Origin of the sequence: Gordonia sp. 852002-50816_SCH5313054-c (assembly GCF_001665925.1) — a bacterium.
In the GTDB taxonomy this organism is placed as follows: domain Bacteria; phylum Actinomycetota; class Actinomycetes; order Mycobacteriales; family Mycobacteriaceae; genus Gordonia; species Gordonia jacobaea.
This window is the reverse complement of record NZ_LZTE01000058.1, coordinates 115,344-172,657: the sequence shown is the minus strand read 5'-3', so window position 1 is coordinate 172,657 and position 57,314 is coordinate 115,344. Positions and strand designations below refer to the sequence as shown.

At 66.4% G+C, this 57,314-nt stretch carries 51 protein-coding genes (2 of these 51 cut by a window edge); 31 read left to right on the top strand and 20 right to left on the bottom strand.

Annotation, left to right across the window (positions count from 1 at the left end; all coding sequences use genetic code 11):
* Both nrdE and nrdF read left to right on the top strand, forming a co-directional pair.
* Positions 1-1,978, top strand: the 3' portion of a protein-coding gene (gene nrdE / locus A5788_RS14630; protein WP_064870311.1) for a class 1b ribonucleoside-diphosphate reductase subunit alpha. It extends 233 nt beyond the left edge of the window; the window shows 1,978 of its 2,211 coding nt (coding positions 234-2,211); the start codon falls outside the window, past its left edge; it ends in the stop codon at positions 1,976-1,978.
* A gap of 56 nt (positions 1,979-2,034) precedes the next feature.
* Positions 2,035-3,036, top strand: a complete 1,002-nt coding sequence (nrdF, locus tag A5788_RS14625) for a class 1b ribonucleoside-diphosphate reductase subunit beta (protein ID WP_005206006.1) — start codon at positions 2,035-2,037, stop codon at positions 3,034-3,036.
* Between the two features lie 108 nt (positions 3,037-3,144).
* Here the strand turns inward: nrdF and A5788_RS14620 are convergent, their stop codons facing one another.
* Positions 3,145-3,723, bottom strand: coding sequence for a TetR/AcrR family transcriptional regulator (locus tag A5788_RS14620; protein ID WP_064870309.1), 579 nt, complete (start codon positions 3,721-3,723; stop codon positions 3,145-3,147).
* Between the two features lie 75 nt (positions 3,724-3,798).
* Here A5788_RS14620 and A5788_RS14615 point away from each other — a divergent pair, with 75 nt between their 5' ends.
* Positions 3,799-4,206 carry a VOC family protein gene (locus tag A5788_RS14615; protein ID WP_064870307.1) on the top strand — a complete coding sequence of 136 codons (408 nt, stop codon included), beginning with the start codon at positions 3,799-3,801 and terminating at the stop codon, positions 4,204-4,206.
* Positions 4,207-4,231: 25 nt separating this feature from the next.
* Here the strand turns inward: A5788_RS14615 and A5788_RS14610 are convergent, their stop codons facing one another.
* Positions 4,232-5,095: an SWIM zinc finger family protein gene (locus A5788_RS14610; RefSeq protein ID WP_064870305.1), complete on the bottom strand. Its 864-nt coding sequence runs from the start codon at positions 5,093-5,095 to the stop codon at positions 4,232-4,234.
* 55 nt (positions 5,096-5,150) lie between these two features.
* Complete coding sequence (locus tag A5788_RS14605) at positions 5,151-8,099, bottom strand: DEAD/DEAH box helicase (RefSeq protein WP_064870303.1); 2,949 nt, start codon at positions 8,097-8,099, stop codon at positions 5,151-5,153.
* Between the two features lie 191 nt (positions 8,100-8,290).
* Here A5788_RS14605 and A5788_RS14600 point away from each other — a divergent pair, with 191 nt between their 5' ends.
* Complete coding sequence (locus A5788_RS14600; RefSeq protein ID WP_231894274.1) at positions 8,291-9,766, top strand: DUF2252 domain-containing protein; 1,476 nt, start codon at positions 8,291-8,293, stop codon at positions 9,764-9,766.
* 7 nt (positions 9,767-9,773) lie between these two features.
* Here the strand turns inward: A5788_RS14600 and A5788_RS14595 are convergent, their stop codons facing one another.
* The 3 genes from A5788_RS14595 to A5788_RS14585 all read right to left on the bottom strand — a co-directional run bounded on the left by A5788_RS14595 (position 9,774) and on the right by A5788_RS14585 (position 12,143).
* A complete protein-coding gene (locus A5788_RS14595; RefSeq protein ID WP_049698623.1) occupies positions 9,774-10,262 on the bottom strand; it encodes a beta-class carbonic anhydrase in 489 nt (162 codons plus the stop codon).
* An 86-nt stretch (positions 10,263-10,348) separates the two neighbouring features.
* Positions 10,349-11,134: an isocitrate lyase/PEP mutase family protein gene (locus A5788_RS14590; protein WP_064870302.1), complete on the bottom strand. Its 786-nt coding sequence runs from the start codon at positions 11,132-11,134 to the stop codon at positions 10,349-10,351.
* The gene (locus tag A5788_RS14585) at positions 11,112-12,143 is read right to left on the bottom strand and encodes an ABC transporter substrate-binding protein (protein WP_442902897.1); all 1,032 of its coding nucleotides are present in this window, start codon (positions 12,141-12,143) and stop codon (positions 11,112-11,114) included. The genes A5788_RS14590 and A5788_RS14585 overlap by 23 nt, the downstream gene beginning before the upstream one ends.
* A 296-nt stretch (positions 12,144-12,439) precedes the next feature.
* Here A5788_RS14585 and ctaD point away from each other — a divergent pair, with 296 nt between their 5' ends.
* Genes ctaD through A5788_RS14565 form a run of 4 tightly spaced genes read left to right on the top strand, consistent with a single transcriptional unit; the run spans position 12,440 to position 16,671 of the window.
* A complete protein-coding gene (ctaD, locus tag A5788_RS14580) occupies positions 12,440-14,218 on the top strand; it encodes an aa3-type cytochrome oxidase subunit I (RefSeq protein ID WP_049698441.1) in 1,779 nt (592 codons plus the stop codon).
* A gap of 22 nt (positions 14,219-14,240) precedes the next feature.
* On the top strand, positions 14,241-15,464 hold the full coding sequence (serB, locus tag A5788_RS14575; protein ID WP_064870299.1) for a phosphoserine phosphatase SerB: 1,224 nt from the start codon (positions 14,241-14,243) through the stop codon (positions 15,462-15,464).
* Positions 15,461-16,210, top strand: coding sequence for a peptidyl-tRNA hydrolase (locus tag A5788_RS14570; protein WP_064870297.1), 750 nt, complete (start codon positions 15,461-15,463; stop codon positions 16,208-16,210). Before serB ends, A5788_RS14570 begins: the two co-directional genes overlap by 4 nt.
* The gene (locus A5788_RS14565; protein WP_064870295.1) at positions 16,207-16,671 is read left to right on the top strand and encodes a cupin domain-containing protein; all 465 of its coding nucleotides are present in this window, start codon (positions 16,207-16,209) and stop codon (positions 16,669-16,671) included. The genes A5788_RS14570 and A5788_RS14565 overlap by 4 nt, the downstream gene beginning before the upstream one ends.
* 8 nt (positions 16,672-16,679) lie before the next feature.
* On the opposite strand, the gene A5788_RS14560 is transcribed toward A5788_RS14565, so the two are convergent.
* Positions 16,680-17,654, bottom strand: a complete 975-nt coding sequence (locus A5788_RS14560) for a metal-dependent hydrolase (RefSeq protein WP_064870293.1) — start codon at positions 17,652-17,654, stop codon at positions 16,680-16,682.
* Positions 17,655-17,753: 99 nt separating this feature from the next.
* A complete protein-coding gene (locus A5788_RS14555) occupies positions 17,754-18,752 on the bottom strand; it encodes an LLM class flavin-dependent oxidoreductase (RefSeq protein WP_064870291.1) in 999 nt (332 codons plus the stop codon).
* A 132-nt stretch (positions 18,753-18,884) separates the two neighbouring features.
* On the opposite strand from A5788_RS14555, the gene A5788_RS14550 reads away from it, so the two are divergent.
* Positions 18,885-19,733 carry an ABC transporter ATP-binding protein gene (locus tag A5788_RS14550; RefSeq protein WP_064870289.1) on the top strand — a complete coding sequence of 283 codons (849 nt, stop codon included), beginning with the start codon at positions 18,885-18,887 and terminating at the stop codon, positions 19,731-19,733.
* A 93-nt stretch (positions 19,734-19,826) separates the two neighbouring features.
* A complete protein-coding gene (locus A5788_RS14545; RefSeq protein WP_064870287.1) occupies positions 19,827-20,657 on the top strand; it encodes an NUDIX hydrolase in 831 nt (276 codons plus the stop codon).
* Between the two features lie 34 nt (positions 20,658-20,691).
* On the opposite strand, the gene ligD is transcribed toward A5788_RS14545, so the two are convergent.
* Positions 20,692-21,711, bottom strand: a complete 1,020-nt coding sequence (gene ligD, locus A5788_RS14540; RefSeq protein WP_064870286.1) for a non-homologous end-joining DNA ligase — start codon at positions 21,709-21,711, stop codon at positions 20,692-20,694.
* Between the two features lie 77 nt (positions 21,712-21,788).
* Between ligD and A5788_RS14535 the strand changes: the two genes are divergently transcribed.
* Positions 21,789-22,577, top strand: a complete 789-nt coding sequence (locus tag A5788_RS14535; RefSeq protein ID WP_049698433.1) for an enoyl-CoA hydratase/isomerase family protein — start codon at positions 21,789-21,791, stop codon at positions 22,575-22,577.
* 125 nt (positions 22,578-22,702) lie between these two features.
* A complete protein-coding gene (locus A5788_RS14530; RefSeq protein ID WP_064870284.1) occupies positions 22,703-23,689 on the top strand; it encodes a class I SAM-dependent methyltransferase in 987 nt (328 codons plus the stop codon).
* 52 nt (positions 23,690-23,741) lie between these two features.
* Here A5788_RS14530 and A5788_RS14525 read toward each other — a convergent pair whose 3' ends face one another.
* Positions 23,742-24,101: a hypothetical protein gene (locus A5788_RS14525; protein ID WP_231894273.1), complete on the bottom strand. Its 360-nt coding sequence runs from the start codon at positions 24,099-24,101 to the stop codon at positions 23,742-23,744.
* 119 nt (positions 24,102-24,220) lie between these two features.
* Between A5788_RS14525 and A5788_RS14520 the strand changes: the two genes are divergently transcribed.
* On the top strand, positions 24,221-25,447 hold the full coding sequence (locus A5788_RS14520; RefSeq protein ID WP_064870282.1) for a THUMP-like domain-containing protein: 1,227 nt from the start codon (positions 24,221-24,223) through the stop codon (positions 25,445-25,447).
* Between the two features lie 129 nt (positions 25,448-25,576).
* Here A5788_RS14520 and A5788_RS14515 read toward each other — a convergent pair whose 3' ends face one another.
* Positions 25,577-26,860, bottom strand: coding sequence for an alpha-amylase family glycosyl hydrolase (locus A5788_RS14515; RefSeq protein WP_064870280.1), 1,284 nt, complete (start codon positions 26,858-26,860; stop codon positions 25,577-25,579).
* Positions 26,860-28,188, bottom strand: a complete 1,329-nt coding sequence (locus tag A5788_RS14510; RefSeq protein ID WP_064870278.1) for an outer membrane protein assembly factor BamB family protein — start codon at positions 28,186-28,188, stop codon at positions 26,860-26,862. Before A5788_RS14510 ends, A5788_RS14515 begins: the two co-directional genes overlap by 1 nt.
* Before the next feature lie 161 nt (positions 28,189-28,349).
* On the opposite strand from A5788_RS14510, the gene A5788_RS14505 reads away from it, so the two are divergent.
* The gene (locus A5788_RS14505; RefSeq protein ID WP_064870275.1) at positions 28,350-29,105 is read left to right on the top strand and encodes an acyltransferase; all 756 of its coding nucleotides are present in this window, start codon (positions 28,350-28,352) and stop codon (positions 29,103-29,105) included.
* 9 nt (positions 29,106-29,114) lie between these two features.
* On the opposite strand, the gene A5788_RS14500 is transcribed toward A5788_RS14505, so the two are convergent.
* Genes A5788_RS14500 through A5788_RS14490 form a run of 3 tightly spaced genes read right to left on the bottom strand, consistent with a single transcriptional unit; the run spans position 29,115 to position 32,832 of the window.
* Positions 29,115-30,389, bottom strand: a complete 1,275-nt coding sequence (locus A5788_RS14500; RefSeq protein ID WP_064870273.1) for a glycosyltransferase family 4 protein — start codon at positions 30,387-30,389, stop codon at positions 29,115-29,117.
* On the bottom strand, positions 30,386-31,951 hold the full coding sequence (locus A5788_RS14495) for a 1,4-alpha-glucan branching protein domain-containing protein (protein ID WP_064870272.1): 1,566 nt from the start codon (positions 31,949-31,951) through the stop codon (positions 30,386-30,388). Before A5788_RS14495 ends, A5788_RS14500 begins: the two co-directional genes overlap by 4 nt.
* A gap of 17 nt (positions 31,952-31,968) precedes the next feature.
* A complete protein-coding gene (locus tag A5788_RS14490; RefSeq protein WP_442902896.1) occupies positions 31,969-32,832 on the bottom strand; it encodes a class I SAM-dependent methyltransferase in 864 nt (287 codons plus the stop codon).
* 205 nt (positions 32,833-33,037) lie between these two features.
* Here A5788_RS14490 and A5788_RS14485 point away from each other — a divergent pair, with 205 nt between their 5' ends.
* The 11 genes from A5788_RS14485 (at position 33,038) to A5788_RS14435 (ending at position 47,840) form a co-directional block, all read left to right on the top strand.
* Positions 33,038-33,823 (top strand): electron transfer flavoprotein subunit beta/FixA family protein, encoded by a 786-nt coding sequence (locus tag A5788_RS14485; RefSeq protein WP_049698424.1) that lies wholly within the window; start codon positions 33,038-33,040, stop codon positions 33,821-33,823.
* An 83-nt stretch (positions 33,824-33,906) separates the two neighbouring features.
* The gene (locus A5788_RS14480; RefSeq protein ID WP_049698423.1) at positions 33,907-34,860 is read left to right on the top strand and encodes an electron transfer flavoprotein subunit alpha/FixB family protein; all 954 of its coding nucleotides are present in this window, start codon (positions 33,907-33,909) and stop codon (positions 34,858-34,860) included.
* 224 nt (positions 34,861-35,084) lie between these two features.
* Positions 35,085-35,987 carry a GNAT family N-acetyltransferase gene (locus A5788_RS14475; RefSeq protein WP_064870412.1) on the top strand — a complete coding sequence of 301 codons (903 nt, stop codon included), beginning with the start codon at positions 35,085-35,087 and terminating at the stop codon, positions 35,985-35,987.
* A 7-nt stretch (positions 35,988-35,994) separates the two neighbouring features.
* A complete protein-coding gene (locus A5788_RS14470; protein ID WP_064870411.1) occupies positions 35,995-36,933 on the top strand; it encodes a lysophospholipid acyltransferase family protein in 939 nt (312 codons plus the stop codon).
* 126 nt (positions 36,934-37,059) lie between these two features.
* Positions 37,060-37,569 carry a DUF4334 domain-containing protein gene (locus tag A5788_RS14465; protein ID WP_064870268.1) on the top strand — a complete coding sequence of 170 codons (510 nt, stop codon included), beginning with the start codon at positions 37,060-37,062 and terminating at the stop codon, positions 37,567-37,569.
* Between the two features lie 267 nt (positions 37,570-37,836).
* Positions 37,837-39,285, top strand: coding sequence for an MFS transporter (locus A5788_RS14460; protein WP_269449579.1), 1,449 nt, complete (start codon positions 37,837-37,839; stop codon positions 39,283-39,285).
* Positions 39,286-39,293: 8 nt separating this feature from the next.
* A complete protein-coding gene (locus tag A5788_RS14455; RefSeq protein ID WP_064870265.1) occupies positions 39,294-42,842 on the top strand; it encodes a BTAD domain-containing putative transcriptional regulator in 3,549 nt (1,182 codons plus the stop codon).
* Positions 42,843-42,988: 146 nt separating this feature from the next.
* Positions 42,989-44,365: an FAD-binding oxidoreductase gene (locus A5788_RS14450; protein WP_064870263.1), complete on the top strand. Its 1,377-nt coding sequence runs from the start codon at positions 42,989-42,991 to the stop codon at positions 44,363-44,365.
* Between the two features lie 75 nt (positions 44,366-44,440).
* A complete protein-coding gene (locus tag A5788_RS14445; protein WP_064870261.1) occupies positions 44,441-45,649 on the top strand; it encodes a cysteine desulfurase family protein in 1,209 nt (402 codons plus the stop codon).
* A complete protein-coding gene (mnmA, locus tag A5788_RS14440; protein ID WP_064870259.1) occupies positions 45,649-46,794 on the top strand; it encodes a tRNA 2-thiouridine(34) synthase MnmA in 1,146 nt (381 codons plus the stop codon). The genes A5788_RS14445 and mnmA overlap by 1 nt, the downstream gene beginning before the upstream one ends.
* Positions 46,795-46,805: 11 nt before the next feature.
* A complete protein-coding gene (locus A5788_RS14435; protein ID WP_064870257.1) occupies positions 46,806-47,840 on the top strand; it encodes a vitamin-B12 independent methionine synthase in 1,035 nt (344 codons plus the stop codon).
* Positions 47,841-47,996: 156 nt separating this feature from the next.
* On the opposite strand, the gene A5788_RS14430 is transcribed toward A5788_RS14435, so the two are convergent.
* Positions 47,997-48,380: an MmcQ/YjbR family DNA-binding protein gene (locus A5788_RS14430; protein WP_049698414.1), complete on the bottom strand. Its 384-nt coding sequence runs from the start codon at positions 48,378-48,380 to the stop codon at positions 47,997-47,999.
* 66 nt (positions 48,381-48,446) lie between these two features.
* On the opposite strand from A5788_RS14430, the gene ligA reads away from it, so the two are divergent.
* A complete protein-coding gene (ligA, locus tag A5788_RS14425) occupies positions 48,447-50,567 on the top strand; it encodes an NAD-dependent DNA ligase LigA (RefSeq protein ID WP_064870256.1) in 2,121 nt (706 codons plus the stop codon).
* On the opposite strand, the gene A5788_RS14420 is transcribed toward ligA, so the two are convergent.
* Entirely contained in the window at positions 50,497-51,447 is a 951-nt protein-coding gene (locus A5788_RS14420) for a LysR family transcriptional regulator (RefSeq protein ID WP_064870253.1), read from the bottom strand. The genes ligA and A5788_RS14420 overlap by 71 nt on opposite strands.
* A 75-nt stretch (positions 51,448-51,522) precedes the next feature.
* On the opposite strand from A5788_RS14420, the gene A5788_RS14415 reads away from it, so the two are divergent.
* Both A5788_RS14415 and A5788_RS14410 read left to right on the top strand, forming a co-directional pair.
* Positions 51,523-52,302, top strand: coding sequence for an SDR family oxidoreductase (locus A5788_RS14415; RefSeq protein WP_049698411.1), 780 nt, complete (start codon positions 51,523-51,525; stop codon positions 52,300-52,302).
* A gap of 100 nt (positions 52,303-52,402) precedes the next feature.
* Positions 52,403-52,726 (top strand): nuclear transport factor 2 family protein, encoded by a 324-nt coding sequence (locus tag A5788_RS14410; protein ID WP_049698620.1) that lies wholly within the window; start codon positions 52,403-52,405, stop codon positions 52,724-52,726.
* A 45-nt stretch (positions 52,727-52,771) separates the two neighbouring features.
* On the opposite strand, the gene A5788_RS14405 is transcribed toward A5788_RS14410, so the two are convergent.
* Positions 52,772-53,440, bottom strand: coding sequence for an amino acid-binding protein (locus A5788_RS14405; protein ID WP_049698410.1), 669 nt, complete (start codon positions 53,438-53,440; stop codon positions 52,772-52,774).
* A 57-nt stretch (positions 53,441-53,497) separates the two neighbouring features.
* Between A5788_RS14405 and A5788_RS14400 the strand changes: the two genes are divergently transcribed.
* The 3 genes from A5788_RS14400 to gatA all read left to right on the top strand — a co-directional run bounded on the left by A5788_RS14400 (position 53,498) and on the right by gatA (position 56,067).
* Positions 53,498-54,088, top strand: coding sequence for an antibiotic biosynthesis monooxygenase (locus tag A5788_RS14400; protein ID WP_049698619.1), 591 nt, complete (start codon positions 53,498-53,500; stop codon positions 54,086-54,088).
* Positions 54,089-54,241: 153 nt separating this feature from the next.
* Entirely contained in the window at positions 54,242-54,571 is a 330-nt protein-coding gene (gene gatC / locus A5788_RS14395) for an Asp-tRNA(Asn)/Glu-tRNA(Gln) amidotransferase subunit GatC (protein WP_049698409.1), read from the top strand.
* Positions 54,568-56,067 (top strand): Asp-tRNA(Asn)/Glu-tRNA(Gln) amidotransferase subunit GatA, encoded by a 1,500-nt coding sequence (gene gatA / locus A5788_RS14390; RefSeq protein ID WP_064870251.1) that lies wholly within the window; start codon positions 54,568-54,570, stop codon positions 56,065-56,067. Before gatC ends, gatA begins: the two co-directional genes overlap by 4 nt.
* On the opposite strand, the gene A5788_RS14385 is transcribed toward gatA, so the two are convergent.
* Both A5788_RS14385 and A5788_RS14380 read right to left on the bottom strand, forming a co-directional pair.
* Positions 56,019-57,245, bottom strand: coding sequence for an alpha/beta-hydrolase family protein (locus tag A5788_RS14385; protein ID WP_064870249.1), 1,227 nt, complete (start codon positions 57,243-57,245; stop codon positions 56,019-56,021). The genes gatA and A5788_RS14385 overlap by 49 nt on opposite strands.
* Positions 57,242-57,314: the final stretch of a hypothetical protein gene (locus tag A5788_RS14380; RefSeq protein WP_231894271.1), read on the bottom strand. 629 nt of this gene lie beyond the right edge of the window; only the last 73 of its 702 coding nucleotides appear in the window; its start codon lies off the right edge, out of view; its stop codon occupies positions 57,242-57,244. Before A5788_RS14380 ends, A5788_RS14385 begins: the two co-directional genes overlap by 4 nt.

Sequence of the window (57,314 nt, the reverse complement as noted above, 5' to 3'; positions counted from 1 at the left end):
CCACGATCTCGACGAGAAGCTCGACTACCTCCTCGAGGAGAACTACTACGAGCCAGAGGTGCTCGCCAAGTACGACCGCGAGTTCGTGAAGCTGCTCTTCGGTCACGCCTACGGCAAGAAGTTCCGTTTCCCCACGTTCCTCGGGGCGTTCAAGTACTACACCAGCTACACGCTCAAGACCTTCGACGGAAAGCGCTACCTTGAGCGCTTCGAGGATCGCGTGTGCATGGTGGCACTGACGCTCGCCGACGGCGACACGTCGCTGGCGCGTGCGCTGGTCGACGAGATCATCGAGGGCCGATTCCAGCCTGCGACACCGACGTTCCTCAACTCGGGCAAGAAGCAGCGCGGCGAGCCGGTGAGTTGCTTCCTGCTTCGCATCGAAGACAACATGGAATCCATTGGGCGAGCGATCAATTCGGCGCTGCAACTGTCCAAGCGTGGCGGTGGCGTCGCGCTGCTGCTCAGCAACATCCGTGAGCACGGCGCGCCGATCAAGAAGATCGAGAACCAGAGCTCGGGTGTCATCCCGATCATGAAGCTGCTCGAGGATTCGTTCTCGTACGCCAATCAGCTCGGCGCACGGCAGGGTGCCGGCGCGGTGTACCTGCACGCCCACCACCCCGACATCTACCGCTTCCTCGACACCAAGCGCGAGAACGCCGACGAGAAGATCCGCATCAAGACGCTGAGCCTCGGTGTGGTCATCCCCGACATCACCTTCCAGCTCGCCAAGAACAACGACGACATGTACCTGTTCAGCCCGTACGACGTCGAGCGCGTCTACGGCGTGCCGTTCGCCGACATCAACGTGACGGACAAGTACCACGAGATGGTCGAGGACCGTCGGATTCGCAAGACCAAGATCAAGGCGCGTGAGTTCTTCCAGACCCTCGCCGAGCTGCAGTTCGAGTCGGGTTACCCCTACATCATGTTCGAGGACACGGTGAACCGGGCGAACCCGATCGACGGAAAGATCACCCACTCCAACCTGTGCTCGGAGATCCTGCAGGTCTCGACTCCGTCGACCTACAACGACGACCTCTCGTATTCCCATGTGGGCAAAGACATCTCGTGCAACCTCGGTTCACTCAACATCGCCAAGACCATGGATTCTCCCGATATAGGGCAGACGATCGACACGGCCATCCGCGGCTTGACCGCGGTGAGCGACCAGACGGCGATCACCTCGGTGCCCTCGATCGAGAAGGGCAACAACGATTCGCATGCCATCGGCCTCGGCCAGATGAACCTGCACGGTTACCTCGCTCGCGAACGCATCTTCTACGGTAGCGACGAGGGCATCGACTTCACGAACATGTACTTCTACACGGTGCTGTTCCACGCACTGCGGGCGTCGAATGCGATTGCGCGCGAACGTGGTAGGTCGTTCGCGGGCTTCGAGAAGTCCACGTATGCCAGCGGCGAGTTCTTCGACAAGTACACCGATCAGGCGTGGGTGCCCGCGACCGACCGGGTGCGGGAGCTGTTCGCCGAGGCCGAGATCGACATCCCGACGCAAGACGACTGGCGTGAGCTGAAGGCCGCGGTGGCGCGCGACGGCATCTACAACCAGAACCTGCAGGCGGTGCCCCCGACCGGCTCGATCAGCTACATCAACCACTCGACGAGTTCGATCCACCCGGTCGCGGCGAAGATCGAGATCCGTAAGGAAGGCAAGATCGGCCGCGTCTACTACCCGGCGCCGTACATGACGAACGACAACCTGGACTACTACCAGGATGCGTACGAGATCGGCTACGAGAAGATCATCGACACCTACGCCGCCGCCACCCAGCACGTCGACCAGGGGTTGAGTCTGACGCTGTTCTTCAAGGACACCGCCTCCACCCGCGACGTCAACAAGGCGCAGATCTACGCCTGGCGCAAGGGGATCAAGACGCTCTACTACATCCGTCTGCGTCAGATCGCGTTGGAGGGTACCGAAGTAGAGGGCTGCGTCAGCTGCATGCTGTAACCACCACACCCCGCACACCTCCACAACCCTTAACACCGCCGCAGGAGGCGACCATCATGACCGCAGGCACGCACAGTCCCGCAGACGGCGCACCCATCAAGCTGGTGAGCCGGGTATCGGCCATCAACTGGAATCGGGTGCCCGACGAGAAGGACGCGGAGGTGTGGGATCGCCTGACCGGTAACTTCTGGTTGCCCGAGAAGGTTCCTGTCTCCAACGACATCCCGTCGTGGAACACGTTGACGGAGTACGAGAAACAACTCACGATGCGCGTGTTCACGGGCCTCACGCTGCTCGACACCATCCAGGGCACCGTCGGTGCTGTGTCGCTGATCCCAGACGCGACCACGCCGCACGAGGAGGCGGTGCTGACCAACATCGCGTTCATGGAGTCGGTGCACGCGAAGAGCTACAGCTCCATCTTCTCCACGCTGTGCTCCACCAAGGAGATCGACGAGGCGTTCCGGTGGTCGGAGGAGAACGAGCAACTCCAGCGCAAGGCGCAGATCGTCATGGACTACTACCGTGGCGACGATCCACTCAAGCGCAAGGTCGCCTCGACGCTGCTCGAGTCGTTCCTCTTCTACTCCGGTTTCTACCTCCCGATGTACTGGTCGAGTCGGGCCAAGCTCACCAACACCGCCGATCTCATTCGCCTGATCATCCGCGACGAGGCCGTGCACGGTTACTACATCGGGTACAAGTACCAGCGCGGCTTGGAGACGCAGACGCCCGAGCGTCGACAGGAGCTCAAGGACTACACCTTCGAGTTGTTGTTCGACCTGTACGACAACGAATCCGATTACACCGAGGCGCTTTACGACGAGGTCGGGCTCACCGAGGACGTCAAGAAGTTCCTCCGCTACAACGCGAACAAGGCGTTGATGAATCTCGGCTACGAGGCGATGTTCCCGCGCGACGACATCGACGTGAACCCCGCGATCCTGTCGGCGCTGTCGCCCAACGCTGACGAGAACCACGACTTCTTCTCCGGTTCGGGTAGCTCGTATGTCATCGGCAAGGCGGTCAACACCGAGGACGAGGACTGGGACTTCTGACACCCTGATCTGGCTGACGGTCCACAAAGACCGGCGAGAGGCCCGGATCTGCAGTTTCTGCAGATCCGGGCCTCTTTTCGTGGCGTGCGCTGCGGGGTTGCAATGGCCTCAGGGCAGGTAGGCGGCGAGCAGTCTGTCCAGCGCCAGATGGGACTGCTCGCGTGCCAGGTCGGTGTCGGTGTGCTGCGCCGTCCACAGAGCCGCTTCGTTCATCGCACCTGAGAGTTGTGCGGTGGATGCGTCGAGAAGATCTTCGGCGACTCCGACGTCGCGTAACGCCTCGCGCAGGTGTGTTGCCGAGTTCGCTGCGTCGAGTCGACGCCATTCCTGCCAGCCGATCACCGCCGGGGCATCGATGAGCAGGATGCGTACGGCGGAACCGTCCGTGATCGCATCGAGGAACGCGTGTGATCCTGCCCGGAGCTGCTCGCTCGGCTGCGTGCCCGCATCCTGCGCCGCCGCGACGACAGCCCGTGCGACGTCGGACTGGAGCGCAGCGGCGACCGCGCCGAACAACCCGGCCTTGTTTCGATAGTGGTGGTAGACCGCTCCTCGCGTAACCCGGGCTTCGCGGGCGACGTCGTCGAGGGACACCTCGCCGAAGCCTCGGGTGGCGAACAGTTCAGTCGCCGAGTCGAGGATGCGTTGGGCCGTCTGGGCAGCGGCGGCCGCGGAGGCACGGGGCATGGCGCTCTTCCTTTACGTACAGACAGTATGTAAGCTGATCTCGTTACATTCACATTGTATGTATAGGAGTACTCCATGGCCGTCACCAGCCTGTATCCAGTTCTCATGTCGCGCGATGTCGAGGCCGCGGCGTCGTTCTACCGCGACCTCATCGGCTTCGAGACGACCTTCGAATCCGATTGGTATGTCAGCCTGCGCCTGGGCGACTACGAACTGGCGATCCTGGCTCACGATCACCCGACGGTTCCGAGCGGATACGGTGAGCTTCCGCGAGGAGTGATCGTGAACCTCGAAGTCAGCGACGTCGACGGCATCCACAATCGGCTGGCCGGCTCGGCGGGGGTGAATGTGGTGTTGCCTCTTCGCGACGAGGACTTCGGTCAGCGACACTTCATCATTGCCGCACCCGACGGCGTGCTGCTCGACATCATCGAGCCCGTTGCCCCCAGCGAGGAGTACGCGGACGCCTACGTCCAGGCATGAATGCCCGCGGCCGGCCGAACAGCGGCTACTCCTGCACCAGCCTGTCGTAGAGATCGCCGAGTTCGTCGACGGCTTCGGCGATATCGCCGGGAGCTACCCCTGACGCCCGTAAGGCCGCGCGCAACGCCGTGCCGTCGAGGTCGGTGAGCGGGTTGCTGCGTGCCGGCCGAGGTAGCGGCGGCAGCGGCGCATGCGTCCCGAAGAAGTCGACGGCGCTGAGGGTCTCGTGCTCGGTGCTCGGATCGCCGTCGCTTGCATCTCCGTCGCTCGCATCTCCGTCGCCTGACGTGCCCTGGGCGGCAGACTCGTCGGAATCCGTGTCGCTGTTGTTGCCGAGGGCGTCGAGCAGGGACGGTAGGTCGGTGCCCATGACCGTGAACAGGGCGAGCGGGGAGCGGTCGATCTCCGCGGCAACCTCGTAGGCGACGGCCAGCACGTGAATGCACCGGACCGCCTCGTCGGGACAGCTGCACTGCGAGGCGACGTCGGCTGACTCCGTCGGCCCGAGCAACTCTCCGACGATCGGCGGTTGTTCGCCACGCGCCACCGACATCACCTCTGCGACACCCGCACGGCTGCGGAGCAGTGTGGCGACGGTGTCGACGTCGACCGTACGCATCGAGAGGATCACGTCGAACGGGTCGAGTTGGCTGCCCTCGACCGACGCGGTCACCTGGCCGGGGCGGATGGACAGGCGATGCACGTGGCGGTCGCGAAAGTATCGTCGCGCCTTGCTGATTCGTCGGCTGTCCGCTGACTCGGTAATCGACCCGGAGCGCTGCGCCCCGGTGGCGTCGGCGATGTCTGTGCGGCCCTCGACAACGTCGACGAAGGCGCGCGACCAGCGGGTCACCGCGTAGCCGCGGACCGGCACCGTCCCGCGCCTCATCGCGTCTGCCTCACTCTCTCGTCTCTGGACCGGTCACGCGTGGAAATGTGCTTTCTCATTCGCTGACCGCCTCGTCGCGGAGGCGGAAGAGGTCGAACAGTTCGTCGTCGCCGAGGTCGCCGATCCAGTTCTCGCCCGCCGACACCGTCAGTCGCGACAGCTCGCGTTTCTTCGCGACCATGTCGTCGATGCGTTCCTCCAGGGTGCCGACGCAGACGAATCGTCGGACGTGGACTCGTTGGTGCTGGCCGATGCGGTAGGCGCGATCGGTCGCCTGATCTTCGACGGCGGGGTTCCACCAGCGGTCGACATGCACGACGTGGGTGGCGGCGGTGAGGTTCAATCCGGTGCCGCCCGCCTTCAGCGTGGCGACGAGGATCGGGGGAGAGTCGGCCGCCGATTCCTGTGTGAGACCCCGTGCGTCCCCTTGGAACTGCGCGACCATCCGGTCGCGATCAGTGCGCCCAATACCCCCGTGTAACAACGGAATCGGAGTGTCGAGCTGCTCGGACAACCACGTCGCCAGCATCTCTCCGAACGCCGCGAACTGGGTGAAGACGAGCGCTTTGTCGCCATCGGCGACGAGCGTGGTCGCGATGTCGCCGAGCAGTTCGAGCTTCCCCGAGCGGTGGCGGTCTCGCCGCATCATGGGTGAACCGTCGCCGAGATAGTGTGCCGGATGATTGCACACCTGCTTGAGGCGCGTCAGCGCGGCGAGGACGGTCCGCCTGCGCATGGCACGCTGCTGCTTGTCGCGTAGCGCGACCATGAGGTCGTCGATGATCGCGCGGTACAGCGCAGCCTGTTCGACGGTGAGGTTCGCGCGCACGGTGATCTCGGTCTTCTCCGGGAGATCGCTGATGATCGAGGGGTCGGTCTTCTCCCTACGCAGGATGAATGGTCTGGTCGCGCGGTTGAGTCGTCGGAGTGCGTCGGGATCCCGGTCGCGTTCGATGGGTTCGGCGAACCGCGCCCGGAACGTCGACGCTGAACCGAGCAGGCCGGGGTTGACGAGGTCGATCACCGCTCGTAGGTCCTCGAGACGGTTCTCGACGGGCGTGCCGGTCAACGCGAGCCGATGACGGGCGGGGATGGCGCGCAACGCTTTCGCCGCGGCTGTTCTGACGTTCTTCACATGCTGCGCCTCGTCGACCACGACGCGTCGCCACTGTTGCGCGGCCAACAGATCACGATCCCTGGTGGCGATCGCGAAGGTGGTGATCACCACGTCGACGTCGGCGATCGTCGACGCGAAGGTGGCGCTGCGGGCACGATCGGCGCCGTGGTGGACGTGCACCCGCAGGCTCGGTGCGAAGTGGTTCAATTCGCGAGACCAGTTGCCCACCAACGACATCGGGCATACGACGAGCGTCGGGGTGTGGCCGGTCGGCATGCCGTCGCGTTCGGCACACAGCAGTGCGATGACCTGGATGGTCTTGCCGAGTCCCATGTCGTCGGCGAGTACGCCTCCGATGCCCAGGTCGCTCAGGTGGGCCAACCACTCGAGTCCGCGCTGCTGATAGGGGCGGAGAACAGCTCGTAGTTCCCGTGGCGCGGGGACCGGTTGGGCTCGCAGCATCGAGCCGGCGGCGACGTCGTCGAGCCAGCCGAGGCCGCGGACGGAACCGATCGGGACGGGGAGCGTGTCCGCAGTGCCCGTCACGAGTCCGAACAGCTCTCCCATGTCGGCGGGCTCGCCGGACGCGCGCAACGCCCGCTGGGTACGGATGAAGGTGGCGGCACGCGTCAACGCCGCACCTTCTGCGCGCATCCATACGCCGCGCACTCGAACGAGATCGCCCTTCTGCCTGGACAATTCGTCGAGATCGGAATCGGTGAGCGTGATCGCGTCCGGACCGTCGCCCAGAGCGAGGCGCCATTCGAACTCGCGCATCTCGCGTAGCCCGACCATCCGTGCGGGTGCGCCGCCGCCCGACACCGGGGCGGCGCGAAGACCGAGAGACGGCCGCACGTCGGCGATCGTGCGCGGCAGCAGCACGGGGAAACCCGCGTCGGCGAGAAGCGCGGTGCCGGACTCCAGGAGTAGTTCGACGCTGTCGGTCGGCAACAGGAAGTCGAGGGTGTTGCGGTCGGGATCGGCCTTGGCGAGTTCGCCGAACGCGCGGACCGCAGACGCGAGTTCGGTGGTCACCTGGTCGAGCTCGTGTGCGTCGAGGCGGTGGGGCGCAACGGGTTCGGTGTGGCCGTCGGGTGCACGGCGGCACACCTGGAGTCGCCAGCGCGGATCGGGAGCGGGTTCGTCATCCCATGCACCGAAGGTGTCGTCGGGATCGGGCAGGTCGTCGGGTTCGAACAGCCGGAACACCAGCAGCGACTCGTCTTGCGGTGCGCTGCCCGCCCATTGGCTCCACGCGGTGTGCGCGGCGGGTCTGCGGGCGGCGTCGGGTGCCGCGGCGTCGTCGACCAGCGCCGCGAGCACGGGTGTCGACGGCCGTGCTTGGCCGAGCCGTGCTGCCGAGTCGGCGAGACGTGCGCGGCATGCGTGGTCGACCAATTCGCCAGCGAAGTCGGCGAGCGCCTCCGCCCCGCCGTTGTGGGTGAGGGCATCCGGTGCCCCGGCGGTGATCACCGTCATCCAACTGCGCCACGCCGCAGTGGGAATGGGCGTCCAGCGGACGACGGTCTCGCCACCCAGATCAGTGACGACCGGCGCGACCGAACCTGCGGCGACGAACCGGCGCACGCCGTCGAGCATCATCCGGTACCACCGGACGTCGCCCGCCACGGGCGTCGAGCGGGATGCGTCGAGCGCAGCGACCGCCGATGACGTTCCCAGTGTGATCGCGGCGACGAACTCACGGCGTCCGGTCGCCGCGATCATCCCGATGTCACGTCGAAAGCGCTTGCCCGCCAACAGTTGTGCGAGCCCTTCTGGCAGCTCCGCGTCGGTATCGAGCCAGATGGCCATGCCGATACCCGGCCGCCAGAGTGTGTGCCAGCCGGGCGCCTGTGGCGCGCTACGTCGTGTCGCCGTGATGGACATTCAAATTCAGCGCACTGCGCACGCGTGGTCGAGACGCGGCGGGGTGATCGAGAAGGCGGGGGTTTCGGGCACGTCGGAGTATCCATCGGGAATGGCGGACATGGTTCGAGGTTAGCGGCCGACCACGACACGTCGTGGTCGAGAGTGATGGAAGCTGCGCGCGGTGCCGCCTCACGCGCCACACTGGTTGCATGACCTCTCCGACGGACACAGCCGACGCTTCCGCCCAGGAGTCCGGATCGCCCGGGTCCGACTCGCCACACTTTCCGTCTCAACCCACCAATGACGGCGAGCTGGTAACACAGTCCGCGGCGCTGGCGGCCGGACCGACCGAGTACGCGATTACGGAAGGCTCGGTGGGCAAGGCGGCACGCAAGAAGGTGCCGAGGACGTCGCTGGGAGAGTGGGACCCGTCCACACGCGGCCACGACGCGTTGCACACCATCCTGTCGCAGAACGAGATTCGCGATCAACGCTTGCTCCCCATCCGGCACGGCCGGATGGCGGCGTCGCCGTGGACCTATTACCGAGGAGCCGCGGCCGTCATGGCGGCCGACCTCGCATCGCGGCCGAACACCGGCATCCACGTGCAGATGTGCGGCGACGCCCATGTGCTCAATTTCGGGATGTGGAACACGCCCGAGCGGACACTCGCCTTTGATCTCCGTGACTTCGACGAGACGCTGCCGGGGCCGTTCGAATGGGACCTGCTGCGCTTTGTCGCGAGCCTCGTCGTCCTCGCCCGGGACAACGGCATCGACGAGAAGACGGCGGTCAAGGCGGTTCGCGCAGGATTCACCGGCTACCGCGACTCGATCAGCACCTATGCGACGTGGCCGATCCTCGACGTGTGGTCGGCAAAGGTCTCCGCGGACGACCTGGTGGGGTACCTGGCTCCGGAGGAGGGCGCCCAGTTGGACAAGTACCTCACCAAACGCGCCGCGAAGCGGAGTAATAGGGGAGCGTCGAAGAAGTTCACCCACCTCGTCGACGGCAGACGGACCATCACCGAGGACCCGCCGTACCGTACGCACGAGCTGGAGCAGTTCGACGATGTACTCAACGACGTCCTGCTGGGCTACTACGGCTCCATCCGGGAGAACATCGCGGCGTTGCTGCGTCGCTTCGATCTCGTCGACGTCGTGCAGCAGGTGGTGGGCGTCGGGAGCGTCGGAATGCGTGTCTATCTCACCCTCAACGAGGAGCACCAGACCGGCGACCCGCTGTTCTTCCAGATCAAACAGGCCGCGCCGTCGGTGTACGAGAAGTTCCTCGGCCCCAGCGTGTACCCCAATCACGGACAGCGAGTGGTCAACGGGCAGCGCCTGATCCAGAGTGCGTCGGACAGTTTTCTCGGATGGTCCACGATCCGCGACTGGGATTTCTACATCAGGCAGTTCCGTGACGGAAAGGTCATTCCCGACGGCAAATCGGTTGCGCCACGGCTCGCGACCTTCGCCACTGCGTGCGGCCATGTTCTCGCCCGTGCCCACGCGCGCAGTGGTGACGCGAGGGCGATCAACGAGTACTTCGGCAAGTCGGACAAGACCCAGGAATCCGTGGTCGCTTTCGCACAGGCATACGCCGACCAGACCGAGCGAGACCACGCCCAACTGGTCGCCGCGATAGACGACGGGACCGTCGAGTCGGCGCCCGGCTGGCCGTGAGTGGCCGTCAGTCCACCTCTGCGAGCCGCCCGGTCGCGACGTCGAAGACGAATCCCCTCAGCGAACTGGTCTTGGTGATGAACGGGCTGTTCCGGATGCGTGTGAGCGACTGTCGGACGTCCTCCTCGACGTCGGGAAACGCCTCGGCCGCCCACTCGGGCTTCTGACCGATTTCGGTCTGGATCTCGCGTTTGAACTCGTCGTCGGTGAACGTCAGCATGCCGCAGTCGGTGTGGTGGATGAGGATGATCTCCGTTGTCCCGAGCAGCCGCTGGCTGATGGCGAGCGAACGGATCTCGTCGTCGGTGACGACGCCTCCGGCGTTGCGGATGACGTGTGCCTCACCCTCGTTGATGCCGAGCGCGCGGTAGACGTCGAGGCGTGCGTCCATGCACGCGACGATGGCGACGTGCTTGCTCGGCGGCAGGGGCAGCGGGCCGGTGAACGTTGCGGCGTAGGCGTCGTTGTTGGCCAGGTACTCGTCGGTGACAGTCATGCGACGAGCCTTGCCGACGCCACACACCGGCGGGAACAGTTGCGATCAGTCTGGGTCGATCTCGGGCGCGAATGCGAGAGACGCGGTCAGTGCCACGCGGTCAACAGCTCGGCGGCACGTTCGGCGAGGTTGGCCTGCCAGAACGGTCCGAAGCTGATGCGGCCGACGCCGAGCTCGGCGTAGTGCGCTCGTCCGGAATCGGCCGCAGGGTTACCGATCGCGTTGACCGGAAGCGGCAGTTCGGCGGTGAGCGTGCGGTAGACGTCGTCGGTGTGGCGGCCGACGGGATAGAGGCAGCTCGCGCCCGCGTCAGCGCACAACCGCAGGCGTGCCACCGCACGTTCGACGCGGTCGGACTCGTCGCCGTCGGCGCGGATGAACAAGTCGGTGCGGGCGTTGATCACGACGGGAACTCCCGCGGCGTCGGAGGCGGCCCGCAAGTCGCCGATGAGTGCGGCGTGCTCGGAGGCGCTGCGCAGACGCCTGCCCTCGGAATGCACGGTGTCCTCGATGTTGAGCCCGACGGCGCCCACCGAGAGCAATCCCTCGATGAGCCGGGACGCGCTTTCGCCGTACCCCGATTCGACGTCGACCGACACCGGAAGATCAGTGGAGGCGGTGATCTGCAGGACACGGGTGAGGAGGTCGTCGAACGTCATTCCCTCGTTGTCGGACTTGCCGATCGAGTCGGCGACGGGATGACTGCCAACGGTCAGGCCGGAGAACTCGGCGTTGGTGGCGATCTGTGCCGACCATGCATCCCAGACTGTCGGCAGCACGACGGGGTTACCGGGCTGGTGCAGTGCGAGCAGCGCCTGCGCCTTGGCGGTCAGTGCGTCGGGTGAGGAGTCAGTAGCTTCCGGAGTTGCCATTGAGTGAACCTTTCACGTCGTTCAGCACGAGCCACGCGGCGGCAAGGCCTGAACTGCGGTACCACACGTCGTCGTCGACGATGAGGACCCGCTTCCAGGTCGGCGCACCCATGTCCAGCCAGCGGTCGCTGAGTAGGACCTCTTTGCCATGTGCGAGACCCGCCGAACCCTCGAAGGAAACGTAGATGAGATCGGCGTCGGCGTCCTTGAAGTTCTTGTCGGTGAGGACGGTGGTGCCTGCAGTGCGTTGCGACGCCGGCCGCTGCACCCCCACGGTAGAGAGGATCTGGCCTGCGAAGCTGTCGGTTCCCGCGATCACTTCCGAGTTGTTGCCGAACCGGACCAGAGACACCTGGGAGTGGGCGGCATCCATACGCTTGCCGGTCTTGCGGGCTTCCGTGTCGAATTCGTCGAGCAGCCGAGGTCCCTGCGAGGCCCTGCCGAGTGCGTCCGCGACCTCGGTGAACTGTGCGCGCCAGTCGCCGGGCTCGATGGTGGCCACCCTGGTGGACCCGAATGCCTTGGCGGACGCAGCCGTGTCGGGTGTCGTCAGTACGACGTCGGGTGCGGCCGTGCCGACGGTCGCGGCGTCGGGCGAGGTGCCGATCGTGGGTACCGATGTCAGCTGTGGGCCGAGGTAAGCGGGAATGCTGTTGGGTGCGGAGGTCACCGCGACGACCTTGGAGCCGATGCCCAGTGCGCAGATCGCGTCGAGGAGCGAGGGATCGGTGACGACGATCCGGTTGACGTCCGCCTGCGGGTCGTCCGACGCCGTCGGAGCAAGGCACGTCTTGCTGTAATCGCGGTCGGGTGAGACCACGTTGACGTCGGCGATGCGCGTCGTCGAGGTGCTGATGGTCTTGCCGTCGGGCGTGGTCAAGGCCGTGTTGTCGTCGGAGCAACCCGACAACCCCACCGCGAGCGCACCCGCCACGACGAAGGCGCCGAGAGTGACGCTGACCTTGCGCGTACGACCTCGACCGACCGCACTCTGCTTACCGCCTGACACGCAGATCAACCTAGCACCGCTGCGTGGCCGTCTTTCGTGGCAGACCGTGCGGGTTCGCGCGACGTCGGTGCAGGGTGTGGAATTAGCCGCGCGACACGTCGTGTCGGCGCCCGAATATGGTCACTGACATGCCCTTTTGGGGTGCTTCGGAGAATTTGTACGACAGATCGTAGGACCCACTCGGCCCAGCCGGGGTGAAGGGGCTACGATCGGTAACCAGCGCTCGGTGTGTGATTGCCAGCGGTAGTTTTTCGTTCGTTGCCGTCCCGAGCTCACGGTCGGTTAGAGGAGGATCTGTGACCGCGGTAGACCAGCCCACAACCCAGGTTGTGCCAGCGCGCCCGTACCCTGCGCGCTATCAGCCCAAGGGTTCTTTCATCTACAAGCTGATCACCACGACCGATCACAAGTTGATCGGCATGATGTACATCACCGCCTGCTTCGCGTTCTTCCTGATCGGCGGTTTGATGGCGCTGCTCATGCGCGCCGAGCTGGCCCGTCCGGGCATGCAGTTCCTGTCGACGGAGCAGTTCAACCAGCTCTTCACGATGCACGGCACCGTGATGCTGCTGATGTACGCGACGCCCATCGTGATCGGCTTCGCCAACTTCGTTCTCCCGCTGCAGATCGGATCGCCCGACGTGGCGTTCCCGCGTCTGAACGCCTTCGGCTTCTGGCTGTTCGTGTTCGGTTCGACGATCGCCATCGGTGGCTTCCTGACCCCGGGCGGCGCTGCCGACTTCGGCTGGACCGCCTACACGCCGCTGACCGACGCGGTGCACTCGCCCGGCGTCGGCGCCGACCTGTGGATCATGGGTCTCGGTGTGTCGGGTCTCGGCACCATCCTCGGCGCGGTCAACATGGTCACGACCGTCGTCTGCCTCCGCGCACCCGGCATGACGATGTTCCGCATGCCGATCTTCACCTGGAACATCCTGGTGACCAGCGTCCTGATCCTGCTGATCTTCCCGCTGCTGACCGCCGCGCTGCTCGGCCTCGAGGTCGATCGACAGTTCGGCGCGCACCTCTACGACCCGGCCAACGGTGGTGTGATCCTCTGGCAGCACCTCTTCTGGTTCTTCGGACACCCCGAGGTGTACGTCATCGCGCTGCCGTTCTTCGGCATCGTGTCGGAGGTGTTCCCAGTCTTCAGCCGTAAGCCGATCTTCGGTTACTCCGGTCTGGTGTACGCAACGCTCGCGATCGCTGCACTGTCGGTGGCCGTGTGGGCGCACCACATGTACGTCACGGGCGCGGTTCTGCTGCCGTTCTTCTCCTTCATGACGTTCCTGATCGCAGTGCCCACCGGTGTGAAGTTCTTCAACTGGATAGGCACGATGTGGAAGGGAAACATCACGTTCGAGACGCCGATGCTCTTCTCCGTTGGCTTCATCGTGACGTTCCTGTTCGGTGGCCTCACCGGCGTTCTGCTGGCCAGCCCGCCGCTGGACTTCCACCTCTCCGACAGCTACTTCGTCGTCGCGCACTTCCACTACGTGCTGTTCGGCACGATCGTGTTCGCCACCTACGCGGGTATCTACTTCTGGTTCCCCAAGATGACCGGACGCATGCTCGACGAGCGCCTCGGCAAGTGGCACTTCTGGCTGACCTTCATCGGTTTCCACACCACCTTCCTGGTCCAGCACTGGCTGGGTAACGAGGGCATGCCGCGCCGCTACGCCGACTACCTCCCGTCCGACGGATTCACTCGCCTGAACGAGATCTCGACCATCGGTGCGTTCATCCTCGGCCTGTCGACGCTGCCGTTCCTGTGGAACGTCTTCAAGAGCTACCGCTACGGCGAGGTCGTGACCGTCGACGATCCGTGGGGCTTCGGCAACTCGCTCGAGTGGGCGACCAGCTGTCCGCCGCCGCGTCACAACTTCACCGAGCTTCCCCGCATCCGTTCGGAGCGTCCCGCGTTCGAACTGCACTACCCGCACATGGTCGACCGAATGCGTGAAGAAGCGCACGTCGGTGGTGGCCACGGGCATGAGAGCAGGGTGGCCGAGGACGTTCGTCGCGATCCGCTGACCACCGGCAGCCACGAGGCATCCGGCGACCGCGATCGCTGATCACGTTCCTCACAACGCCTCGATGGAGCAATCCACACCGGTCCTGATCACGGTCACCGGCCCGGACAAGCCCGGGGTCACCTCGGTCCTCATGGGCGCGCTCGCGGCGCAGCAGGTGAGTCTGCTCGACGTCGAGCAGGTGGTCATCAACGACCGCCTGACGCTCGGGGTCATGGTGTCGGTCGACACCGACCCCGAAGAGGTTCAGGACGTCGTCGAGCAGGCGATGGGCTCGATCGGCATGGATGTGATCGTCGAGGTCGGCGGCACGCCGGCCGGGCACCGTCCGTCGACTCACGCGGTGGTGTTGCTCGGAAGTCCGGTGACCGCCAGAGCCTTCCGCGCGGTCGCAGCCGAACTCGCAGGCCAGGGCGGCAACATCGATTCGATTCGGGGTGTCGCCGACTATCCGGTGACCGGCCTCGAATTGATGGTCAGCGTCGGCGGGCGCAACAGCGTCGCTGCCGACGCCGACCTCCGCAAGGGTTTGGCGGGCGTTGCGGCCAAGCACGGTGTCGACATCGCGATCGAGCGAGGCGGACTCGCACGACGCGCCAAGCGGCTTGTCGTCTTCGACGTCGACTCGACGCTCATCCAGGGCGAGGTCATCGAGATGCTCGCCGCACATGCGGGTCGCGAGGCCGAAGTCGCCGCGGTGACCGAGGCCGCGATGCGCGGCGAACTCGACTTCGCCGAATCGCTGCGCGAACGCGTCGCGGCACTCGAGGGCCTCGATGCGCGCGTTCTCGACGAGGTGGCGGGTTCGCTGCAACTGACACCCGGCGCGCGCACCACAATCCGCACGCTGCACCGCCTCGGATATCGCTGCGGTGTGGTGTCCGGCGGGTTCCGTCAGGTGATCGACGGCCTCGCGCACGACCTCGAACTCGACTTCGTCCGTGCCAACACCCTCGAAGTCGTCGATGGCCGGCTGACAGGTCGGGTCATCGGCGAGATCATCGATCGCCCCGGCAAAGCACGCGCGTTGCGGGCATTCGCCGACCAGGTCGGCGTGCCGATGGAACAGACAATCGCCGTCGGCGACGGAGCCAACGACATCGACATGCTCTCGGTCGCTGGCCTCGGAATCGCCTTCAACGCCAAACCCGCGCTTCGTGAGGTCGCCGACGCCGCGTTGAACCATCCGTTCCTCGACGCGGTGCTGTTCATCCTCGGCGTGACCCGCGACGAAATCGAGGCCGCAGACGCCGCCGACGGAGTCTTGCGGCGCGTCCCACTGCCATGACGTCTACGGAATCCGTCGTCGATCCCTTCGACGACGCCTATCGACGGCTCGTCGGCTATGTCGGCGGCGCTGACGATCCCGACAACCCGGCTGACGTGCTCGCGATGCAGATGGTGTTGCGGATCGAGAAGTCCGACCCGCCCGACCGCACCGAGTTGCTCACCGCGGCAGCGCGGTCGGTCGCATTGCTCTGCCTCGACGACCGATCCGGCGCCGACGGCCCGTGGTCGGAGCCGATGACGGCGTGGTGCGATGCGCGCATCCGCAAGATTGCTCGTCGCGCCCGAGGGACGCATTGGGTTGCGGCACAAGAGGTTTGGGGTGTCACGGCCACCGAGGGTGACGCGCAGGCGCGGGCGTTCGTCCCCGGCCGTGTCGGCGACGTCGACCGTCGCATCTCTCGCCTGCAGATCGGCGGCACCGACGTCGACGGGTCGTTGCCATCGACGCCGGGTGGGGCAGGCGTATGCCTCTGGGTGAATCCCGATCTCGAGATGACCGTCGGCAAACTGGCGGCGCAGGTCGGCCACGGGGCGATGCTCGCCGTGAAGCTCCTCGACGAGCGGGCGGCTCGTGCATGGCGTGACGCCGGATGTCCGCTGTCGGTGTGCCTGGCTGATCGAGATCGATGGAGTGATCTGCTCGCCGCCGACGCTCAGCAGCGAGCAGTTGCGGTGCGCGACGCCGGCTTCACCGAGATCGCGCCCGGGTCGGTGACCGTGATCGCGGAGGTGGTCGGCGAATGAGCGACGCGTCGCGGCTACCTGAGTGGGCCCTTTCACTCGACCTGCAGCCCCACCCCGAGGGTGGCTGGTATCGCGAGACCTGGCGTAGCGGCGTCGAGATCCCCGGTGGCGCACTGCCTTCCGGATATGAGGGCACGCGCGTCGCTGCGACAGCGATCTATTTTGTGTTGCTTCCGGGCGAGCAGTCGTCGTGGCATACGGTGCGCGGTGCGGAGATGTGGTTGTTCCATCGTGGCGCCCCGGTGGAACTCGACCTCGGCGGTGACGGGGAGGCGCCGAACGACGTCGAGACCGTGGTCGTCGGACCCGATGTCGAAATAGGGCAGCGTCCACAAGCCTTTGTCCCGCCCGGACATTGGCAACGCGCGCGTGCGGTCGGCGACGAGGCGTCGCTCGTCAGTTGCGTCGTCGCGCCGGGTTTCGACTTCGCGGATTTCGCACTACTCGAACCGCGACGGTGAGCAGGGGTTCAGGCCGTCGACGTTACGTCGACGACGTCGACCTGGCCGTCGGGGACACGTTTTGCGATCTCACCGACGCCGACCGAGTACCAGCGGGCGGCTGCCCGTGGGTCCTCGTCGTAGCGTCGGAACCAGCGCGCCGCGAAGTCGGGGAGTCGCTCGTAGAGCGGATCGTGGTCGGGTGCCTGTGATCGCACGAGTCCGACGAACATCTCGATCATCTCGCGCATCGGTACGTCGGCGTAGGTCGTGTCGTATTCCGTATGCGTCCGGTTGAACCGCCACACGGCGGCCATCGACCGCAAGGTCACCCCGGCCGGGACCAGGTCGGCGAATTCGCCTCCTTCACCGACGGGCACGTGCTCACGAAAGCCGTCGCCGACGATCTTCAACATCTCGTTCAAGTGCTTGACCACACCCGCGATGGTCTTGAGCCGGTAGGGATAACTGTCGTGGACGGCGTCATACACCCTCAACGCGGAGCTGCGGTGTTCCATCTCCTCGACGAAATGCCAGATGAACAGCGAGGAAATGCGCTCATCCCCGGGTTCGAACAGTTTGTCGTCGTGGTCGAGGAACACGCGGAAGTAGGGCGTGAAGGTCGCCTCCACCACCGCGGCGTAGGCCAGACGCCAGGCGAGTGGTTTGGTCTCGAGTAACCGGTCGTAGGAGGCGATGACCTCGTCCATCGTGTGCCGGAGTCCCGGCCACCGTCGGATGAGCGCCCGCAGGTGGGCCAGGTGCGCAGCGGTGTGCTGCCCCTCCTGCTTGATGTAGTCGGTTGCTTCGTCGACCATCTCCGGATCGCGCATCAACGGCAGTGCCTCGCGTGTCGACTGCACGATCAGCTTCTCGAAGCCGGGCGCGAAGAACGACACGACGTTGCACTGCATCGCGAAGGCGGGTCGCTGCGGGTGCCAGTTGAACGGGATGTCGTCTCCGGCGAGGTCGAACTTGACTCTGCGGACCTTGAGGTCGGACATCCTGACTCCTCATCGCCCGCCGGGCCGGGTTCGGCCTCGGCGTGATGAGGTTGATCATACATAGAGCGACAATGTGTATGACCGGAAACGCGCGATCGGTCAGACCGGCTGCGTGGAGGGCTGCACCGCAGGCGCGAGGTGACCGAGGGTGCTCAGCCACACATCGCGGTCGGGAGCGATCGACGCGACGATCAGTTCGTCGGCGTTGGCGTGCCCGGCAAACCAGTCGAGGTAGTCGCGGACCTCCGCGGGAGTGCCGACGCCCGCGTAGGTGAGCATCGAGTCGATCTGCCTGCCCTGCGGCATCTCGAGGATCGCGTCGGCCTCGTCGTCGGTGAACTGCCGACCGCCTCGACCGAGGAGCGCGGTCACTCGTTGGCGCTTGGCCTGGCGGAGCTGCGCTGCCGCGACATCCGGATCGTCGTCGGCGATCACGCAGACACCTGCGATCACATACGGCTCGGCGAGTGCCTCGGACGGCTGGAACTGGTCACGGTAGAGCGCGACGGCCTCGGTGAGGGCCTGCGGAGCGAAGTGCGATGCGAAGGCATACGGCAGTCCGAGCGCGGCGGCGAGTTGTGCACCGAACAACGACGAACCGAGGATGTAAAGCGGGACGTCGGTGCCCGCACCGGGTGTTGCGCCGACTCCGGGAATGCGCGATGCGCCGCGCAGATAGCCCTGCAGTTCGAGGACATCGGATGGGAAGCGGTCGGCCGACGCCATGTCACGACGCAGCGCGGTGAAGGTTTGCTGGTCGCTGCCGGGCGCCCGCCCGAGGCCCAGATCGATACGGCCGGGGTGCAGTTCGGCGAGTGTGCCGTACTGCTCGGCGATTGTCAGCGGCGCGTGATTGGGGAGCATGACGCCGCCGGCGCCGAGGCGGATCGTCGAGGTGTGTGCGGCGACGTGCGCGATGAGAACGGCAGGCGCCGACGACGCGATCGAGCGCATGTTGTGATGCTCGGCGTACCAGATTCGCCGGTAGCCCCACAGCTCGGCTTTGGTGGCCATTTCTGTTGAGGCAGCCAGGGATTGGGCGACGGTTTCGTTGCGACCGACCTGGGCGAGGTCGAGGATGGACAGATCAACGGACATACCTAGGGCAAGGAGTACGGCGTCGAAGGTATTCCCTTTTGTGGGCCGTTTCGGTGTGGGCGAACACGTCGAGGAAAACCTCGACATGTTCTCTCGCGTCCGAGCATCCGGGAGGCCGCCCGGTAGGGCACGATGGGACGGGTGAGTGACACTGCATCCTCGGACCCGGACCTGCTCGTCGATTTTCGTGACGTCACACTCGTGCGCGGTGGCAAGACGCTTGTCGGGCCGATCGATTGGCAAGTCGAGCTCGACGAACGCTGGGTGATCATTGGCCCCAACGGAGCGGGCAAGACGTCGCTCTTGCGTATGGCCGCCGCCGAACTGCACCCGTCGTCGGGCACCGCGTATCTGCTCAACGAGCCACTCGGCCGAGTGGAGGTGCGCGAGTTGTCGACGCGAATCGGCGTCAGTAGCCCCGGCCTCGCCGACCGGGTTCCCGACGATGAGGTCGTCAGTGACGTCGTGATCTCGGCGGGCTATTCGGTGATCGGTCGGTGGCGTGAGGATTATGACGACGTCGATCGCGCGCAGGCCGTCGAATCGCTCGAGTCGATGGGCGCCGAGCATCTCGCCGACCGGAGATTCGGCACGCTGTCGGAGGGCGAGCGTAAGCGAGTGCTGATCGCCCGCGCGTTGATGACCGACCCTGAGCTGCTGCTCCTCGACGAACCCGCCGCGGGCCTCGACCTCGGCGGTCGGGAGGAGCTCGTCGACCGGCTGTCGATCCTCGCGCAGGACCCCGACGCCCCCGCCACCGTGCTCATCACCCACCACGTCGAGGAGATCCCGCCCGGCTTCACCCACGCGATGCTGCTCTCCGAAGGCGGCGTCGTCGCGCAGGGGCTACTCGGTGACGTACTGACAAGCAAGAACCTCTCCGACACGTTCCGTCAGCAGATCACGTTGACCAAGGACGGCTCCCGCTTCTTCGCGCGTCGTTCGCGTCGTGCCGGATCCCACCGTCGGGCTGCCGGGTAGCAGCGATAGTGTCGATTCGGTGACGCGGACCACAGGTTGTGGCCCACGTAGGAGTTGGCCCACGTAGGAGTTGACACAGAGCAGGAGATCGACATGACCGATACAGAGGCCGCGACAGCCCACGCGGAGGCCGTCGCGCCATTGCGCGACGCTGCGACGGTCGTGCTGGCGCGCGACGCCGACGGCGGTATCGAGGTCTTTCTGCAGCGTCGGGTCAAGCAGATGGCGTTCGCTGGTGGGATGACGGTCTTTCCCGGTGGCGGCGTCGACCCTCGTGATGTCGACGCCGACCTCGCGTGGACCGGCCCCGGCGCGGACTGGTGGGCGCAGCAGCTGGGCACCTCGGAAGAGCTCGCCCAGGCCCTCGTCTGTGCGGCGGTTCGCGAGACCTTCGAGGAGTGCGGTGTGCTGCTCGCGTCGCGGCCCGACGGTTCGTTCGCCGACCCGGCGACGCTGCGCGACGAACGCCGCAAGCTGGTCGACAAGACGATTTCGTTCGCCGAGTTCCTCCGCGCCCACGACCTCACGCTGCGTGCTGACCTGCTGCGTCCGCTAGCGCACTGGATCACACCGAAGAACGAGAAGCGACGCTACGACACCCGCTTCTTCCTGGCAGCCATGCCTGAGGGGCAGGTCGCCGACGACGCGACGTCGGAAGCCGACGTCGCGCGGTGGGCGGGCGCGGCCGACGCTCTCGCGGCCTGGTCTGACGGCAAGCACTTCCTGCTGCCGCCGACCTGGTCTCAGCTCACCGAGGTCGCGCGGTTCGACACCGTCGACGAGCTGCTGGCCGCAGAGCGCACGATCGAGACGATCGAACCCGAGGTGAGCGCCGGGCATGGGCTGACCGGCTTGAGTTTCTCCGGTTCCGACGCATACATGGCGACGCTCGCCGATCAACCGATTCCCGACATCACGCTCTGAGAGCTACTGCCTGAATCCGCCTGCGTGCGGGGTCTCAGCGGTCGAGGTCGACGACGTCCGGGTCGTCGGTGGGGCCGGTCTCTTCTCGATCGGTCTCTCCCCGGTCGGCCTCGTCTCGGTCGGCCCACTCCAGCAGGGTGTCGATGCGATAGGCGACGTCGTCGATCTCTGCGTGCAGGTCGCCGAGTTCGGCGAAGCGCGCAGGCATTGTGGCGATGGTGAAGTCGTCGGGTGCGACGTCGTCGACCTCCGACCACAGGATCGGCGCCGAGACCGTCGCGCGCGGATTGCCGCGTACCGAGTAGGCGGCAGCCATGGTGTGGTCACGGGTGTTCTGGTTGTAGTCGACGAACAGCGCCGCGGGGTCGCGGTCCTTGCGCCACCACGTCGTGGTGACCTCGTCGGGTGCTCGACGCTCGACCTCGCGCGCGAAAGCCAATGCGGCGCGGCGTAATTGGTTGAAACTCCACTCCGGTTCGATTCGCACGTAGATGTGCATGCCACGTCCGCCGGACGTTTTGGGAAAGCCTCGCACGCCCAGTTCGTCGAGCACCTCGTGCGCGACGTGCGCCACCCGCTGCACGCGATCAAAGGTGCACTCCGGCATCGGGTCGAGGTCGATGCGCCATTCGTCGGGCAGCTCGGGATCCGAACATCGCGAGTTCCAGGGATGGAACTCGACCGTCGACATCTGCACCGCCCAGATGACGCTGCCCAGTTCGGTCACACAGAGCTCGTCGGCGGTGCGGCCGAAGCGCGGGAAGTAGATCTCGGTGGTCTGCAGCCAGTCGGGGGCGCCCGCGGGTACCCGCTTCTGGTGGACCTTCTTGCCGTCTACGCCCTTGGGAAATCTGTGCAACATGCACGGCCGGTTGCGCAGCGCCCGCACGATGCCGTCGCCGACAGCGATGTAGTAGTCGGCGAGGTCACGTTTGGTCTCGCCGCGTTCGGAGAAGTAGATGCGGTCTGGACTAGAGAGTCGGATCGTGCGCTCACCGACGGACAGTTCGACGGGTTCGCCGGCCGACGACTTCGAGGACGGCGAAGGTGCCATGCACCAACTGTAGGTCGTCGGGTCTCGGCGGTGGCCCACATCACGGCTGGGCGTCGCTGGACGGTAGCCTTCGACACATGCCTGAGTTCGTGACCCTAGAGACCTCTGACGACCATCCAGGAGTGGGAACGATCCTGCTCAACCGTCCGCCGATGAACGCGCTCAACCGGCAGGTCCAGACCGAGTTGGAGGCGGCAGCACACGAGGCGACCGACCGTTCCGACATCAAGGCCGTCGTCGTCTACGGCGGACCCAAGGTGTTGGCGGCAGGCGCCGACATCAAAGAGATGACCGACATGACGTTCGCCGAGATGTCGAAGGTGGCCGGTCGCCTGCAGCGTGCGCTGGGTTCGATCTCCGAGATCCCCAAGCCGACCGTCGCCGCGATCACCGGATACGCACTCGGTGGCGGACTCGAGGTGGCGCTCGGCGCCGACCGTCGTATCGCGGGCGACAACGCGAAGCTGGGCGTCCCCGAGGCGCTCCTCGGCGTGATTCCCGGTGGCGGCGGCACGCAGCGACTGGCGCGTCTCGTCGGCCCCGCCAAGGCGAAGGACATGATCTTCACCGGCCGCTTCGTCGGGGCAGAAGAGGCGCTGAGAATCGGCCTGGTCGACGAGGTCGTCGCGCCCGACGAGGTCTACAACGCAGCACTGGCGTGGGCCGGGCAGTTCCGCAATGCCGCGAGCCTGGCGCTGGCAGCGGCGAAGAGGTCGGTCGACCAGGGGCTCGGCGTCGACCTGGAGACCGGACTGAAGATCGAGGAACAGCAGTTCGCGGCGCTCTTCGCCACCGACGATCGCAAGATCGGCATGGATTCGTTCATCGCCAACGGGCCGGGCAAGGCGCAGTTCACCGGGAAGTGACCGCTGGTCCTGCATTCGACGGCGGGTAGGGTTCAACGGCAACGTGCCATTACCGGCGAGTAGGAATCGCTGTCGCGGCAGCCAGAGCCGTCGCGACGAGACAGGATAGGGCGAAAGTAGGAGACATGACGACCACGGAGAACGAGTCGGCAGCAGACCACGTCGATCCGGCACCCAATCCGCATGCCACCGAGGAGCAGGTCAAGGCCGCGCTGGAAGACACCAAGCTCGCGCAGGTGCTCTACCACGACTGGGAAGCCGAGACCTACGACGAGAAGTGGTCGATCAGCTTCGACGAACGGTGCATCGACTATGCGCGCGGCAGGTTCGACGCCGTGGCCGCCGACGAGTCGCTGCCCTACGAGCGGGCAATGGAACTCGGTTGTGGCACAGGATTTTTCCTGCTCAACCTGTTGCAGTCCGGTGTCGCGAAAAAGGGTTCGGTCACCGATCTCTCGCCGGGAATGGTGAAGGTCGCGCTGCGTAACGCGGAGAACCTCGGCCTCGACGTCGACGGCCGTGTCGCCGACGCCGAGCGTATTCCCTACGACGACAACACCTTCGACCTCGTCGTCGGTCACGCGGTGCTGCACCACATCCCCGACGTCGAGCAGGCGTTGAGTGAAGTGCTCCGTGTGCTCAAGCCGGGCGGGCGCTTCGTGTTCGCGGGCGAGCCGTCGACGATCGGCGACTTCTACGCCCGGTGGATGAGCCGGGCCACCTGGTGGGCCACCACCCACGTCACCAAGTTCGGCCCGCTCCAGGCGTGGCGTCGACCGCAGGAGGAGCTCGACGAGTCGTCACGCGCAGCGGCGCTCGAGGCCGTCGTCGACATCCACACCTTCGATCCCGACGAGTTGGCAGACATCGCGCGTTCGGCCGGGGCAGCGCGGGTCGAGACCGCGACCGAGGAGTTGGCCGCCGCGATGCTCGGCTGGCCCGTCCGCACCTTCGAGGCCGCCGTACCGTCGGAGAAGCTCGGTTGGGGTTGGGCCGGCTTCGCCTTCGGAGGGTGGAAGCGGATGACCTGGCTCGACGAGAACGTCCTGCGCAAGGTCGTGCCGCCGAAGTTCTTCTACAACGTGGTAGTGAGCGGGTACAAGCCGAAGTGATCGGCGGGTGATCTGCGGACTGCGGCTCGGGCTCCCGGCGTGGCGTGGCGGATCAGCCCAGGGGCGTCAACTGCGACGTCGCGACCGGGACGCCGAGGATCGTGTTGACGACCTTGTACCCGTTGGCGTTCTTCGTGATGACCAGCCCGCTGGCGGGTGGGATCACGGCGACGGCACCGTTGGGTGTGTCGATGAGTTCCAGCGGCTGATTGGCCGGGCCGATCAGTTGGTTGCCCACCACGCGGTACTCGTTGCATCGCTCGTCGACGGAGCTTCCGTACTGGGTCTTCACGCAGAAGTTGTAGCGTCCGTCGGCGACCTTGGCCTCCGCATTCGCTGCACCGACTGCGGTTCCGATGACGGCCGCCGCCCCGACGAGTGTGCCGACCATGACCATTCTCTTCGTGTTCACGGCCTCATAGTTGCTTAGCCTTACCTAATAGTCAATATCGGGCATGCCCGAGCGCCTGTGCTCACCGCTCATGTGCCAAGGTGTCTGTGAAACCGGCACGCGCCAGGGGAGTTGCGACTGTGGGATACGAATTCACGCTCGATGATGTCGCCTTCCTTTGTGGTCGTTACGGCGAGAAGGCGCTCGACGTCGTCTCGGGTATGGCGTTGACGCCGTCGTCGATGATCGCCGACGTCGAAGCGGCGCGACGACGCTACGCGCCTCACGACGCCGCGCTCATCGAGACGGTGCGTGATCGCCGCCGAGCCGCGCGCAAACTGCGCGACGCCGATCAGTGGCTGCTCACCGACGATGCTCTTCAGCAGGCGACGCCGAGTGTGGTTGCGGCACACCGGGCCGCTGAGATCGCGCAGCGTTTCCCCGGTGCGGTGATCCACGACATCACGTGTTCGATCGGCGGTGAGGTCGTCGAACTCGCATCACAGGAGGGGATCGCCGGCGTGATCGGGAGCGACCTCGACCACGTGAGACTGTCCATGGCGCAACACAATCGGCGCGTCCTCGGTCAGTTGCCCACTCCGACTGCGCTTCTCGTCGCCGATGCACTGACCCCCACGTCGACGGCCGACGTGGTGATCGCCGACCCTGCCCGACGCTCCGGTGCCGGACGGGTCTTTCGGCTCGATCAACTCACGCCGCCGCTTCCCGACGTCTTGATGACCTATGCGGGCCGCGTCGTGATCGTCAAATGTGCTCCGGGCCTTGACTATCGGGCGCTGCGTAACCGCTTCGGCTTCACCGGAGAAGTGCAGATCACCTCGCTCGACGGTGGTGTCCGTGAAGCCTGCCTCTGGAGCGGACCGGGGATCGTCGACCGAACACGGGCAACGGTGCTGCGTACCGGTAGCGACGGCGTTGTGAGTGGTTTCGAGGTCACCGACGACGAGCCCGACGACGTCGACCAACACGGTCCTGTCGGTCGGTGGATCGTCGACCCAGACGGCGCCGTCGTCCGTGCGGGACTGGTGCGTCAGTACGCTGCGCGGCACGGGCTGAGGCAACTCGACCCGCAGATCGCCTATCTCACCGGCGAGCAGGTGCCGTTGGGGGAGAGGGGATTCGAGGTCATCGAGGAGGTTTCGACGTCGGAGAAGGTGTTGCGCAAGACCCTCGCCGCGCACGACTGCGGAACGTTGGAGATACTCGTCCGCGGACTTGACGTCGACCCCGACGCGTTGCGAAAGCGGCTGCGCCTCAAGGGATCGCGGTCACTGGCGCTCGTGCTCACGCGCGTCGGACGCAAGGGCGTCGGGTTCCTGTGCGAGGCCGGCGTCAGGGCGCGATAGTCGCGCGCAGAAAGCCACACCCCTCGGGTCCTCCGTATGTACCGGTACATGTGAGCTCCCCACAAGGCGTAACTTTCTGCGCGGCCGGCGATGTGGTCAGCGACCCGAGGTCAGTCCCGGGGACTACGCCTAGTCCTGCGAGAGCTCGGTACCGGCGATGTACCAGCCGCCCGGCTCGAGGTGGATCGAGTCGCCCTCGCGATGCGACGCTTCCGACTCGAGGTGACCGGTGGTACCCAGCTCGACAGTCACGTCAGCAGGTCCCTGAGCGGCGTTGAGCGCCACAGTGATCGGCTGTTCGGTGTGGACGCGGTAGACCAGTAAGCCCTGGTTCACGTCGAGTGTCTGCACGCGCGCGTGCTCGATGTCGGGGAAGCGGCGTCGAAGTCCCAGCAGCCGCTGGTGGAGTCGGTAGATTGCGGGCAGCGCCGCGTCGTCGGGAGGTGTCTGCGGCAGCGGTGGCCGGATCGCGTCGTCGCCGCCGACGCGTTCTTCTTTCGTTCCGGTCCAACCCAATTCGTCGCCGTAGTAGATCGCAGGGGTGCCGGGCAGGGTGGCCAGGAGCACGACGGCGAGATCAGCGGAACGCTGGGCGAGTCGGGTCGCAATGCGGGTCACGTCGTGATTGCCGACGAACGTCCACGGTACAAACGTGGTCAGCATTTCGTCGTGACGTGTCAGCGCCCACTGCAGTTCGTGCATGTTGGCATCGATGATGCTGCTCCACACGGCTTTCCACAGCTCGTACTGGGTTACCGAGTCGACACCACTGTCGGAGACGAATCCGGGATAGTCGCCGTGAATGACCTCCGCGAGCACGTAGGTGTCGGGGAATCGCTCACGCACACGGGGTAGAACGGTGCGCCAGAAGGCAGGTGGGACCGCATAGGCAGCGTCGAGACGCCACGCGTCGGCGCCTGCGTCGAGCCAATGGCACATCACGTCGACGACCAGGTCGGCGACCTCGGGATTGCGATGATCGAGCGCGACCAGATCGTCGTGACCTTCGAAGGTGCGCACGGTGCCGTCACGTTGGCGACGCGCCCAGCTCGAACCGTCGGCAACTCGATCATGCTGGCGTGACACGTGATTGAACACACCGTCGAGCATGATCCTGATGCCGCGCGACCGGCATGCGGAGACGAGGGCGTCGAAATCGGCTCGGTCGCCGAGTCGTTCGTCGATGGTGAAGTAGTCGAGGGTGTCGTAGCCGTGGGTCGCGGACTGGAAGATCGGACCGAGCGCGATCCCGTTGACTCCCAACGCGACTGCGTAGTCGAGCCAGTCGATGAGTGCCGACAGTGGGCGTCGGCAGGTCCGGTCGACGCCGGTGGTGTCGGCGCCCAGTGCACCGAGTGGGTACACGTGCCACCAGATCGACGTCGCGACCCAGTTCGGCGTGGTGGCTGTCATCAGTCGATGTTCTTCTTCGAGTCGAAGAAGAACACCTCGCCGATGTTCGTGGCCGTGGCGATCTGTCCCGACGGCGACACCGCGACGCCCGTCGTGAAGCCATCCGCGCCGGGCATCGCCACGGTGCGCTTCGTGGAGCCGTTCGACGTGTCGACCTCGATGAGCGACAGCGAGTTCTTGCCCTGATCGCGTACGACGGTCCACGCGGTCTTCGATGACGTGAGGGTCGACAGGCTCACCGTGGCGAGATCCTTGCGCTGCCAGACCTGCTCAGCTTTGTCGCCGCGGTCGCGAAGCAGGGTCAGCGGGGCTCCGATGACACCGGTCGGGATGATCAGGCCGTCGGGGGAGACGGTCATGGATGCGAATCCGTAGCCGCCGTTGTCGTAGGTCCACTTGGTCTTACCGGTGGCGGCGTCGAGCGCGACGATCTGGCCGAGTCTGCTGAACGTGTAGAGGGTGTTGCCATCGGCCGACAGTGTCGGTGCGCCGATCACACCACCGGGAACGTCGGCATGCCAGATCTCCCGGACAACACGTCCGTCGTTCTGCTTCGCGTACGAGAAGCCGCGGATCTGCGACGCGATCGCGCCCGTCGGCCAGAAGTTCAGGAAGAAGCGGCTGTGCTGTTCGTCGACGGCGGGCGGCGCGGGCACGGCGCAGCGTGGGCCGTTGCTGACGCAGTCGCCGTAGCCCCAGAGCGGATCGCCGGGGTCTGCCTCGGGGCGCAGGCGCACCTCGGGTGCGGTGAAGTCGCTGTTCTGGGTGTTGAGCATCAGGATCTGACCCTGGGTGGTCACCACGAGTACCTCGCCGGGGGCCGCGAACTTGGCCGACAGCGGCACCCCGATCACCGGCATCCGCCAGCGGATCGCGCCGCCGGCGTTGAACGCCACGAAGGTGGTCTCCTCGCCGACGTAGGGCTGGTCGAACTGGTCGAGCAGCGTGGAGTTTCCCTCGATGCCTGCACGCATTCGTTTGCAGAAGTTCATACGCCCCGAGTTGGGATCGAGGGCGAGCAGGTTGCACCCGTTGGCGGTATTCGCGGTGACGTTGACGTTCGATTGGTTGGACAGCGTGAGAGGTGCGGTCACCGGGCCGCCTGTCGGGCGGGTCCAGCTCAGGGTGAGGTCGTCGGGGATCGACGGATAGGTGTAGTTCGAGTTCGCGCCGTTGCCGCCGTAGCTGGCCCAGCCGGGGCTCGCCACCGAACGGACGTCGATGTGCCCGTCCGAGCAGGCGCTGAGTGCCACCACGGCACCGAGCAGGAGCGCCAGCGGCGTTAGAACCCGTCGCGGTACCCGAATCCGGGGGCCAACCACAGCCATCCTGCTCCCGTCATGTTCGGTCTCCGGCACTGCACCGGGACGCCAGCAGTTGAGCCTATCGTGCGACGCTCCGCGGCTGGTTCGCACGGCGGCTCCGCTGCCCACTGAAGCCGCGGCTCCGCCGCCGATGCCGGCAGCGGCGTCGATTATGGTGAGTCGTCATGACGACGATGTGGAACGCCTCGTATCGGTCGCGGTGGCGAGCAGGTCGACGCCGCGACCCGCGCCAGGCACGATTCCTCACCCTCGATTCGCTCCGCTGGGTGTTGCGCAACAAGGCGTACACCCCCTGGTATCTGGTTCGGTACTACCGGCTCGCGCGGTTCCGGATGGCCAACCCGCACATCGTGCTCAGGGGAATGCTCTTCCTCGGCCGGAACGTCGAGATCCACGCGACGCCGGAGCTGAGCAGGATGGAGATCGGGCGCTGGGTCCACATCGGTGACGGCAACTCGATCCGCTGTCACGAGGGCACGATGCGCATCGGCGACAAGACGGTCTTCGGCTGCAACAACGTGGTGAACTCCTACCTCGACCTCGAGATCGGCGGGTCGGTGCTCGTCGCCGACTGGTGCTACATCTGCGACTTCGACCACAAGACCGACGACATCACGCTGCCCATCAAAGACCAGGGGATCGTGAAGGGTCCGGTCCGCATCGGCGCCGACACCTGGGTGGCCGCGAAGGTCTCGGTCCTGCGCAACACGATCGTCGGGCGAGGGTGTGTGCTCGGGTCGCATGCCGTGGTCAAGGGCGTGATCCCCGACTATTCGATCGCCGTGGGTGCGCCCGCGCGAGTCGTGAAGAACCGCAAGGACGACTGGGCCACCAATGCCGAGGAGCGCGCCGAACTCGAACGCGCACTTGCCGACATCGAACGCAAGAAGGCGCAAGCCAGGCAGGGGCCTGGCGCCTGACATGTCTGCTCAGGCCTGCCCTGGATCGCGTTCCGGGAGCGGCCTTTCGGCGATGAACGGGCGTCCGACGGGGTGGCGGACGCGACGCTTTGCGGAGAGGTAGACGCCGCTGGTGCGTTCGGCCACCTCCCGCCAGGAGAACTCGGCGGTCAAGCGCGCCCGGGCGCGTCGTGCGCGTGCAGCGGCCTGCACCGGATCGGACAGGGATGACCGAACTGCAGCGGTCAGACCCGCGACGTCGCCGGGCGTGAACGTCAGGCCTGTCACCGGCGCCACGACGGCCTCGCCGAGTCCGCCCGCAGTGGAAACCACGAGAGGCGCGCCGGTAGCAGCGGCCTCGAGGGCGACGATGCCGAAGGGCTCATACCGCGACGGCAGCACGATCGCGTCGCACCGGTGCATCAGGTCGACGAGTTCGTCGTGCCCGACGCCGCCGAGGAACCGCACCGCGCGCGACACCCGGTGTCGGCGAGCGGTGTCGACGAGCCAGTCGTACTGAGTGCCGTCGCCCGCAATGGTCAGCGTGGTGCCGGGATGAGTGCGTCGGATGCGGGGGAGCGCGGCGAGAAGATCCTGCACGCCCTTCTCGTATTCGAGGCGCCCGGCGAACAGCAACTCCGCGGGTCCCTGCGTGCGTGCCCGTTCGGCGTATGGCCAGGTGTCGACGTCGATACCGTTGTGGATGACTTGGACGTCGGGCAGTCCAGGCCCGAAGAGTCTGGTCACCTCGTCACGCATCGACGCCGAGCAGGCGATGAGAGCGTCGGACTCGTTGGCGAGCCACCACTCGACCGAGTGCACCTGACGGTTGGTTCGTCCGCTGACCCAGCCGCTGTGTCTGCCCGCCTCGGTGGCGTGGATCGTCGAGACGAGCGGGACGTCGAACAGTTCGGCGAGCGTGATCGCCGGGTGCGCGACGAGCCAGTCGTGGGCGTGCACCACTTCGGGCGTCCAGCGCATGTCGGCGTCGGCAGTGAGGATGCCTGCAGTGAGGATGCCGAGTCCGGCGCGGACGAAGGCGTGACCCATGGCGAGTGTCCACGCCATCATGTCTTGCCCGAATTCGAACTCTGGCGGGTCCTCTGCAACGGCGATTACCCGCACGCCCTCGACGACGGTGTCGGTGGTCGGGTGAGTGAGTGCGTCGGTACCCGACGGCTTGCGGGTCAGCACCGCGACGTCGTGCCCGATGGCGGCGAGTTCGGTGGCGAGATGATGCACGTGTCTACCGAGGCCACCCACCACGACCGGCGGGTACTCCCACGAGACGAGAAGAACTCTCATGCGCGCTCGTCTCCGCGGAGCCGACGGGCGTCGAGGTCGGCGAACAGGCCGTCGGCGAGATTCCAATTGGCGGCGAGACGCGCTGCCTGCTCGGTGCGTCCGCGTAGCGCGGCGTCGGCGATCTCACGCGTGGCGTGCGCATGGGTGTGGGCACGACGTACCGCGTACTCGGCCGCGGTGTCTTTCGAGACCATGAAGGGCCAGTCCGACGACACGGTCAGCAGGGTCTCTCGGATGATCTGATCAGCAACGCGATCACGACCCGACCCCGTATCGAGAAGTTTGTCGACGGTGTCGAGCGCTGTCTCGACGACCTCTGCGTTGAGTTCGACCAGGTGCTCGACCTGCGGCCCGTTCCACACACGCCAATCCTTACCGGAACCCCACGAGCTGTCGGTGAGGGAAACCGGTTCTCCCACAAGGTTATCGGCCGCTGCGGATGCCATCGTCCCGACGCGCACCCCGGCTTCGGGGAGGCGTCGAAGCACCTGTTCGAGCCACGCGGGTCCCTCATGCCACCAGTGCCCGAACAACTCGGTGTCGAACGCTGCGACGACCAGCGCGGGTCGGCCGATCCGCTCCGATTCCGAGATCAGGCGTGCGCGAACGTGTTCGACGAAGTCGTCGACCTGGCGATCGATCACGGGCGCGACGCGGTCGGGGTCGTAGGGCTTCTTATTGTGTGCTGCAACGGTTTTGCCGGTCACGCGCGACATCTTGAAGCCGGTCGTGTGGTCGTAGGTGTGGAAGTCGCGGTAGACGGAGTGGCCCGGATATCCCGATTTGGGCGACCACACTTGATAACTCACGGTCAGGTCGCGGCCGAATGCGAGGACATCGGAGTTCCCGACGGGTCGCGCGAGCGACGTGTCGCCGTGCAGCGCGGGGCCGTCGACCATGAAATGGCGTACGCCCGCAGCGGAATACTCGGACTCCATTCCCGGCGCGAACGCGCACTCGGGCGCCCAGATCCCTTGCGGCGCAGTACCCCATCGTGATCGAGCGTCGGCGAGCCCTTCGGTGAGGGAGAATCGACGCAACCGCGGATCGAGCAGCGGCGCGAACGGATGGGCGAGCGGGCCACCGAGGATTTCGACGACGTTGCTGTCGGCCAGCGCTCGGATCAGCGGACTCGCACCGTGTTGCCAGTGGCGTTCAAAGTCGCCCACCGCCCTTGCCGCACATCGGAATTCGTGCGCGGCGAGCTCGCGTCGGATGGGGTCCGGATTGTCTGCGGCCGCCACCGCCCGCAGTTGCCAGTCGGCGAGCCACTCGTGCATCGAGCGAAGGCAGTGCGGGTCGTCGAGTTGGGCGGCCAACACAGGTGTGATGCCCAACGAGAGCTGATCGGTGAATCCGTCGGCGGCCAGACGTCGGAGCATGGCGAACACCGGAAGATACGACGCCGCCCACGACTGGTAGAGCCACTCCTCGCCGACCGGCCAGCGACCGTGGTTGGCCAGCCACGGCAGGTGAGAGTGCAGCACCAGGGTGAACTGGCCTGGCACGGCGCTACCGCTGCTGTGTGGGTGCGCCGCAGTGCGGGGTGAGGAAGCAGTCATCGGGTGTGCCGGGGTCGTCAGGGTCGGACCGCGATGGCGAAGAGGTCGAGCGACGCGTCGATGTCTGCGGTTGCCTTGTCTGTGGCGGCCTTGTCTGCGGTTGCACTGTCGGGGGAGGTTTCGAGGATGACGAAGTCGTCGGCGGAGATCGCGGAGACGTCGGCGACGAGGTCGGCGGGCCAGTCCTCGCCCGCCAATGCTCGCTCGATCTGTGCGTCGATCAGCGATCCGCCCCACTTCGCGTCCAACTCCGCCAAGCCCGCGCCGTGGTAAACGCCGTGCATCACAACGGATTCCAGCCCGCCGTCGGTCAGCAGATCGGTGAGCTCGGCGGCGTCGAGTTCACGCGTGTGGAAAGGGTTCAGCGGGGTATCGCGGCCGGGCGAGAAGGTTATGCGATTGGGCGTCGAGATCAGGAGACGCCCGCCGGGACGCAGCACTCGACGGCACTCGGCGATGAAGGCGGCCTGGTCCCACAGATGTTCGATGACCTGGAAGTTCACGACCACGTCGACCGACTCGTCTGGCAGGGGGAGATCTACCAGGTTGCCGGCGATCATCGTCAGTTCCGGGTAGCGCCTGCGGGTGTGTTCGACGGCCGACGCGTCGTAGTCGACGCAGGTGACCGTCGCGCCCGCGGCGGCGAGCATCGCGCCGCCGTAGCCCTCACCGGAGCCTGCCTCGAGAACCTGTTTCCCTCTGCACGACTCCGCGATGAACCGGTAGGCGATCTCGTGGCGCCGGAACCAGTAGTTCTCTGCCGGGATGCCGGGAACCGTCCGCTCGCCGGTCAGTGCGAGTTGGGCATCGGTGTCCAATGCGTCCAGGTTTGCCGTCGGTCGACGGTCCGTTGTCGAGCCCTGTGCGTCGATCATCCCCATGAGACTAGTACCCGGGGGCGTCCCAAGAACGTGCCGCAGTCTCTTCGCCTGGCCGCACTCGTCGCATCCCGCCCGTTCGAACGCCGCCATAGTGTGAGGTAGGCGATGTTCTAAGGCAAAATAGGAGACGCTAAAGTGGGTGGAGACCGATGGCCTTACCCGCCGGTAAGTTGCCGAACCCGACGCAGGAGGTCGACGTAGACCCATGACAAACATTGTCGTTCTGATCAAGCAGGTTCCGGACACCTGGTCCGAGCGAAAGCTCTCCGAGACCGACTACACGCTCGATCGCGAGGCCGCTGACGCCGTGCTCGACGAGATCAACGAGCGCGCAGTCGAGGAAGCGCTGCAGATCAAGGAGGCCAACGGAGGCGAGGTCACCATCCTCACCGCAGGTCCCGAGCGCGCCACCGAAGCCATCCGCAAGGCACTGTCGATGGGTGCCGACAAGGCCATCCACATCAAGGACGATGCGCTGCACGGTTCGGACGCGGTTCAGACCGCGTACGTGCTCGCCCGCGCACTCGGCACCGTCGAGGGTGTCGAGCTGGTCATCGCAGGTAACGAGGCCACCGACGGTCGCGTCGGTGCGATCCCCGCGATGATCGCCGAGTACCTCGAACTGCCGCATCTCACGCATCTGCGCAAGCTGACCGTCGAGGGCGAGTCCCTCAAGGGTGAGCGCGAGACCGACGACGGCATCTACCACGTCGAGGCCGAGCTTCCCGCGATCGTCAGCGTCAACGAGAAGATCAACGAGCCGCGCTTCCCGTCCTTCAAGGGCATCATGGCCGCCAAGAAGAAGGAAGTTCAGGTCGTCGGCCTCGCCGAGATCGACGTCGAGCCTTCCGATGTGGGCCTCGAGAATGCGGGCACGACCGTCACCAGCTCGACCCCGAAGCCTCCGAAGACCGCGGGTGAGCGTGTCACCGACGAGGGCGACGGCGGCGTGAAGGTTGCCGAGTACCTGGTCGGCCAGAAGATCATCTAGGCGCCGAACGCACCGAGACCACCTCACCGGCCCGCGCAGTCGACAGACTCGCCGCAGGCCACCAGACATCCAGGAGCAAAACAATGGCAGAAGTACTCGTTCTGGTCGAACAGGACGCCGAGGGCGCCCTCAAGAAGGTGACCAACGAACTGATCACCGCCGCTCGTGCACTCGGTACGCCGTCGGCCGTCGTGGTCGGCGCACCCGGTGGCGCCGACGGCATCATCGACGACCTCAAGGCCGCCGGTGCCGAGAAGATCTACGTCGCCGAGTCCGACGACGCGGCCAACTACCTGATCAGCCCCAAGGTCGACGTCCTGTCGTCGGTCGCTGAGCAGGCATCGCCCGCGGGCATCCTCGTCGCGGCCAACGCCGACGGCAAGGAGATCGCAGGCCGTCTTGCCGTGCGTCTCGGTTCGGGCGTGCTCGCCGACGTCGTCGACGTCAAGGAAGGCGCTGTCGGCGTCCACTCGATCTTCGGTGGCGCGTTCACCGTCGACGCTCAGGCCAAGGGCGACACCCCGATCTTCTCCGTGCGCCCCGGTGGCGTCGAGGCCGCACCGCAGGCTGCTGCGGGCGAGCGCGTCGACGTCGAGGTACCGGCGCAGGAGGGTGGCGTGAAGATCACCAAGGTCGAGCCGAACGTCGGTGGCGACCGTCCGGAGCTCACCGAGGCGTCGATCGTCGTCTCCGGTGGTCGTGGCGTCGGAAGCGCCGAGAAGTTCTCCGTCGTCGAGGAACTCGCCGACTCGCTCGGTGCCGCTGTCGGCGCCTCGCGTGCCGCGGTCGACTCGGGCTACTACCCGGGCCAGTTCCAGGTCGGTCAGACCGGCAAGACCGTGTCGCCGCAGCTTTACGTCGCCCTGGGCATCTCGGGCGCCATCCAGCACCGCGCAGGCATGCAGACCTCGAAGACGATCGTCGCCGTCAACAAGGATGAGGAAGCACCGATCTTCGAGATCTCTGACTTCGGCATCGTCGGCGACCTCTTCAACGTCGCACCGCAGCTGACCGAAGAGGTCAAGAAGCGCAAGTGATCTCGACAAGCTCGATCAGCGGGCCCGCTGGTTGAGCCTGTCGAAACCACTCAGCGGGCTTGCTGGCTGAGCCTGTCGAAACCACTCTCGGCGATCTCGACAAGCTCGATCAGCGGTTAATCGCTCGATCAGCGGGCTTGCTGGTTGAGCCCCCACCGCTGGTTGAGCCTGTCGAAACCACCCACAGCGATCCCCGGCCCACCTGGGTCGGGGATCGCTGCTTTCTGTTCACCGAGCGCGCCCCGACACGTCACGCGCACGTAGCAGGCCGGTCGTTGCGACTGGCTTTCATCTGGGGCATGACAGACGTACTGGACACCCGCGGTGTTGCACACAGCCGCACCCTGGTCGACGCCGGGCGCCTGCGGATCGTCCTCACCGAGTCCCCGGAGCTGATCGACGCCGTCCAACGGCTCCGCTACGACGTCTTCGCCGCAGAGCCGGGCTTCTCCGATCAGATCGGCGACCCGACAACCCGCCGCGACGCCGACCACGTCGACGACTTCGCCGAGCACCTCGTCGCCATCGACGACGTGTACGGCGTCCTTGGCTGCGCTCGACTGCTCGCACCGCCGCGAGCCATCGCCGCGGGCGGCTGGTACTCGGCAACCGAGTTCGACCTGACCGAGATCAACGAGATCGGCGGGTCGGTCGTCGAGATGGGCCGCGCATGCGTGGCGCCGGGCCATCGCCACGGCGCGATCACCGCGCTGCTCTGGGCCGCGGTGTTGCGATACCTCGACGATGCGGACTACCGCTACCTGATGGGCTGCGTCTCTGTCCCGCTCGGTGGTCCCGGTGAGGAACTGCGGGGTTCGACGCTGCGCGGCGTCCGTGACCACGTGCTCGCGCGTCACCGGGCGCCGTGGCGAACCTTCCCGCTGCACACCCCACTGATCGACGGCCGCACCCTCGGCGAGATCGAGCCACCGTCGACGCTCACCCTCCCGCCGCTGCTGCGTGCCTACCTGCGCCTCGGCGCGACGGTGTGCGGCGACCCGGCGGTCGACGAGATCTTCGACGTCGGCGACTTCGTCACGATCATCGACCGCGAACACGCCAACACCCGCTACCTCGACAGACTTCGTGCGACAGGCGCGCGACTCGCAGTATCTCCCCGAGAGTGAGGTTCGTATGACGGCCGCAGCGATCATCAGCCCTCCGACGTCCGCCGGACAACTGTCAACGCAGACAGTGGCGCCCACAGTGCATCCTGCTCCCGCCCACGACTCCACGTCACCTGCGACGATCAGGACCGAGAGCCACCGTCACGCGTGGTACCCGGCCAGCCCGTGCGGTGACCTCTGCCACGCCGACAATCCGTTCGCCCCGGCGAATGTGTTCGTCGTCGCGATTCGGGTCGCGCTGCTCGCGGCATCGACGGCAGTCGTCCTGCTGGTGGGATCGCTCATGGTGTTCCTGCCACGACTCCTGCGTCGTGCATACATCCGCACGAGTGCGCGAACCCTGCTGTGGTCGGTGGGGGTTCGAGTGGTGATCGACGATCGTCGACCGTTCTCCGCGAGCACCCGTGGGCTCGTGGTCTCCAATCACATCTCATATCTCGACATCCTCGCCGTCGCCGTCGTCAACCCGGCTCGGTTCGTCGCCAAATGCGACGTGATGTCGATGCCCGTCGTGTCGACGCTCGCACGGCGGCTCGGAATCATCTCGATCGACCGCGGCTCACTGCGTACCCTGCCCGCAACCGTCGATCGGGCGGTGGCAGAACTGCAGGCCGACAACTCGGTGGCGGTCTTCCCGGAGGGCACCACGTGGTGCGGACGTGCCCGCGGTGACTTCCGACCCGCGTTCTTCCAGGCGGCGATCGACGCCGGAGTGCCTGTCATTCCGCTGCACGTCGAGTTCGAGGTCTCCGGAATGGTCACGGCCGCACCAGGTTTCATCGGCGACGATTCGCCCGCCGACACGCTGCGGCGCGTGCTGCGCACCCGCGGTCTCGCGGTGCGCGTCCAGGTGCACGAGTCCCAACTTCCCGGTTCGGATCGTCGTGAACTCGCCGAACGCTGCGCCGAACTCGTCGGAGGGGTTCCCGCGCACGCTCATCCGTGAGTAGGCGACGGGCGCGAACGGCGGCACTCGCGCCGGTGACTGCGGACACACCCGATCGCTCGATCCGATACGGTGAGAAAAAGCCGCGCCGTGTGTATCGGTGCGCCCAGCCATCGGGGAGATTTCGTGACCGTGAGTCCGCAGACACCTACCGAGAACGCTGTCGACGCACGCCGCGAGGCCGCACGGGCGCGGTTCGTCGAGCTGCGTTCGGCTCGCAGCACCATCGCCGACGCCGACCTCGACGCGGTCTGGGCCGACCTGGAGACACTCAGACCGGCAGACATGCTCGGGAGTTGGCGCGGTGGTGAGTTCGCCACCGGGCATGCGATGAACGGGCTACTGACCAAGATCGGTTGGCACGGCAAGAACTTCATCTCGCTCAGTGAGGTGCAACCGCTGGTATGTCGCAACGAATCGGGTGAGCTGTATTCCAACACCCGCGTCGGTAAGGGTGAAGCGTCGCTGTGGACCATCGAGTTCCGCGGCGAGGCCACTGCGTCGATGGTCTACGACGGCCAGCCGGTGATCGACCACTTCAAGCGCGTCGACGACACCACGGTGATGGGCATCATGAACGGCACCGGCGGCCTCATCGGCGGCCGCCATTTCTACTTCTACCTCGAACGTGACTGAGTTCTGAGCGTCGACGCTCCAACCACACCTGCGCCGTGACCACCCGCGTCAAGAAGTCGACAAGGGATCGCCAAGCGCGTCATCGCACTCTGTCGTCGTCCCTGAAGGATCGACACAAAGGCAGAAGTCATGGCGCAGACGAAACGCAGTCACAGGCCACACATTCGTACAGCACACGCTCACGCAACCGGCTCCAGCCGGCCGCCCGACAGCCCCGCCGACGTTGCAAAGCCGAGGTGGACGCCGGTCCAGCGCGTGACGCTCGCCGTGGTGTGTGTGGCAACCGCGATGCTCATGCTCGACATCGCGGTGGTCAACACAGCGCTCCCCGCGATGGCACGCGAGTTCGACGCGGGGATGACCTCGCTCAAATGGGTGATCGATGGATACACGCTGGCGTTGGCGACGATCGTTCTCAGCGCAGGTGCATGGGCCGACCGCATCGGCCGACGCCGCGTCTTCGTCGTCGGCGCCGTGGTGTTCACCATCGGGTCCGCGGTCTGTGCGGCTGCGGGTGACATCGGCACCTTGAATGCCGCTCGTGTCGGCCAGGGGCTCGGCGCCGCGCTGCTGTTCGCCTCGTCACTTGCGTTGCTGGCGAACGCATTTCCCGGGAAAGAGGAACGGACCAAGGCATTGGCGGCCTATGGGGCGACCATCGGAGCGTCGTTCGCTGTGGGGCCACTGCTCGGCGGCGTCCTCACCGACTGGATCGACTGGCGCGCGATCTTCGTCGTCAACATTCCGCTGGGGATTGCAATGGTCTACGCGACCCGCTGGATCGACGAGTCCGCGAGTAGTTGTCCGCGACGGGGCGACGTCTGGGGTCAGCTCAGCGTTGTTCTCGCGCTGGGTGCGCTGACCTATGGACTCGTCGAAGCCAACGCGCGCGGTTGGGCGGATGCGGTCACCCTGAGCGCATTCGGCATCGCCGGGATCGCGCTCGTTGCGTTCATCGTCGTCGAATCCGTTGTCGCGCAACCTATGCTGCCGCTGCGTATGTTCACCAACCCTGCCTTTACGGGAGCTCAGGTCGCGACGTTCGCGATCAGTGCGTCGATGTTCGCCGTGTTCGTGTACGTGACCATCTACCTGCAGGGGGTGCTCGGGATGTCGGCGATCGCCGCGGGCCTCGTGTACCTGCCGGGGACGATGGTCATGCTCGTCGTCGCGGGTCTCACCGATCGCGTCGTCGGACGCGTCGCGCCCTGGGTGCTGCTCTCGACGGCCCTGGTCGCGGTCGCCGCCGGACTGGTCTGGATGACGCGTGCCGGCGAGCACAGCAGTGGCTGGATCATGGTGCCCGGCTTCCTCGTGGCCTGCGTCGGTGCGGGTGTGTTCAATCCCGTGATGAGCGGGGTCGTGTTGGCCGAGGCAGCGCACGACGACTCGGGTCTTGCCGCCGGTGTCAACGATGTCTTCCGTCAGTCGGGAATCGCGCTCGGCGTGGCAGCACTGGGTGCGGTATTTCCTGCGGTGTCGGTTTTGAACGGCGGACAGCCCGCCGCCTACGTCGACGCGCTCGGCAACGCGTTGTGGATCAGTGCCGCGATCGCGGCACTCGGTGCGGTCGTGGTGATCGTGGCAATGCGGTCGGCACGTGCGAGTGTCGATGCTGTCGGGTCGGTCGATCCGGCTCAGACAGCCAACATCGTTGCGATGCCGGTCGTACACTCGAAATCGCCGTTTTTCCGACATTCCGGTCCACAGGTGTGAGGGGAGAGATGCGGGAGTATCTGATCCTCGGTCCCCTCGAGGTGCGTCGCGCGGGCGAGACAGTCGACCTGGGATCGCCCAAGCAGCGAATCGTCCTGGGCGCGTTGATCCTTGCGCGCGGCGCGGTGGTGTCGGTTGATCGGCTGATCGATTCGGTATGGGGCACGCATCCGCCACCCGCCGCAACGACGAGCCTGCAGGCCTACATCTCCAATCTGCGGCGCGCGCTGCGGGGCGAGTCCGGTGGGCCGTCGCCCATCGAGAGGGTCAGTCCCGGATATCGACTGACCATCGCCGACGACTCCGTCGACCTTGTCGAGTACCTCGCGCTCGCGCGCAGGATTCGCGAAGAGGTCGACGGCGCTCGTTGGCATGACGCACTGCAACTCTGCGAACAGGCACGCCGACTATGGCGTGGACCCCTGTTGGCAGATATGGCCGACGAGAAGTGGGTTGGCGCCGATTCCGTCGCGGCGTCCGAAACTCGACTTTCCGTCACGGAGGCGTACATCACGACGCTGCTCGCACACGGCGACACCGGTCAGGCGCTCACCGAGACAGCGGCGTTGCGCGCGCTCGACCCGCTCCGCGATCGTGCTGCCTGGTTGCACATGATGGCGCTCTACCGTGCGGGCCGAGGCGCCGATGCGCTCGCGGCCTACACAGAGCATGTTCGACGACTCGACGACGAACTGGGCCTCGACCCCGGAAACGAACTGCGCGATCTGCAGGGCGCCATTCTGCGCCACGACGCCGAAATCGCCGCATGGCCGCGCGCGCCCCGCTGGTCGGGGGCCGGCACGGTGGCCTCGCCGATCACCGGGATCGATGCCGACAACTCTGATGTCGGAAATCCTGCTGCGCCAGGGGTCGACGCACGCGACGCATACGCCGGGGCTGCGGACGTCACTGCCGCCGTCGAAGGAGTGGCGGCCGAGCCGGAAGGCGCCCTTGTCGGACGTGATGCGCAGAGGCGCACGCTGGCAACGCTTTTCGTCGACGACCGGGGTCCGATCACGCGATGGCTCGTGCTGTGGGGTGCGGCAGGGATCGGGAAGACCAGGCTCGCCGAAGAGGCAGCTCGAATGGCGTCGGCCAACGGCGACGTCGTCGTGTGGGTGAGATGTCCTGATTCCCAAGGCATTCCGGCGTGGTGGCCGATGCGTCAACTGTGCCGCGGGCTGAACGCCGACGCCGACTCGGTGTTGTCGGTTCCACCCGGCGTCGACGCCGACGCCGCACGGTTTGCTGTGTACGAACGTGTACAGGCTCTCCTCGAGTCACGCGCTGCATCGCGACCGGTCACCGTCATCGTCGACGACGCGCAGTGGGCGGACCCGATGTCGATAGACCTGCTGGTCTACCTGACCACGGCGTTGCAGCGGGTGGCGGTGCGGGTGATCGTCACGGTGCGAGACGAGGAGGGCGGGCCTGCGATCGCTCGCCTGCGTTCGGCGATGGTGCGGGCAGGGGGTCGGGTCGTCGATGTTCCCGCGTTGGCACGACACGAGGTCACGGCATTGGTACGAGAGATATCCGACGTCGAGCTCTCGCAGGGCGAGCTCGACGAGCTCGTCGACCGCACCGGCGGTAACCCGCTCTTCGTCACAGAGTATGCGCGGCTGCCGGATTCGCAACGCCGAGAAGTCGTTCCGGCTGCCGTCCGTTCGGTACTCGATCGACGCCTCGCCTCGCTCGACCCCGCGACACGTGAGGTCGTCGGCTATGCCGCGGTCATCGGCGGCGGCGACATCGACGTCCCTCTTCTCGCTCAGGTGATGGACCGTGATGTCGACGAGGTCGCCGACTGCATCGACGACGCCGTCGACGAGCGGATAGTGGTGACCGACGCTGGACACGGGCGTGCCGTGTTCGGGCACGCGTTGTTGCGCGAAGAAGCGATGGCGGGCATCAAAACGTTGCGGCGCTGCAGAATTCACCTGCGGACAGCCGAAGTGCTTGCGCCGTCGACGGATTCGGCTTCGTTGGCGCGGCGGGCCGGTCATCTCCTGCGAGCCCTGCCGTTGGCCGAGGTCGCCGACGTGATCGAGGCGTGTCGTCGAGTCGCGGCCGACGCGACGTCACGATGGGATTCGATCAACGCCGCGTACTGGCTCGATGCCGCTCTACGCACATATGAGGCGTCCGATCAGGCAGTGGCCGACGTCGCAATGCGTGATGCCCTGCTCGTCGACCTGCTCGACGCCCATTTGCGTGCCGGAAACGTCGCGACGGTGCTCGAGATGGTGGGCGAACGGCTGACGGACGCGATGCGTTCGGGCAGTCCGCAGACGGCTGGACGTCTTGCCTCCACGTTGATCAGGTCCGGCGGGGGATGGCCGTGGGTTGCGCCGGGAACCGAGACCGGCCCGCTCCAGGACATCTTGACGACCGTCGGTGAGTTCACCGACGGCGACGCCGCGAGCAGCGCACGGGTATTGGGCGCGTTGGCCGTTGGCACCTGCTACAACCGCGACGCCGCGATTCCTGCGACGCTTCTCGCCCGTGCGGAGGTGCTCGCGCGCCGGCTCGGTGATTCCGACGTGCTCGCCGACGTCATGGTCGCGCGCCTGCTCACGTACTCCGGTGTCGCCGATCGGGCACAGGAGGCGGTCGCACTCGGTGTCGCCATTCGCGAACTTCCGCATGCGTCATCGGCGCTCGATGAGGTGATCGTCGATTCCGTGCTGTCGATGGCGACGATGACACTCGGCGACCTTGACGCCGCCGAACGGCACCTACGGCGCGGGATCGTCGGCAGCGAACGAATGCGCCTACCGATACTGCGTGCACAACTGCGGTGGATGGAGGCGGCCATCGCGGTGTGGCATGGTGAATTCGACCGTGCGCGTACGCATTTCGAGACCGCTTACGCGGTCCACCAGCAGACGCAACTCTACGTCGCCGGTAGTGGTGCGCTCGCGATGATGGCGATGGCAACGCAGGAGGGGATGTTCGAGCAGATCGTCGACGACGTCCTGGGAATCGATGGAAGCGACCGCCTGGAGTGGGTGCGCTCCGTGGTGTCCGGTGCGCCGGGCAATTCCGTTGCGACGCTGCTGGCCTCGGGCGTCGCCACCGTCGCGGGCATCCACGGAGACGTCGACCTCGCGATCACGATGATCGACGCCTGGCTGGGGGAGCGGGAACCCATGATGTGGACGTCGCTCGCGCAGGCAGTCATCCTGGCCGGCGTCGTCGTCGAACTCGAATTGACCAATCGCGCAGAGCCCTTCATCGAGTACCTCGGTCGATTCACGCGGTGCATCGCCACCGTGGGGCAGGTCGGGTGCATCGGCCCGGTCGACCTCGCCCTCGCGGAGTTGTATTTCCTGATCGGCGACGACGATGCCGCTATCGAAGCGCTCGGGCGTGCGCGAGAATTGTCCGAGACCCAGGCCAGTACGCCAGGGGTCCTGCGGTGTCGGATGGCCGCGGCATCCCGCGCGCCCGCAGGAGCGCGGCGTGAGCGCGAGCTCGCCGATATCTCCGCGCTCGCTGCTGCTGCCGGCATGAGCGCACTCGCTTCGGCGGCGACCGCTGGGCGCATTGTCTGACCTGCACGAATTGGTGTGCGCTGAACGACGGACATCGGCTGGTGTGCACTCCAAGAAGACCGCAAGATCATCCCAAGGGTGTGCCGACATCGTGTGAGTGCGGCCGGATCAGCCGGTCGCCACGTGCACATTCGAGGAGCATCGCCATGACCCAGACACCGACCGGGATCGACCAAGCCGACATCGCGGGTTTGCGCGCCAGGATTCGCGGAAATGTCTTCCGTCCCACCGAGGAGGGCTACGCGACCGTGAGCTTCAACGCCTCGGTGTCGAGGCGCCCGTGGGCGGTCGTCGACGCGGCAGGCAGCGACGATGTTGCCGCGGCAGTCGCGTTCGCCGCGGCAAACGACATGACGGTTGCCGTCCACGGCACCGGTCACGGCGCGACGCCGATCGACGGACGGTCGTTGTTGGTCCGGACGGGCGCGCTCGACACGTGTGAGATCGACCCCGCAACGAGGACAGCACGAGTCGGTGCGGGCGTGCGCTGGCAGCGGGTCATCGAGGCGGCAGCGCAGTTCGGACTCGCTCCGCTGTGCGGATCGGCGCCGGGCGTTGGCGTAGCGGGATTTCTGTCCGGCGGCGGTATCGGGCCGCTCGTCCGGTCGGTCGGGGTGTCGTCGGATTATGTGCGCGCCATCGAGATGGTCACCGGTGACGGGCGCCTCCGGCGGGTCAGCGCCGATGCAGATCCCGATCTGTTCTGGGGTTGCCGCGGCGGGAAGGCCACGCTCGGCATCGTCACGGAGTTGGAGATCGAATTACTGCCGATCGCGGAATTCTACGGCGGCGCAGTCTATTTCGACGGAGCTGACGTGCCGTCGGTGCTCGCGGCATGGCAACGGTGGACACAGGATCTTCCCCGCGAGGCGTCGACGTCGATCGCGCTCCTGCGGCTGCCCGACATGCCGGGGGTTCCGCCGATGCTCGCGGGCAAGCTCACTGTCGCCGTGCGCTACGCCAGCGTCGCCGACGCCGACACCGCGGCGTCGACCTTCGCGCCGATGCGCGCGGTGGCGACCCCGATTCTCGACGCGGTGGGCACGATGCCCTACGCCGCCGTCGGCATGATCCATGCCGACCCCACCGACCCGAAGCCTGCGTACGAGAACGGCATGTTGCTGTCGGGGCTGCCCGACGACGCGGTGCGCACGCTGCTCGACCACGCGGGACCCGAGGTCGCTTCGCCGCTACTGCTGGTGGAACTGAGGCTGCTCGGAGGGGCGTTCGCCGAGCAACGCGGACCCGACAGTGCGGTCCGCCACCGCGACGCCGCGCTCAATCTGCACGTCGTCGGAGTCCTGGTGCCACCGATCGCCGACATCGTGCCCGGGCACGCCGACCGGCTGATCGACGCGATGTCGGAGTGGGGGACCGGCGGACGACTTCCCAACTTCACCGCCAGCACCGACCCGGAGCGCATCCGGTCCTGCTACGACGAGGAGACGGCCGCCTGGCTGGCGGCGCTCGCGCTCCAGCACGACCCCGGCGGGGTACTCCGTGTCGGCCAGGTCGTCCGCTGATCACCGGTCCGGTGCAACTCGGCTCCGCACGACGGAATTGGTCACGGGTGTTCGCGCGTTTATCCTGGAGTGCGTATGTCCACGTCATCCCGCGCCCCGGTCTACCTCGACAATGCCGCGACGACAGCTCTGCTGCCGGAGGCACTCGAGGCGATGACCGCCTGCTATCTCCAGCCGGGTAACGCGTCGTCGTTGCACGGTTCGGGTCGTCGTGCCCGGCGTCACCTGGAAGAAGCCCGCGAGACCGTCGCGTCGGCACTCGGTGCGCGGCCGTCAGAGGTGATCTTCACCAGCGGCGGCACCGAGGCCGACAACCTGGCGGTCAAGGGCATCTTTTGGGCTCGTAGGAGAGGCGACGCGCAGCGTCGTCGAATCATGGTCTCCGCGGTCGAGCACCACGCCGTGCTCGACGCCGCGCAGTGGTTGGCCGACAACGACGGCGCCGAACTCGTCGTGATCCCGGTCGACGCCGAGGGCGCGGTGTCTGTTGCGCACGTGCGTGCCGAGCTCGAGCAGCATGCGGCGCAGACGGCGCTGATCTCGGTGATGTGGGCCAACAACGAAGTCGGAACGATCCAGCCGGTGAGCGAGATCGCGGCGCTCGGCATCGAGTTCGGCGTCCCCGTGCATTCCGACGCCGTGCAGGCGGCCGGTCACGTCCCCGTCGACTTCGCGGGCAGCAAGCTCTCCGCCATGAGTATCGCCGGGCACAAGTTCGGCGGTCCGTACGGATGTGGCGCCCTGCTTCTCGGGCGCGACGTCGAGTGTGTTCCGTTGCAGCACGGTGGCGGACACGAGCGGGATCTGCGATCGGGCACCCAGGACGTGCCGGGGATCGTCGGCCTTGCTGCTGCACTGCGACGGTCGGTCGACACGCTCGACGAGACGCTGCCGCAGGTTTCAGCGATGCGTGATCGGCTGTTCGACGTGCTGTTGTCCATTGATGGAGCCAGCGCCAACGGGCCTCGCGACGATCGTCGGCTGCCCGGCAACGTGCACGTGTCTTTCGCGGGCTGCGAAGGCGATTCGCTGCTGATGCTCCTCGACGCCAACGGTGTCGAGTGTTCGACGGGTTCGGCATGTACGGCAGGCGTTGCCCAGGCCAGCCACGTGTTGCTGGCCATGGGGGTCAGCATGGCCGACGCGCGCGGGTCGCTGCGCTTCTCGCTCTCCCATTCCACGACCGACGCCGACATCGCGTCGGTCGCCGAGATCATCGGCGAGGTCGTCGACCGTGCCCGCGTCGCCGGACTGGTCTCGACTCCCGCAGGTAAGGGGAACTGATGCGCGTACTGGCAGCCATGAGCGGAGGAGTCGATTCGGCCGTCGCCGCGGCACGTGCCGTCGACGCGGGCCACGAGGTGGTCGGCGTGCATCTCGCTCTGTCGACAGCGCCGGGAGCGCTGCGCACCGGCTCCCGCGGATGTTGTTCGCGCGAAGACGCCGACGATGCGCGACGCGCCGCGGACGTTCTCGGCATCCCGTTCTACGTCTGGGATTTCGCGGAGAAGTTCAAGGACGACGTGATCGACGAGTTCGTCGAGGCCTACGCGGCCGGCCAAACACCCAACCCATGCCTGACCTGCAACGAGAAGATCAAGTTCTCCGCGCTCGCCGAAAAGGCGGTTGCGCTCGGTTTCGACGCACTGGCAACCGGTCACTACGCACGACTCGCCGACGGCGAGTTGCGTCGTGCCGTCGACGACGACAAAGACCAGTCCTATGTGCTGGCCGTCCTGACCCAGCAGCAGTTGTCGCGGGCGATGTTCCCGGTCGGCGACACCTCCAAGCCGCAGATCCGCGACGAGGCCGCCCGACGCGGTCTGTCCGTCGCGTCGAAGCCGGACTCACACGACATCTGCTTCATCCCGACCGGCGACACCAGAGCATTCCTCGGCGCACGAATCGGTGTGCGTCCCGGTGCTGTTATCGACGCCGACTCGGGTGAACGTCTCGCCGACCACGAGGGCGTCCACGGCTTCACCATCGGCCAGCGCAAGGGACTCGGTATCGAGGCACCCGCCGCGGACGGGCGTCCGCGCTACGTCACCGACATCGACCCCGAATCGGGCACAGTGACCGTCGGAGCCGCGGAGAACCTGCAGGTCTGGTCGATCAGCGCCACCAAGGCCGTGTGGACGTCCGGACAGGTGCCGAGCGGCCCGATCGAGTGCATCGTGCAGGTGCGTGCGCACGGCGGACTCGCGCAGGCGGTCGCGACACCGGTCACCGGCGACGACGGACGCCCCGGGATCGACATCGAGTTGCGTGAGCCGCTGACCGGCGTCGCGCGCGGCCAGGCGGCCGTGCTGTACCTGCCCGACGCCGAGCGAGGCGATCTCGTCGTCGGCTCGGGTCGTATCGCGGGCACCTCGCACGTGCGTCGCCACGACGAGGCCGTCGCGGGTGCGTCGTCGAGTGCGCACTGACCGGTGATGTGATGACGTCGCTGCCGACCGGTGTCGGTACGGGTGTCGGCTCCATGCCGGGCACCGATCCGACTGAGGCCGCGGCGATCGTGGGCGGCGAACTCGACTTCACCTACCTCGCGGAGTTGCCCGCACGCGGGATCGGAGCCGACATGGTCGGCCGGATGGGCACTTTGCTCGTCGACATGCCGATCGACGCGGGGCCGTGGGGCTACCGACTCGCGGCACGCCCCTCCGCCGTCACCCGCGCGGCGTCGGACTACCTGCGATTCGACCTCGACGCGCTCGAAGAGCTTTGGGACACAGCGGGATTCATCGGTACCGGGCGTCAGGTGAAGGTGGCGGTGTGTGGACCGTTCACCTTTTCCGCCTCGGTCGAGCTGCCCAACGGACACAAGGTGCTCCGCGACGTCGGTGCGTGGCACGACGTCGTCGAGTCGACGGCCGAGGGACTGCGCGAGCACGCCGCGGAGGTTGCCCGACGTCTGGGCGCGCAGGTGACCGTGCAGCTCGATGAGCCCCTGATCGGAGCAGTCCTCGACGGCACGGTGACTCCGCTGACCCGACTCGATCCGATCCGCGCGATCCCACTCCCCGAGGTAGTGGACGCGCTCGCGGGCATCGTCGAACAGGTGGGTAGACCGGCGATCGTGCACAACTGCGGGGCGCCACGCTGGGATCTGATCGGACGGTTGCGCGGCGTCGGACATTCGGTGGTCCTCGACGCCGCGATCTCCTCGGGGCCCGACGTACTCGACACCGAGACTCTCGACGGGATCGGTGAGCTGATCGAACGCGGCGATGTCCTCGTCGCGGGTGTGGTGTCGGCTCAGCGGGCCGACCGACGGGCCCGCGCCGAGACGGTCGCCAGCGGGTTGGCCGCGATCACCGATCGGATCGGACTGGATCGAAAAGTGTTGTCCGACAACGTGATCGCGACTCCGACGTGTGGCCTGGCCGGAGCCTCACCGGCCTGGGCACGCACGGCCCTTGGCATCTGCGCACGCGCAGGGGAACTGCTGTCGGAGGACCCGCAGGCGCTGTGACGGCTGCGTGGGTGCTGGCGGCGTTGGGACTGGTGAGGGGTCCGGCACTCACCTGAATGTGTGTCGTTTCGAAAGATGTGGGTGCTGCAGCACACACATGCTCGGATTCGACACACATTCAGCTCGGTGGGTCGGTCCGACAGCCGAGTCGACGCCTCAGAGCGGCGGCAGCTTGGCCAACGACTTCTTCGGCGCCACGTGGCGGTAGCTCGCATCGAGAAGCTCGGCGACCTCGTCCCAGTCGGTCTTTTTGTCGAGAAGCATTCCGAGCCAGCCGTATACGCCGACGTACGCGGGCAGGAAGATCCGCGGATCGTCGACGAGGGCGTCGCGTTCGGCGTCGTCGGGGATGAACAGCAACGACTGGTCGTGGCGTTCGCCGCCCTTGATGCTGCCGCCGTACGTGCCGAACATCTTCCCGCAGCGGAACGTCGGACGGCCGTGCGCGACCACCTCGGTGGTGTCGGGTAGCGCGAGTGCGATCGCACGCACCCGGCCGAGCAGCGGATCGGCGTCGTCGAACACGATGGGGTGCGGCATGAGTCGACGATAGGGCACCGTCCCCGACTGGGAGGGCGTGTCGGTGCCCTTCGATAGTCTTTGAGGGTGGCACAAGACGTCGGAACCACGGATCCCACGACGAGGGACCCCAGCGCAGACCTGCGTGAGCAGTGGTCGAAGCTCGCCGAAGAGATTCGCGACCACCAGTTCCGCTATTACGTCAAGGATGCGCCGATCATCTCCGACGGCGAGTTCGACCGTCTCCTGCGTGAGTTGCAAGAACTCGAAGACACGCATCCCGAGCTCGCAACGCCCGATTCTCCGACCAAGTTGGTCGGCGGCGGATTCTCCACGGCGTTCACCCCGGTCGATCACCTCGAGCGGATGCTGTCGCTCGACAACGTCTTCGACGGCGACGAGATGCGCACGTGGGTCTCGCGGGTCGAGGAGGAGGTCGGTGTCGGCACCGAGTACCTGTGCGAACTCAAGATCGACGGCGTCGCGCTCGCGCTGGTCTACATCGACGGTGTGCTCGACCACGCCGTCACCCGCGGCGACGGACGCACCGGTGAAGACGTCACCCTCAACGCCCGCACCATCGAAGACGTCCCGGCGCGGCTGACCGCGACCGACGAGTACCCGATACCGCACGTGCTCGAAGTCCGCGGTGAGGTGTTCTTCCGCGTCGAGGATTTCGAGGCTCTCAACGCATCACTCGTCGACGACGGCAAGGCCCCCTTCGCCAACCCGCGCAACTCGGCGGCGGGTTCGTTGCGGCAGAAGAACCCGCAGATCACTGCGAAGCGTCGGCTCAGGATGATCTGTCACGGACTCGGCCACACCGAGGGCTGGAAGCCCAAGTCTCTGCACGACGCCTACCTCGCGATCGGGGCGTGGGGACTACCGGTGTCGACGCACACAACCAAGGTGTCGGGAGCCGACGCGATCCTCGACCGCATCGCGTACTGGGGCGAGCACCGACACGACGTCGAGCACGAGATCGACGGCATCGTCGTCAAGGTCGACGACTTCGCCAAGCAGCGTCGGCTCGGCTCCACCTCCCGTGCACCTCGCTGGGCGATCGCGTACAAGTACCCACCCGAGGAGGCCACCACCAAGCTCCTCGACATCAAGGTCGGCGTCGGCCGGACTGGCCGCGTCACCCCGTTTGCCTTCATGGAACCGGTGTTGGTCGCAGGCTCGACGGTCTCGCGTGCCACGCTGCACAACGAGTCCGAGGTCCGCCGGAAGGGTGTGCTGATCGGCGACACGGTCACCATCCGCAAGGCAGGCGACGTGATCCCCGAGGTGCTCGGCCCCGTGGTGGAGTTGCGCGACGGTAGCGAGCGCGCGTTCGTGATGCCGGAGCGCTGCCCCGAATGCGGCTCCACTCTGCGGCCCGAGAAAGACAGCGACGCCGACATCCGTTGTCCCAACGCGAAATCCTGTCCCGCGCAGCTACGCGAGCGGCTGTTCCACCTCGCGGGCCGCGGCGCCTTCGACATCGAGGCGCTCGGGTACGAGGCAGCGACCGCACTGCTGAGCTCGGGGGTCATCGTCAACGAGGGCGACCTGTTCTCACTGACCGCCGACGACCTCGCCAAGGTCGACCTGTTCACCACCAAGGACGGCAAACTCTCGGCGAACGGCAAGCGTCTGCTCGTCAATCTGCAAGGCGCCAAGGATGTTCCGCTCTGGCGCGTGCTCGTCGCGCTGTCGATCCGCCACGTCGGACCCACCGCGGCGCGTTCTCTCGCAACCGAATTCGGCTCGCTGCAGGCGATCGAAGACGCGACGCCCGAGCAACTCGCCGACGTCGAGGGACTCGGCGGAACGCTCGCGCAGAGTATTCACGACTGGTTCGCCGTCGACTGGCATCGCGAAGTCGTCGAGAAGTGGCGTGCCGCAGGAGTTTCGATGGAAGACGAGCGCGATGAGTCCATCGTGCGCACGCTCGAGGGCAAGACCATCGTCGTCACCGGCTCGCTGCAGGACTTCTCCCGCGACGGCGCCAAGGAAGCCATCTTGGCGCGCGGCGGCAAGGCGTCGGGCTCGGTGTCGAAGAAAACCGACTACGTCGTCGTCGGCGATTCCCCGGGCAGCAAAGCTGCGAAGGCCGAACAACTCGGGGTGCCCGTGATCGACGAAGACGGTTTCAAGCACCTGCTGGAGACGGGGGAGGGGCCGGCGGCTGCCCTTCCGGAGTCCGACGCGGAGCCGAGTTGAGCAGTGAGGTCCTGAACTCCGAAACCGTGTGCGGCAGCCACAGCGCCTGCACCGGGGTCAGCGGCGGATCGTCGAAATCCTTGACGATGACTCGATTTTCGTGACTCGTGCCCACCGGATCGGTCACGAACGCGACAGCGTCGTCGTCGACGAGCACCGCCGTCGCGGGCGGCGCACCTTGGACGCGGCAGATGCGCAACGTCGGCTCCAAGCCGCTGCCGCGCAGGTGCGCGACCAGAAAGTCGGTGTAGAAGGAATGCCGTTCCGGTGCCCACACCACGATGGGTACATCTAGGAGCGCGCTGACCGAGACGGTGTCCGCGTCGGCCAAGCGGTGGTTTGCCGCCATCGCCAGCCGCAACGGGTGGTAGGTGACTATCGACGAGGTCAGTTGCGGTGGTGTCTCGACGCCTCGGCGCAACACCACATCGAGCTCGCCCGACAGCAGTTGGTCGGTGAATCGATCGGGAAATGTCTTGACCAGCGTCACCGATACAGCGGGATGCAGCCGTAGTGCGGGTTCGACGAGCGCGAAGACCTCGTCGCTCGACAATGCGGGCGAGTGTCCGATGGTGAATGCGTCGGGGACGCCCGCGGCTCGACGTCGGACCGATCGTGCGAGTTCGCGCGCGCCCGCGAGCAGTGGAAGCGCACCCTCGAGGAGATTCTCGCCTGCGGCGGTCAATACGAGACGTCGACCTGTCCGGTCGAACAACGTCACGCCGACCTCGCGCTCGAGTTGTCTCAGTGCCGTCGACAGCGCCTGCTGGGTGAGGAACATCTGTTCCGCCGCCGCAGCCAGAGTCCCGGCCTGTGCGACCGCGACGAACTGTTCGAGTCGCCGGGTGTCCAGCGCGGCAGCGTCGTCCAGCTCAGCCATAGCGCAAATCTTACTTGAGTAAGGTCCAGGAAGATCCGATTGAATTGGAGTTTTGGGATTCCTACCGTCGGAGGCATGACGCAGAATCAGAGCTCATCCGTTCTCACTCGCCCTCTCGACGGCAAGAGTGCCGTCGTGGCGGCAGGTGCGAAGAATCTCGGTGGACTCGTGTCGCGCGATCTCGCGGGACTCGGCGCCAACGTCGCCGTCCACTACAACAGCGATGCCAGCAGGCCGGAGGCGGAGAAGACCGCGGCCGCGGTCGAAGAACTGGGCGGCAAGGCGATCATCGTCCAGGGAGACCTCACCGCTCCTGCCGCGGTCGCCGCGCTCTTCGACGAGGCTGTCGGCGCATTCGGTGGCGTCGACATCGCGGTCAACACCGTTGGCAAAGTGCTGCGCAAGCCCATCGTCGAAACGACTGAGGCCGAATACGATTCGATGTTCGACATCAATGCGAAGGCTGCGTACTTCTTCCTGCAGGAAGCAGGAAAGCGGCTCAACGACGACGGTGCGATCATCACCATCGTCACCTCTCTGCTCGCGGCGTATACCGACGGCTACTCGACGTACGCCGGCGGTAAGGCGCCTGTCGAGCACTTCACCCGCGCGGCTTCCAAGGAGTTCGCCGATCGCGGCATCTCGGTCAACAACATCGGCCCCGGACCGATGGACACGCCGTTCTTCTATCCGCAAGAGACGCCGGAGCGTGTGGAATTCCACAAGTCACAGGCGATGGGAAACCGGCTCACCCGAATCGAAGACATCGCGCCGATCGTGACCTTCCTTGCGACAGAAGGGCATTGGATCACCGGACAAACGATCTTCGCGAACGGCGGGTACACCACGCGCTGACCCGGTCAGACTGGATTCTGGCCGTACTTCCTCACCTGGCACCGACGGATTGCTTGCGGATCCGGGTGCCTGCCCGACCCGGTTCATCAAGGGAGATGACATGACGACCTCGCTACCCGCGCCCGTCGCCGCGTCGATCGACGCGACGAATGCCGGTGATCTGCAGGCATTCCTCGACGCCTTCACGCCGGACGGTTCCGTCGACGATTGGGGGCGGGTCTTCACCGGACCCGACGCGATCACCGGCTGGAGCGACAACGAATTCATCGGTAAGAACGTCACGCTCGACGTCACGAAGGCTACGACGGCCGGTGCCGACACCGTCGTCATCGCGACTGTCGGCGGAGACGGATTCAACGGTCCGTCGACATTCACCTACACGGTCAACGGAGACAAGTTGTCGCGCATGACAATTCGCGAGTGACGCGTCGTCGCTACGGTGGCGGCATCCCCGCCTAATGCCACCTGGCTACGACTCGGTGCGCAGCACAGTGCTGACGATGCCCGAGAGGTAACCGAGGCGCGCGATCTCCGACGGTCGGAAGTCGGGGCCGCCGATCCTGCCGAGCAGCACTGCTTTTCGGCCGTCGCCGAGCGGGGCTGCTGCCATTCGGGTGTCCATGTCCTGCCAGGCGCCGGGGACCCAGTCGGCGTCGGGATCGAGTTGCGCGGCCTCGCTGAGCGGAAGCCAGTCAGCGCTGGTCAGCGGCGTCTCGGGTGCGCCGGAGCTGCCGTAGAGCGCGAGGACACCACCCGCCGCCCGGGTGACGACCATCGCCCACGACACGCGCAGTACGCGTGGCGCGTTGTCGACGAGGACCTGTAGCCGGTCGTGGTCGGCGGTGGCCACCTGGTCGACGAGCTCGAGTTCGCGGTGGGTGTCCAGTAGTCCGCTGTAGGGACGAATGGAGTCGACGCGCACACCGGTGACTCTTTCGGCCGCGGTGATCAACGCATCGGGAAGTGAGCCGGGCGCGACGTCGACGACGAGGTCGTCGACGGCGTAGCCGTCACCTCGTTCGACGACCTCGAGGGACAGGATGTCAGCGCCGACGGACCCGAGCTGCACGGCGAGCAGTCCGAGGCTGCCGGGGCGGTCCTCGAGGTACACGCGCAGCAGATATGACACGTGCGACATTGTCGCACCGTGGCCGCGGGCGTGCTCGGATGGCATCGGCCGCGTGCTGCCGCCACGATGGAGGACATGGTTTCGGTTCCCGATCACGACGACGCGCCCGGCACACAGCACGTCACGACGTCCGTCGCGCGACGCATCGAGTCCGGGCGTGAACACGACTTCGTCACCTGGACGGACGCCGGGATCGCGCTGGCCCGTACGTTCCCCGGCTTTCTCGGCGGCGGATGGTTGCGGTCGAGCAGCAAGCCCGACGAGTACTACGTCGTCTACCGCTTCGCCGACGACGACGCGCTCGAGGATTGGAACTCCTCGCCGGTGCGCAAAGCGTGGTTGTCGCGCGGTGAGGGTGTGGCCGTCGAGTACGCGACGCATCGCCTCTCGGGTATCGAGGGGTGGTTCGAGCCACAGTCGACGCTGACCAACGCGGTCCGGGTGATGGGTGCGCCGCCGCCGCGGTGGAAGCAGGCTGTCACCATCTGGCTGGGCTTCTTCCCGATGTCGCTGCTGATCAACTTTCTGGTGATTCCCCATCTCGGTGGGATGCCACTGGTGCTCAAGACGTTGATCGCGACGCTGATCAACACCCCGCTCATGGTGTACCTGGTGCTGCCGTGGATCACCCGTCGCCTCAAGAGGTGGCTCCACTGACGAGCGTCGGGGTCCGGCCTCGCCGTGCCAGATCGTCGTCGAGTACCGCGTCGACTCGGCCGAGACCGTCGTCGCCTAGGCTTGATGGGGTTGTCGGTGTGCTGTTGCCGATGCCGGTGGTTTTGCTGGTGAGGAAGGACGTGATCTCTTCAAATGTCTGACGGATCTGGGTCGGAGGACGCAGGGTCGACGATCTCGCGTGAACAGGTCGCGCACCTGGCGCGGCTGTCGCGACTCGCGCTGAGCGATGACGAGCTCGATCTCTATGCGCAACAGCTCGATTCGATCTTGGCGCATGTGGCGCAGGTCTCCGAGGTCGCTGCCGACGACGTCCCGCCGACCGCCCACCCGGCGGCGCTGGCCAACGTGTTGCGCGAAGACGTCGTCAAGCCCGGCCTGACCACCGAAGAGGCGCTCTCCGGTGCGCCCGCCGTCGAGCAGGACCGGTTCGCCGTCCCGCAGATCCTGGGGGAGGAACAGTGAGTTCTCAGACACCGGCCACCCGCGCCGCCACCGACATCACCGGACTGTCCGCCGCAGAGCTCGGCGAGAAGATCGCCTCCCGTGAGCTCTCGTCTGTCGAGGTCACCCAGGCGCACCTCGACCGCATCGCCGAGATCGACGACCAACTCGGTGCATTCCTGCATGTGAGCAGCTCCGAGGCGCTCGTCGCCGCCAAGGCCGCCGACGACGCCGTCGCGGCGGGAGAGGCGTCATCGCCGCTCACCGGCGTGCCGCTCGCGCTCAAGGACGTGTTCACGACGACCGACGCACCAACCACATGCGGCTCGAAGATTCTCGAGGGCTGGGTCCCGCCCTACGACGCGACCGTGACCGCGCGGCTGCGTGCGGCGGGTATCCCGATCCTCGGCAAGACCAACATGGACGAGTTCGCGATGGGCAGTTCCACCGAGAACTCCGCCTACCAGGTGACCCGGAATCCCTGGGACACCTCACGTATACCGGGCGGTTCCGGTGGTGGCAGCGCTGCGGCGCTCGCGTCGTACCAGGCGCCCCTGGCGATCGGCACCGACACCGGTGGCTCGATCCGTCAGCCCGCCGCGGTCACCGCGACGGTCGGCGTCAAGCCGACCTACGGCACGGTGTCGCGCTACGGACTCGTCGCCTGCGCGTCGTCGTTGGACCAGGGTGGCCCGTGTGGGCGGACCGTCCTCGACACCGCGCTGCTGCACGAGGTCATCGCGGGACATGACCCGCGCGATTCCACCTCGATCGACGTTGCCGTACCCGATGTCGTCGGCGCTGCACGCGCGGGCGCGTCCGGTGATCTGACGGGTGTGCGGGTCGGCGTGGTCACCGAACTGCAGGGGGAGGGCTACCAGCCCGGCGTGCTCGCGTCGTTCGAGCAGGCGGTCGCAACGCTCACCGAGCGTGGCGCCGAGGTCGTCGAGGTCTCCTGCCCGCACTTCACCTACGCTCTCGGCGCGTACTACCTCATCCTCCCCAGTGAGGTGTCGTCGAACCTCGCTCGTTTCGACGGCATGCGGTACGGGCTGCGCGTCGGCGACGACGGCAAGCACAGCGCCGAAGAGGTCATGGCACTGACACGCGAGGCCGGATTCGGTCCAGAAGTCAAGCGCCGCATCATGATCGGTACCTACGCCTTGTCGTCTGGCTACTACGACGCGTACTACGGCCAGGCGCAGAAGGTCCGCACGCTGATCGCGCGCGACTTCGCCACGGCCTTCGAGAGCGTCGACGTCCTCGTCTCGCCGACGACGCCGACCACCGCGTTCCCCATCGGCGACAAGGTCGACGATCCGCTGAGCATGTACCTGTTCGACCTGTGCACCCTGCCGGTGAATCTCGCTGGTGTCGGAGCGATGTCGGTGCCGTCCGGTCTGTCGGTCGACGACGGGCTGCCCGTCGGGCTGCAGATCATGGCTCCAGCTCTCGCCGACGATCGGCTCTACCGGGTGGGCGCAGCGTACGAGGCCGCCCGCGGTCCGATCGTCTGATCGGTTACGGGCAGGCCGCTCGCCTGATCCGGACCGGAGTACCGGTGGCCGACGCCTGCGGGGCCGTCGAGCGACCCCAGCAGGTCGGCGGAGTTCTGCACGAACGTCACCAGGGGCAGCCACGGAACGCGTCGGGTCGGTCTGCCGACTGTGACCGTCTCGGAAGGTCGGGACGGAGCGCGCCAGATCGCCGCCGGTGACCACGTGGTCACCGGGTCGGTTGCATTGGCGACCACCATGCGTGGGGATCCGTGCGCGTGCGTCGCAATGGTGTCTGCGGGAACCCCGGAGAGAACGGTGGCCCTGACAGTGCCGGGGCGATGGTCGTCGGCCCAGACCCGTGCCGTCTCCGCTCCGATCGCGCCGAGGCTCTGGCCGTACAGGATGATGCGCGGACGATGCTGTGCGGGAACAGAATCGAGTGCTGCTGTTACAGCCGCCACCACCGCGACAGACGCGCGTCCGGCCGCACTCCGGTCGGTGACGAATGCCCGCCACGACTGCGACGACGCGTAGCGGGGCGTGATGGTGCGCATCCGGCCGGCGCGCTCACCGATCGCCGTGACCGCACCGGCGTCGATCCACCCCGAGCCCGTCGGGACCGCGATCAACACCGCGTCGTCACCGCGGCCGCCCGCGTCGACCCATTGCTGGACAAGGGCATTCGCGTCGCGTGCGCTGGAAACCGGTGCGCTCAACGTCGACGCCGACGCTGAGCCCGAGATGGGCGTGAGCAGTCCGGCGGCAACCGAGACAGCGCCTGCGACGGCCAGCATGCTCAGGCGTGGCAGCCAGACGATCGCGGCGACAACCGCGGCTGTCGGTCCGACGAGCAACGCCACCCACTCGACGCCGACGGGGGCATAGCCGAGCTCGCCGCGAATTCCGTTCTGCCACCACATGTTCGCCGTAGCCGCGACCACAAGGAACGTGCACGCTGCCACAAGCGGTGACCATCGGGTCGCACTCCGGGAACGATGACACAGTCTCAGTCCGACCAGCGTGGCACTCACGACGATGGCTGCGCACCCGGCAACGACGACACCCGCGAGCCACGGAGTCCGCGGAAGCGGGGACGGCCAGAGCCCGATCCCGGTGGCGAGCACAATCGCCCAGGCGATCGCCGGGTGAGGAGGCGCAGGTGCGGTGACTACTCGATCGGTTCCCGGGATCGTCAACGTGTCGCCCCCGACGATGCCTGTGTGCCATCGCGTTCGACGTCGCTGTTGCCATCTGGATCGTCGTGT

What these genes read in the sequence shown, in the direction of transcription:
- nrdF (WP_005206006.1), top strand. Translation starts at nt 2,035, where the DNA reads ATGACCGCAGGCACGCACAGTCCCGCAGACGGCGCACCCATCAAGCTG.
- A5788_RS14620 (WP_064870309.1), bottom strand. Translation starts at nt 3,723, where the DNA reads ATGCCCCGTGCCTCCGCGGCCGCCGCTGCCCAGACGGCCCAACGCATC.
- A5788_RS14615 (WP_064870307.1), top strand. Translation starts at nt 3,799, where the DNA reads ATGGCCGTCACCAGCCTGTATCCAGTTCTCATGTCGCGCGATGTCGAG.
- A5788_RS14610 (WP_064870305.1), bottom strand. Translation starts at nt 5,095, where the DNA reads ATGAGGCGCGGGACGGTGCCGGTCCGCGGCTACGCGGTGACCCGCTGG.
- A5788_RS14605 (WP_064870303.1), bottom strand. Translation starts at nt 8,099, where the DNA reads ATGTCCATCACGGCGACACGACGTAGCGCGCCACAGGCGCCCGGCTGG.
- A5788_RS14600 (WP_231894274.1), top strand. Translation starts at nt 8,291, where the DNA reads ATGACCTCTCCGACGGACACAGCCGACGCTTCCGCCCAGGAGTCCGGA.
- A5788_RS14595 (WP_049698623.1), bottom strand. Translation starts at nt 10,262, where the DNA reads ATGACTGTCACCGACGAGTACCTGGCCAACAACGACGCCTACGCCGCA.
- A5788_RS14590 (WP_064870302.1), bottom strand. Translation starts at nt 11,134, where the DNA reads ATGGCAACTCCGGAAGCTACTGACTCCTCACCCGACGCACTGACCGCC.
- serB (WP_064870299.1), top strand. Translation starts at nt 14,241, where the DNA reads ATGGAGCAATCCACACCGGTCCTGATCACGGTCACCGGCCCGGACAAG.
- A5788_RS14570 (WP_064870297.1), top strand. Translation starts at nt 15,461, where the DNA reads ATGACGTCTACGGAATCCGTCGTCGATCCCTTCGACGACGCCTATCGA.
- A5788_RS14565 (WP_064870295.1), top strand. Translation starts at nt 16,207, where the DNA reads ATGAGCGACGCGTCGCGGCTACCTGAGTGGGCCCTTTCACTCGACCTG.
- A5788_RS14560 (WP_064870293.1), bottom strand. Translation starts at nt 17,654, where the DNA reads ATGTCCGACCTCAAGGTCCGCAGAGTCAAGTTCGACCTCGCCGGAGAC.
- A5788_RS14555 (WP_064870291.1), bottom strand. Translation starts at nt 18,752, where the DNA reads ATGTCCGTTGATCTGTCCATCCTCGACCTCGCCCAGGTCGGTCGCAAC.
- A5788_RS14550 (WP_064870289.1), top strand. Translation starts at nt 18,885, where the DNA reads ATGGGACGGGTGAGTGACACTGCATCCTCGGACCCGGACCTGCTCGTC.
- A5788_RS14545 (WP_064870287.1), top strand. Translation starts at nt 19,827, where the DNA reads ATGACCGATACAGAGGCCGCGACAGCCCACGCGGAGGCCGTCGCGCCA.
- ligD (WP_064870286.1), bottom strand. Translation starts at nt 21,711, where the DNA reads ATGGCACCTTCGCCGTCCTCGAAGTCGTCGGCCGGCGAACCCGTCGAA.
- A5788_RS14535 (WP_049698433.1), top strand. Translation starts at nt 21,789, where the DNA reads ATGCCTGAGTTCGTGACCCTAGAGACCTCTGACGACCATCCAGGAGTG.
- A5788_RS14530 (WP_064870284.1), top strand. Translation starts at nt 22,703, where the DNA reads ATGACGACCACGGAGAACGAGTCGGCAGCAGACCACGTCGATCCGGCA.
- A5788_RS14515 (WP_064870280.1), bottom strand. Translation starts at nt 26,860, where the DNA reads ATGACAGCCACCACGCCGAACTGGGTCGCGACGTCGATCTGGTGGCAC.
- A5788_RS14510 (WP_064870278.1), bottom strand. Translation starts at nt 28,188, where the DNA reads ATGGCTGTGGTTGGCCCCCGGATTCGGGTACCGCGACGGGTTCTAACG.
- A5788_RS14505 (WP_064870275.1), top strand. Translation starts at nt 28,350, where the DNA reads ATGACGACGATGTGGAACGCCTCGTATCGGTCGCGGTGGCGAGCAGGT.
- A5788_RS14500 (WP_064870273.1), bottom strand. Translation starts at nt 30,389, where the DNA reads ATGAGAGTTCTTCTCGTCTCGTGGGAGTACCCGCCGGTCGTGGTGGGT.
- A5788_RS14495 (WP_064870272.1), bottom strand. Translation starts at nt 31,951, where the DNA reads ATGACTGCTTCCTCACCCCGCACTGCGGCGCACCCACACAGCAGCGGT.
- A5788_RS14490 (WP_442902896.1), bottom strand. Translation starts at nt 32,832, where the DNA reads ATGGGGATGATCGACGCACAGGGCTCGACAACGGACCGTCGACCGACG.
- A5788_RS14485 (WP_049698424.1), top strand. Translation starts at nt 33,038, where the DNA reads ATGACAAACATTGTCGTTCTGATCAAGCAGGTTCCGGACACCTGGTCC.
- A5788_RS14480 (WP_049698423.1), top strand. Translation starts at nt 33,907, where the DNA reads ATGGCAGAAGTACTCGTTCTGGTCGAACAGGACGCCGAGGGCGCCCTC.
- A5788_RS14470 (WP_064870411.1), top strand. Translation starts at nt 35,995, where the DNA reads ATGACGGCCGCAGCGATCATCAGCCCTCCGACGTCCGCCGGACAACTG.
- A5788_RS14455 (WP_064870265.1), top strand. Translation starts at nt 39,294, where the DNA reads ATGCGGGAGTATCTGATCCTCGGTCCCCTCGAGGTGCGTCGCGCGGGC.
- A5788_RS14450 (WP_064870263.1), top strand. Translation starts at nt 42,989, where the DNA reads ATGACCCAGACACCGACCGGGATCGACCAAGCCGACATCGCGGGTTTG.
- A5788_RS14445 (WP_064870261.1), top strand. Translation starts at nt 44,441, where the DNA reads ATGTCCACGTCATCCCGCGCCCCGGTCTACCTCGACAATGCCGCGACG.
- mnmA (WP_064870259.1), top strand. Translation starts at nt 45,649, where the DNA reads ATGCGCGTACTGGCAGCCATGAGCGGAGGAGTCGATTCGGCCGTCGCC.
- A5788_RS14435 (WP_064870257.1), top strand. Translation starts at nt 46,806, where the DNA reads ATGACGTCGCTGCCGACCGGTGTCGGTACGGGTGTCGGCTCCATGCCG.
- A5788_RS14430 (WP_049698414.1), bottom strand. Translation starts at nt 48,380, where the DNA reads ATGCCGCACCCCATCGTGTTCGACGACGCCGATCCGCTGCTCGGCCGG.
- A5788_RS14420 (WP_064870253.1), bottom strand. Translation starts at nt 51,447, where the DNA reads ATGGCTGAGCTGGACGACGCTGCCGCGCTGGACACCCGGCGACTCGAA.
- A5788_RS14415 (WP_049698411.1), top strand. Translation starts at nt 51,523, where the DNA reads ATGACGCAGAATCAGAGCTCATCCGTTCTCACTCGCCCTCTCGACGGC.
- A5788_RS14410 (WP_049698620.1), top strand. Translation starts at nt 52,403, where the DNA reads ATGACGACCTCGCTACCCGCGCCCGTCGCCGCGTCGATCGACGCGACG.
- A5788_RS14405 (WP_049698410.1), bottom strand. Translation starts at nt 53,440, where the DNA reads ATGTCGCACGTGTCATATCTGCTGCGCGTGTACCTCGAGGACCGCCCC.
- A5788_RS14400 (WP_049698619.1), top strand. Translation starts at nt 53,498, where the DNA reads ATGGAGGACATGGTTTCGGTTCCCGATCACGACGACGCGCCCGGCACA.
- gatC (WP_049698409.1), top strand. Translation starts at nt 54,242, where the DNA reads ATGTCTGACGGATCTGGGTCGGAGGACGCAGGGTCGACGATCTCGCGT.